Origin of the sequence: Alloscardovia omnicolens DSM 21503, from assembly GCF_000420505.1 — a bacterium.
In the GTDB taxonomy this organism is placed as follows: domain Bacteria; phylum Actinomycetota; class Actinomycetes; order Actinomycetales; family Bifidobacteriaceae; genus Alloscardovia; species Alloscardovia omnicolens.
In genome coordinates, this window is sequence record NZ_ATVB01000005.1 from 1 (window position 1) to 57,671 (window position 57,671).

The 57,671-nt window shown below is 48.7% G+C and carries 51 protein-coding genes and 1 tRNA gene (1 of these 52 running past the window's edge); 8 read left to right on the forward strand and 44 right to left on the reverse strand.

The features are described from left to right. Window positions 1–339: 339 nt before the first annotated feature. Window positions 340–413: transfer RNA gene (locus G464_RS0103065), tRNA-Arg, on the reverse strand. Between the two features lie 178 nt (window positions 414–591). Between G464_RS0103065 and G464_RS0103070 the strand changes: the two genes are divergently transcribed. Next, on the forward strand, window positions 592–1,233 hold the full coding sequence (locus tag G464_RS0103070; protein WP_021617792.1) for a CYTH domain-containing protein: 642 nt from the start codon (window positions 592–594) through the stop codon (window positions 1,231–1,233). Window positions 1,234–1,275: 42 nt separating this feature from the next. On the opposite strand, the gene G464_RS0103075 is transcribed toward G464_RS0103070, so the two are convergent. From G464_RS0103075 to G464_RS0103085, 3 genes are read right to left on the reverse strand one after another with little or no spacing between them, the layout of a single operon-like run. Beyond that, window positions 1,276–2,235, reverse strand: coding sequence for a co-chaperone YbbN (locus tag G464_RS0103075; protein ID WP_022856687.1), 960 nt, complete (start codon window positions 2,233–2,235; stop codon window positions 1,276–1,278). 7 nt (window positions 2,236–2,242) lie between these two features. Further along, a complete protein-coding gene (locus tag G464_RS0103080) occupies window positions 2,243–3,244 on the reverse strand; it encodes a DUF8094 domain-containing protein (RefSeq protein WP_022856688.1) in 1,002 nt (333 codons plus the stop codon). Between the two features lie 3 nt (window positions 3,245–3,247). Then, the gene (locus tag G464_RS0103085; RefSeq protein WP_022856689.1) at window positions 3,248–4,492 is read right to left on the reverse strand and encodes a hypothetical protein; all 1,245 of its coding nucleotides are present in this window, start codon (window positions 4,490–4,492) and stop codon (window positions 3,248–3,250) included. Window positions 4,493–4,660: 168 nt separating this feature from the next. Here G464_RS0103085 and G464_RS0103090 point away from each other — a divergent pair, with 168 nt between their 5' ends. Next, window positions 4,661–5,638: an FKBP-type peptidyl-prolyl cis-trans isomerase gene (locus tag G464_RS0103090; protein WP_022856690.1), complete on the forward strand. Its 978-nt coding sequence runs from the start codon at window positions 4,661–4,663 to the stop codon at window positions 5,636–5,638. Between the two features lie 56 nt (window positions 5,639–5,694). Here G464_RS0103090 and nrdH read toward each other — a convergent pair whose 3' ends face one another. The 11 genes from nrdH to G464_RS0103150 form a co-directional block, all read right to left on the reverse strand. Then, window positions 5,695–5,928, reverse strand: a complete 234-nt coding sequence (gene nrdH / locus G464_RS0103095) for a glutaredoxin-like protein NrdH (protein WP_021617787.1) — start codon at window positions 5,926–5,928, stop codon at window positions 5,695–5,697. A 153-nt stretch (window positions 5,929–6,081) separates the two neighbouring features. Next, window positions 6,082–6,801, reverse strand: coding sequence for an endonuclease NucS (gene nucS / locus G464_RS0103105; RefSeq protein WP_022856691.1), 720 nt, complete (start codon window positions 6,799–6,801; stop codon window positions 6,082–6,084). A gap of 1,201 nt (window positions 6,802–8,002) precedes the next feature. Next, complete coding sequence (locus tag G464_RS0103110) at window positions 8,003–8,284, reverse strand: F0F1 ATP synthase subunit epsilon (RefSeq protein WP_021617784.1); 282 nt, start codon at window positions 8,282–8,284, stop codon at window positions 8,003–8,005. Further along, the gene (gene atpD, locus G464_RS0103115) at window positions 8,284–9,741 is read right to left on the reverse strand and encodes a F0F1 ATP synthase subunit beta (protein ID WP_021617783.1); all 1,458 of its coding nucleotides are present in this window, start codon (window positions 9,739–9,741) and stop codon (window positions 8,284–8,286) included. The genes G464_RS0103110 and atpD overlap by 1 nt, the downstream gene beginning before the upstream one ends. A gap of 10 nt (window positions 9,742–9,751) precedes the next feature. Then, window positions 9,752–10,699, reverse strand: coding sequence for a F0F1 ATP synthase subunit gamma (locus G464_RS0103120; RefSeq protein ID WP_022856692.1), 948 nt, complete (start codon window positions 10,697–10,699; stop codon window positions 9,752–9,754). Then, a complete protein-coding gene (gene atpA, locus G464_RS0103125; RefSeq protein ID WP_022856693.1) occupies window positions 10,699–12,357 on the reverse strand; it encodes a F0F1 ATP synthase subunit alpha in 1,659 nt (552 codons plus the stop codon). The genes G464_RS0103120 and atpA overlap by 1 nt, the downstream gene beginning before the upstream one ends. A 50-nt stretch (window positions 12,358–12,407) precedes the next feature. Further along, on the reverse strand, window positions 12,408–13,226 hold the full coding sequence (locus tag G464_RS0103130) for a F0F1 ATP synthase subunit delta (RefSeq protein ID WP_022856694.1): 819 nt from the start codon (window positions 13,224–13,226) through the stop codon (window positions 12,408–12,410). 11 nt (window positions 13,227–13,237) lie between these two features. Next, on the reverse strand, window positions 13,238–13,756 hold the full coding sequence (locus tag G464_RS0103135; RefSeq protein WP_021617779.1) for a F0F1 ATP synthase subunit B: 519 nt from the start codon (window positions 13,754–13,756) through the stop codon (window positions 13,238–13,240). A 36-nt stretch (window positions 13,757–13,792) separates the two neighbouring features. Then, complete coding sequence (gene atpE / locus G464_RS0103140) at window positions 13,793–14,023, reverse strand: ATP synthase F0 subunit C (protein ID WP_021617778.1); 231 nt, start codon at window positions 14,021–14,023, stop codon at window positions 13,793–13,795. A gap of 60 nt (window positions 14,024–14,083) precedes the next feature. After that, window positions 14,084–14,902, reverse strand: coding sequence for a F0F1 ATP synthase subunit A (atpB, locus tag G464_RS0103145; RefSeq protein ID WP_022856695.1), 819 nt, complete (start codon window positions 14,900–14,902; stop codon window positions 14,084–14,086). Window positions 14,903–14,998: 96 nt separating this feature from the next. After that, the gene (locus G464_RS0103150; protein ID WP_022856696.1) at window positions 14,999–16,048 is read right to left on the reverse strand and encodes a homoserine O-succinyltransferase; all 1,050 of its coding nucleotides are present in this window, start codon (window positions 16,046–16,048) and stop codon (window positions 14,999–15,001) included. A gap of 289 nt (window positions 16,049–16,337) precedes the next feature. On the opposite strand from G464_RS0103150, the gene G464_RS08690 reads away from it, so the two are divergent. Genes G464_RS08690 through G464_RS0103170 form a run of 4 tightly spaced genes read left to right on the forward strand, consistent with a single transcriptional unit; the run spans window position 16,338 to window position 18,507 of the window. Then, complete coding sequence (locus tag G464_RS08690) at window positions 16,338–17,027, forward strand: AzlC family ABC transporter permease (protein WP_022856697.1); 690 nt, start codon at window positions 16,338–16,340, stop codon at window positions 17,025–17,027. Continuing rightward, entirely contained in the window at window positions 17,024–17,359 is a 336-nt protein-coding gene (locus tag G464_RS0103160) for a branched-chain amino acid transporter permease (RefSeq protein WP_021617773.1), read from the forward strand. Before G464_RS08690 ends, G464_RS0103160 begins: the two co-directional genes overlap by 4 nt. A gap of 12 nt (window positions 17,360–17,371) precedes the next feature. After that, window positions 17,372–17,764, forward strand: a complete 393-nt coding sequence (locus tag G464_RS0103165; protein WP_022856698.1) for an arsenate reductase family protein — start codon at window positions 17,372–17,374, stop codon at window positions 17,762–17,764. Beyond that, on the forward strand, window positions 17,743–18,507 hold the full coding sequence (locus tag G464_RS0103170) for an acetyltransferase domain-containing protein (RefSeq protein WP_022856699.1): 765 nt from the start codon (window positions 17,743–17,745) through the stop codon (window positions 18,505–18,507). Before G464_RS0103165 ends, G464_RS0103170 begins: the two co-directional genes overlap by 22 nt. A 32-nt stretch (window positions 18,508–18,539) precedes the next feature. Here G464_RS0103170 and G464_RS0103175 read toward each other — a convergent pair whose 3' ends face one another. Next, window positions 18,540–20,021: an amino acid permease gene (locus G464_RS0103175; RefSeq protein WP_022856700.1), complete on the reverse strand. Its 1,482-nt coding sequence runs from the start codon at window positions 20,019–20,021 to the stop codon at window positions 18,540–18,542. Between the two features lie 101 nt (window positions 20,022–20,122). On the opposite strand from G464_RS0103175, the gene G464_RS0103180 reads away from it, so the two are divergent. Further along, entirely contained in the window at window positions 20,123–20,434 is a 312-nt protein-coding gene (locus tag G464_RS0103180) for a YhbY family RNA-binding protein (protein ID WP_022856701.1), read from the forward strand. Window positions 20,435–20,542: 108 nt separating this feature from the next. Here the strand turns inward: G464_RS0103180 and G464_RS0103185 are convergent, their stop codons facing one another. The 16 genes from G464_RS0103185 to G464_RS0103260 form a co-directional block, all read right to left on the reverse strand. Next, window positions 20,543–21,613, reverse strand: a complete 1,071-nt coding sequence (locus G464_RS0103185; RefSeq protein WP_026472567.1) for a LacI family DNA-binding transcriptional regulator — start codon at window positions 21,611–21,613, stop codon at window positions 20,543–20,545. A 162-nt stretch (window positions 21,614–21,775) separates the two neighbouring features. Further along, window positions 21,776–22,654, reverse strand: coding sequence for a carbohydrate ABC transporter permease (locus G464_RS0103190; RefSeq protein ID WP_022856703.1), 879 nt, complete (start codon window positions 22,652–22,654; stop codon window positions 21,776–21,778). Between the two features lies 1 nt (window position 22,655). Continuing rightward, entirely contained in the window at window positions 22,656–23,561 is a 906-nt protein-coding gene (locus G464_RS0103195) for a carbohydrate ABC transporter permease (RefSeq protein ID WP_022856704.1), read from the reverse strand. 132 nt (window positions 23,562–23,693) lie between these two features. Beyond that, window positions 23,694–25,067 carry an ABC transporter substrate-binding protein gene (locus G464_RS0103200; RefSeq protein WP_022856705.1) on the reverse strand — a complete coding sequence of 458 codons (1,374 nt, stop codon included), beginning with the start codon at window positions 25,065–25,067 and terminating at the stop codon, window positions 23,694–23,696. A 51-nt stretch (window positions 25,068–25,118) separates the two neighbouring features. Further along, on the reverse strand, window positions 25,119–26,675 hold the full coding sequence (arfA, locus tag G464_RS0103205) for an arabinosylfuranosidase ArfA (RefSeq protein WP_022856706.1): 1,557 nt from the start codon (window positions 26,673–26,675) through the stop codon (window positions 25,119–25,121). A gap of 653 nt (window positions 26,676–27,328) precedes the next feature. Then, entirely contained in the window at window positions 27,329–27,874 is a 546-nt protein-coding gene (locus G464_RS0103210; RefSeq protein ID WP_039777509.1) for a PIN domain-containing protein, read from the reverse strand. A 17-nt stretch (window positions 27,875–27,891) separates the two neighbouring features. Further along, window positions 27,892–28,374: a helix-turn-helix domain-containing protein gene (locus tag G464_RS0103215; protein ID WP_022856708.1), complete on the reverse strand. Its 483-nt coding sequence runs from the start codon at window positions 28,372–28,374 to the stop codon at window positions 27,892–27,894. Window positions 28,375–28,516: 142 nt separating this feature from the next. Next, a complete protein-coding gene (trpA, locus tag G464_RS0103220) occupies window positions 28,517–29,296 on the reverse strand; it encodes a tryptophan synthase subunit alpha (protein ID WP_022856709.1) in 780 nt (259 codons plus the stop codon). Further along, entirely contained in the window at window positions 29,289–30,479 is a 1,191-nt protein-coding gene (gene trpB / locus G464_RS0103225; protein ID WP_026472570.1) for a tryptophan synthase subunit beta, read from the reverse strand. The genes trpA and trpB overlap by 8 nt, the downstream gene beginning before the upstream one ends. Next, window positions 30,476–31,063: a phosphoribosylanthranilate isomerase gene (locus G464_RS0103230; protein WP_026472571.1), complete on the reverse strand. Its 588-nt coding sequence runs from the start codon at window positions 31,061–31,063 to the stop codon at window positions 30,476–30,478. Before G464_RS0103230 ends, trpB begins: the two co-directional genes overlap by 4 nt. Then, window positions 31,060–31,851, reverse strand: coding sequence for an indole-3-glycerol phosphate synthase TrpC (trpC, locus tag G464_RS0103235; protein ID WP_022856710.1), 792 nt, complete (start codon window positions 31,849–31,851; stop codon window positions 31,060–31,062). The genes G464_RS0103230 and trpC overlap by 4 nt, the downstream gene beginning before the upstream one ends. 2 nt (window positions 31,852–31,853) lie before the next feature. Further along, entirely contained in the window at window positions 31,854–32,891 is a 1,038-nt protein-coding gene (gene trpD, locus G464_RS0103240) for an anthranilate phosphoribosyltransferase (protein WP_022856711.1), read from the reverse strand. A gap of 9 nt (window positions 32,892–32,900) precedes the next feature. Next, the gene (locus G464_RS0103245; protein WP_022856712.1) at window positions 32,901–33,467 is read right to left on the reverse strand and encodes an anthranilate synthase component II; all 567 of its coding nucleotides are present in this window, start codon (window positions 33,465–33,467) and stop codon (window positions 32,901–32,903) included. Continuing rightward, complete coding sequence (gene trpE, locus G464_RS0103250; protein WP_022856713.1) at window positions 33,467–34,960, reverse strand: anthranilate synthase component I; 1,494 nt, start codon at window positions 34,958–34,960, stop codon at window positions 33,467–33,469. The genes G464_RS0103245 and trpE overlap by 1 nt, the downstream gene beginning before the upstream one ends. Window positions 34,961–35,205: 245 nt before the next feature. After that, a complete protein-coding gene (locus tag G464_RS0103255; protein WP_026472572.1) occupies window positions 35,206–35,997 on the reverse strand; it encodes a sulfite exporter TauE/SafE family protein in 792 nt (263 codons plus the stop codon). A gap of 100 nt (window positions 35,998–36,097) precedes the next feature. Further along, window positions 36,098–37,585, reverse strand: a complete 1,488-nt coding sequence (locus G464_RS0103260) for an APC family permease (protein ID WP_026472573.1) — start codon at window positions 37,583–37,585, stop codon at window positions 36,098–36,100. Window positions 37,586–37,791: 206 nt separating this feature from the next. On the opposite strand from G464_RS0103260, the gene G464_RS10040 reads away from it, so the two are divergent. After that, window positions 37,792–37,950, forward strand: coding sequence for a hypothetical protein (locus G464_RS10040; protein ID WP_022856716.1), 159 nt, complete (start codon window positions 37,792–37,794; stop codon window positions 37,948–37,950). A 279-nt stretch (window positions 37,951–38,229) separates the two neighbouring features. Here G464_RS10040 and G464_RS08695 read toward each other — a convergent pair whose 3' ends face one another. The 12 genes from G464_RS08695 to G464_RS0103325 all read right to left on the reverse strand — a co-directional run. Next, a complete protein-coding gene (locus tag G464_RS08695; protein WP_022856717.1) occupies window positions 38,230–38,967 on the reverse strand; it encodes a TetR/AcrR family transcriptional regulator in 738 nt (245 codons plus the stop codon). Between the two features lie 101 nt (window positions 38,968–39,068). Continuing rightward, entirely contained in the window at window positions 39,069–40,445 is a 1,377-nt protein-coding gene (locus tag G464_RS0103275; RefSeq protein ID WP_022856718.1) for a GH1 family beta-glucosidase, read from the reverse strand. A gap of 84 nt (window positions 40,446–40,529) precedes the next feature. Further along, on the reverse strand, window positions 40,530–41,489 hold the full coding sequence (locus G464_RS08700) for a carbohydrate ABC transporter permease (RefSeq protein WP_022856719.1): 960 nt from the start codon (window positions 41,487–41,489) through the stop codon (window positions 40,530–40,532). 16 nt (window positions 41,490–41,505) lie between these two features. Continuing rightward, entirely contained in the window at window positions 41,506–42,615 is a 1,110-nt protein-coding gene (locus tag G464_RS0103285; protein ID WP_022856720.1) for a carbohydrate ABC transporter permease, read from the reverse strand. Between the two features lie 166 nt (window positions 42,616–42,781). Continuing rightward, the gene (locus G464_RS0103290; protein ID WP_022856721.1) at window positions 42,782–44,047 is read right to left on the reverse strand and encodes an ABC transporter substrate-binding protein; all 1,266 of its coding nucleotides are present in this window, start codon (window positions 44,045–44,047) and stop codon (window positions 42,782–42,784) included. A gap of 749 nt (window positions 44,048–44,796) precedes the next feature. After that, entirely contained in the window at window positions 44,797–47,355 is a 2,559-nt protein-coding gene (locus G464_RS0103295) for a glycoside hydrolase family 2 TIM barrel-domain containing protein (RefSeq protein ID WP_022856722.1), read from the reverse strand. Window positions 47,356–47,475: 120 nt separating this feature from the next. Beyond that, a complete protein-coding gene (locus tag G464_RS0103300) occupies window positions 47,476–47,928 on the reverse strand; it encodes a hypothetical protein (RefSeq protein ID WP_022856723.1) in 453 nt (150 codons plus the stop codon). 1 nt (window position 47,929) lies between these two features. Beyond that, the gene (locus tag G464_RS08705) at window positions 47,930–51,052 is read right to left on the reverse strand and encodes a glycoside hydrolase family 3 C-terminal domain-containing protein (RefSeq protein WP_080651133.1); all 3,123 of its coding nucleotides are present in this window, start codon (window positions 51,050–51,052) and stop codon (window positions 47,930–47,932) included. A 43-nt stretch (window positions 51,053–51,095) separates the two neighbouring features. Further along, window positions 51,096–52,760: an MFS transporter gene (locus G464_RS0103310; protein ID WP_026472576.1), complete on the reverse strand. Its 1,665-nt coding sequence runs from the start codon at window positions 52,758–52,760 to the stop codon at window positions 51,096–51,098. Next, complete coding sequence (locus G464_RS0103315) at window positions 52,761–55,361, reverse strand: family 78 glycoside hydrolase catalytic domain (RefSeq protein WP_022856724.1); 2,601 nt, start codon at window positions 55,359–55,361, stop codon at window positions 52,761–52,763. It lies immediately after the preceding gene. A 458-nt stretch (window positions 55,362–55,819) separates the two neighbouring features. Next, window positions 55,820–57,118: an ATP-binding protein gene (locus G464_RS0103320; protein ID WP_021617739.1), complete on the reverse strand. Its 1,299-nt coding sequence runs from the start codon at window positions 57,116–57,118 to the stop codon at window positions 55,820–55,822. Then, window positions 57,115–57,671 carry the 3' portion of a LytR/AlgR family response regulator transcription factor gene (locus tag G464_RS0103325; protein ID WP_022856725.1) on the reverse strand. It continues 160 nt past the right edge of the window, so the window shows 557 of its 717 coding nt (coding positions 161–717); its start codon lies off the right edge, out of view; it ends in the stop codon at window positions 57,115–57,117. The genes G464_RS0103320 and G464_RS0103325 overlap by 4 nt, the downstream gene beginning before the upstream one ends.

The window sequence follows — 57,671 nt, forward strand, 5'->3', positions numbered from 1 at the left end:
TATCGACCATGTGTCGTATCGAGTCCGCTATGATCGCGTGGACGCGTATGGACGAGTCACTCTTCGATATAAAGGACGAATACTGCATTTAGGGTTGAGTAAAAAACGTAAGAATTGTCCCGTTATTCTCCTGATTCATGGCAACCATGTCATCGCGCTGGATAGACAGATTCACCAAATCATTGGATATTTCGAACTAGACGAAACAAAAAACTATCAAAAACTCCTACCAGCAACCACCATCACAGACAAAAACGGAACGATATCTTGACACATACCAACGCAAAAACAAAACAAAATGTGCCAAAACACCGGAACGATGTCTTGACACATGACAAGTGGGCCTGAAGGGATTCGAACCCTCGACCTTCTGTACCGGAAACAGATGCTCTCATCCGCTGAGCTACAGACCCATCGCATCTTAGTGTAGCAAGCACCCTGTAAACCACATGCAAACTACATACAACACATGCAAACCTCATGTGATTCGCAGCACCCCACTGCACATACCCCACCACATACACCCACACCACACAGCATTCCCTGCCCCTACAGCGCTTAAGCTACACTAAAAGTAACAAAGGAGGCTCGATGTTAGGTAACCCGATTGATCATTTTGAATATGAACGCCGCTTTTACTGCACTAGCATTCCTGATCATCTTCTTGCAGACGAAAAACCTACTCTTATTGTGCAAAGCTATTTCGTTCATGAAGATAACTACGCATTACGCATTCGTTTGCAGGCTAAAAACGTCCGCATCGATTTAGACGACAACACCGACCCTATGGCTGTTTTAGGTCGTTACCGCGATAGTTTCACCACAGCTTTCCTCACCGCTAAAGGCCCTTCTGTTGGAGGCACTCGTTACGAAGCAGAGAGCATCCTTGATCCCGATATTGCTGCCGAGCTGGTTTTCCGCGGCGGTAAAGCTATTATTAAAAACCGCTACAGCGTATGGCTGGGAGAAGATGGTTGGAACCTCGATGTTTTTGGAGCAGATAATCATCCGCTTATTATTGCTGAAGTTGAGCGTCACAACCCAGTAACAAACCTTGTTATTCCGCGCTTCTGCACAACGGAGATTACTGATCAGGCTCGTTTTTCTAATGATGGATTAGCAAGCCGACCGTTTAGCATGTGGGCGCAGGATTATCAGGAAGAATTCGATAAGATTGGTCCGCTGTTTTTAGATAGTTTCGGACCGAACCGCACGGAAGACGATTTACAGTAAAAATACATAAAAGTGGGGCATCACACTCGATGCCCCACTTCTTTAATACATAACTGTCATAAGCTTTTGACGCGCTGCTTTTACGCGCGGATCTGCTGCATCAGGAATAGCGAAGTACTCTACGAGACGTTCACGCACAGCAGGCATATCGTCGCGATGCGTAGGAATAAAATCAAGCAGACGATTAAAGGCATCATCTATATGTCCGCCAATCATATCAATATCTGCTACATCTAACTGAGCATTCACGCCGTCTGGGTTTTGAGCAGCCTTATCGCGCAGTACTCGCACATCCGAGCTACCGTTTCGTGCCAAAAGGAGGCACTTGGCTCGCTCGCGGGCAGCAAGCGCATCGTGAGGATCACGCTCAACGAGGACTCCATACGCTGCAGCAGCCTGCTCGTACCGTCCAGCAAGCGCTAAATTATGCGCATTTTCATGCTCAGGAGGAATACTTGGCTCAGCCTGCTCCCCAGCACCAGCTTCAGCATCGGAAGAAACCTCACCCACAAAAGGCGCAGAGCCGGTAACTCCGGACTGTTGAGCCATCGCAATAATCTGCGGGAAGAGAGTTTCCTCTAACTGTTGAAGCTCTGTTTCAGTTGGCATCCCCTGCATCAGAGGAATTGGACGTCCTGCTACTAAACCATATAAAGCAGGAACGCCTTGCACACGCAAAGCCTGAACAATCTGAGGATTAGATGCGCCATCAATACGCGCCAACTGAAGTTGACCATTGAGCGCAGTCACCATATTTCCCAAAGCGCGTGCAACGTCAAAGAAGCGCTCATCGTCTTGCATCCATACGAGCAGAATAATTGGGAAAGTAGAAGACGAATTAATCATCGCCTCAAAACTCGATTCGGTCACATCAATAACGTAACCGCCTGGAGCTGGAGCTCCTCCTTGCTCACCCATAGCCGCATCTGCTTTATGCTTCAAAGACGATAAATCAACTGCTCCAGCCAAAGAAAAACCTGGACGATATTCTTTCTGAGCCATCATACTCCTACTTAGCTTGAACGGATACTGGCTGGCGTTCTGCCCCCACAGCGCGCAACTGAGCATCGGAAGCTCCTGCAGCAGGAATGTAGAGAGCTACTTCATTCACATACGTTACTTCTAAAGTACCTGTTGCTTCAGCATCGCCAAACAGAGCGGTTTCTCCTTCAGAAGCAGGCATAGATTTACGGTTTCCGCCGGCTGTACGCGTCCATACGGACTTAATCTCGCCCACAATCAAAGCACCGCCATCGGCAGTACGCAATACCTTAATATCTTTCGTTTCAGCAGTATATTTCTGAGACTGCGAGCCTTCGTTCTGCTCGATAGCTTTCTGCACGCTTTCCGTAAGCGTTGTTACCTGCTGGCGGAAGGCATCGTCGGCAAAATTCTTGGCGTATTCACTCGAAGAACCCTTTTCCAGAACATCTGCATATTCGCGAAGAGCTGCTTCAGGAGTTTTAACGAGACCTTCAGTTTTCGCGTCTCCCTGCTCGCTACCAATAGTGGCAACATTGAACTTTGGCATCTGCACGCCTGAGAAGAGACGTACCAAACCCCAAATCTTGTAATTACTTGTTGCACTATCTTGATTCATCACGAGCAAACGTTGGGACTGCTGCTGGTCAGTAACAGTAGTAATTGCATACAAAGTGCGCGACCAGCTTGCCGATGTGCTCACAACTGACTGGCTGAGGGAATCTGGGATAGTCGCAGAAGAATCGAGCTTATTGTTCTTCTGAGCAATAGTGAGCTGACTGGTACGTACTTGTAATGCTGGACCCTCCATCCGCGCCTTTAAGGAATTTACGTCACGGTCGGAGTCCGCCTTAGAAATAGTCTTAATAATTTCTTGACGAATACGATTTTCCTGATCAGTTGTTACTACAGGGGAATCAGATGGATCTTCAGATGCCTTTGGACTTGGAGTACATGCTGCCAACGAAGCAATGGTAAGCATGCCGAGAACGAAAGCAGAAGCGCGTTTCATGGTTTGACGAATTTTCATGTTTTACTCCTCATCACCTTGATCTGTAGCGCTCTGACCAGATAGACCAGATGGATCAGTTGAACCAGTCGTGCTGCCTGAAGACGCTTCAGTAGCCGCGTCACCAGATTGAGAACGATCTTCTATAGCCAAACGAGCAAAGTATTCTAAGAGCTCTTCACCAGACAAATTGGTTTGAGTATCTTCGCCTACGGCAGATGCTGCAGGACGGTTAATAACCGCTGGGGACCATGCAGTATCATTTGCTCCAGCACCGGTAGAAGCAACGAGATTGACGGAACTTGGATCAACAATAATTGGTTTGTTCGTCTGCTCGTTTTCTGCTGAGACAGATGGCTCTGACGAGGCTCTGTTTTGATCCGTGCTTTGATTTTTCTTTGATTCGAATAGCTTGCCAAATACACCTTGCTTACGTGTGCGGTGCGTAATACCGGAGGTGCTCTTCTTCTGATACGGCACGTATGGCGTATCTATACCAGGTACGCCCTCTTGTGCAGCACCAGTCTGACCAGCTGCGGCAGCTGCTGCAGCCGCTTCTTCACGTGCTTTCTTGCGACGCTGAGAACCGAATGGATCGTCGCCAGCCAACCAAGTGAAGCTCAAAATAGCGAGCACTGCCAGCACAGCTGAAGCACTAAACCATGGAGCTGATGTATTAGGAAGCGTGCTGCGCATCCATTGCAAACGTATAGAAGAAATAGAACTTGGAGAATACATAACAACACGCTGATTGCCCTGCGCTCCTGTTAGGCGCAAAGTTGCTGTACGCTCTGCGCAGTTTACCTGACTCCACAAGTCGGATTCACCCATATCAACTGCATCTTTAGCTGCTTGACCGCTTTTAGCAACAGTTTGAGTGCTCAGCTGAGACCAAGACTTTAAACCAGACACCACTGTGTATGCAACGCCTTGAGCTTTCATCCATGCATCTACATCTGTGGATCGACCTACTGCAACGCACACAGTACGCTTATCGGCATTCTCATCACCTGTTACAGCTTTTGCACGCTGAGCAGCAGTTTCTTTAATAGTGGCGGTAATCAACACTTCATCGTCCACCATATTAGCTACGCCAGGATTAGTTACCACATATGTAGACGAGGTAGTAGCCGTTGCTGCCGACACTTTACTTGGCTTGAATATAGTGAGGTTCAGCACTGCCATTACACATGCAGCCACAGCTAACACAATACACAGAGGAGCAATAAATACACGCATCACTTTTTTACGTGTCCACGAATTTTTCATGCAAAGCTCCTTTTACAAGTCAGTATGAGTTATTCTGCACGTACCAACCGCATATGTGCACGGCTTTCTGTAACAGTTTAAGTCTATTTCTCCAGTCATAACCTACCCATTTTACATGGACAGCGTAGAAATATCTATTTTGACGTGCCCATTCATTAAAGTTGACGTATGCATATACATAAATTATCTCTTATTCGACGCATCGTCGCAGTTGTCTCGACTCTCTTGTTTGTAGGCTCTGTAGCTGCTTGCGGTTCCAGTTCCTCTAGCTCATCCAGCAATACAGGCTTCACGGAAATGACAGGTGTTACCGCTAAAGGCAAGCTGGGAGAAAAGCCAACGATTTCTTTTAAAACGCCTTTTAAGGTAGTAAACAATTCGTATCAGATTGTGCAAAAAGGCGACGGAGACGCTCTGAAAGATGGTCAAAAACTGTGCGTGCAGCAGATTATTTTTGATCCTAAAACCGGCAAAGAAGTGCAGTCTACATGGGAAACTGGCCCTGATTGCACTGCTACCCTCTCCTCCGCTAATATGCAGCCAAACTTCTACAAGCTGTTTAAATCTTTAAAGGTTAATTCCACGGTTGTTATGGGCATTACCTCCCAAAGCTCCTCAAGCACAACAAGCTCGTCTAGCTCTAGTAAGTCAAAAGTAACCGCTTATTTGATGGCTTTAACTATTGCAAGTGCTAAGACTATTCCATCTCGCGCAGAAGGTACGAAGGTAGAAAATATTGATCCTTCCTTACCAAAGATTACTTTGGCTAAGAATGGTGCTCCAAGCATTAATGCTTCTGATTTGAAGAACTATAAGTCAGATGGTCAGCTCAAAGTGCAGACCTTGATTGAAGGTACGGGTGCTACCGTAACAGAAAAGAGCACGGTTACTGCGCAGTATACTGGTTGGGTTCTGGGCGGCGACGCTAAGAAACCTTTTGATAGTTCATGGACGCGCGGTTCCTCTGCTACTTTTAACTTACAGCAGGTTGTGAAGGGATGGACGCAGGGATTAGCTGGACAGAAGGTTGGTTCCCAAGTTCTGCTGATTATTCCTCCTGATTTGGGTTATGGCTCTACTGCTCAGAAAAATATTCCTGCAAATTCCACTTTGGTCTTTGTTGTTGATATTTTAGACGCTCAGTAAAACAGTAAAATAAAAGGCTCGGATACAGTATCCGAGCCTTTTTCTATATCTAAAACTTAAGCGTTAATAGTCTGTGCTACCTTCTTGAGCAAATCTGGACGGTAACCGCTCCACGTTTCTTCACCTGCAACCACGACAGGTGCTTGCATGAAACCCTGAGCCTTGAACTTTTCTAAAGCATCTGCATCCTGCTCAAGGTTAATCTCTGTATACTCAACGCCCAACTTAGCAAGTTGACGCTTTGTAGCGTTGCACTGAACGCAGTGAGACTTGGAGTAAACAGTAACCACGATGAACCTTCTTTTAGCTTTCTTAAAACAACTGACTACTAAGAATACTGTTTTCCCTCAATTATGGCAAACCACTAGACACGCCAAACATTTCAAGGCAACACCCCTAGATATGGTGCTTTTGTGGTTTTATTCACACATAATCTTCGAATCTTAAAACAGCATTAACTCCTCTGATTCCGAGCCTTTCATGTCATCATAATCTAAAATCAAACATTCGAAACCGCGGTCTTGCGCCAAAGTTCGTGCCTGCGGAGTAATAGTCTGCGCAGCAAAAATCCCTCGAACTGGTGTCAGCAAAGGATCTCTATTGAGTAACTCACAGTATCTCGTCAACTGTTCAACGCCATCAATCCCACCGTGACGTTTAATTTCAATCGCAACATGTTCTCCCTCACCATCAATCGCCATAATATCTACAGAACCAATGGCTGTTGGATACTCACGACGCACTAAACGCATACCTTCTCCAGCGCGCTCAATCTGCTCGGCAAGATACTTTTGTAAATGCGCTTCAACGCCGTCTTTATCGAGACCGGGGTCTTCTCCTAACTCAAACTCTGTATCAGATAGTACCTCCCACAAAGCAATGCGTAAAACATCATTACTCTTCTCAGCAGATATCTGAATATAGGAAGGAACATTTTCGTATCCCATATCTTCAGATATGCGCTCATAGCGCGGATTATATGCATCAATCTCGCGCAATGTACATGGAGCTGCCATCCAGTTCAGCGGTTTATACGAGCCTAACTCAGAAAAAATTAAGCATGATTGGTCGGACTTAATCATAATGACGCGCTTAGCTCGAGGAAGAGACGCATTTAAGCGCCCGGAATACAGAGCAGAACAGTCAGCCACAATAATTCTCATGCGCTCTAGCGTAAAGCACAGCGCCAACAAAATACGAGGGCAACGCTTTATGGGTCTTTATGATGCCTTATATAACTTGTACGGCTGTATGGATGTGTGACTGTCTGTACAGCAGTTATGGTTTATATGACATGCTTATAGTTTGCAATGTTGTATCTTTAACGCTCGGCACGTAGCGTAAAACTTACAACCGTGAGAGCGCTTTGAAAGCGAGAGTAGCGCAGGTTTTCTGTGCTAGGTTTTACGTCTCCTCTCACGTGTAAAGGATAAAGCTGGAAAAGGGAGCAAAACTAAGCTGATTTTCCTGTTAAGTTTTACGCCTATGCTCAGATGTAAAGACCACCACAAATGTGAACGTTCATGTGATCTCTTTTCTGTGTTTTGCTTCATGCACGAATACAAGTGTGAAAGATAAAATGAAAATGGCTTCACAATCAAGGAAAATCACCGAAGCCATTGCGAATTCTTCGGATTTAGCAGGGGTTTGTAGGTTTTGTAGGTGTGTGAAAGTTGTGAGCGTGGTGCACTGACAACTTCTACGTCCACTTTTTACAGTGTTGAAATCCTCGTTGGGAGGGTGTCAGGAATTTTGTGTAAGTGGCTGGTTGCCCTATGGTGATTTTATTGTTTGTTTTCAAGAATCGTTGCAGTGGCGTGACCTTGCGATGTGGCCGATTCCTTGGGATTGTTCTTCTTTGTTTTAGTGCTGGTTGGTTGACCATGCTTGCTGTGAGTGTTCTGCCTGTTATGAGACAGGAAGCGTTCGACCCGTCTTAAACTACACTATAAAAATGAGGGATAATAGGCCTAAATCGTGTGATGAGACAGGATGCGTTCAACGTGTCTTGTCTCACCATATGCCGATTGGCAAAACTGAGAAGGAGACGCACAATCGTCACCCGTCATCACCGCGACATAATCAAGCTCTCGTGTCGCCAATAAAACCACATACACAAAACCTGACACCCTCCTCGTTGGTGCGTGAAACATGGAACGCTATACCACAGCACGTTTCACAAACCACTCGCCCACTCGCTCTTATCTGTCGGAATAATCCGAAGAATAAAACCCAACCAATCAATAAAAACTCGCACAGCCGAGAATAAGAGAATTCGAAAATACGAAATTCACATAATATCAGCTGCGCGAGTTCAACAAAGTTCAAAGTCCGTGCACTACAAACTGCCGAACCTATCAAGCTCTAGAAAATATCGTCAACACCCACGGTCAGAGTATTTTCCTCGAAAGACAGGAAGCCTGCCCTTACGTTGAAAGTCTCCTTATCCTGAGCATCCGTGGTAACCGTAACGACGCCTTCTCCCACCAAAGCAAGCACAGGCTCATGGTCTGGCAAAATACCCATGTAGCCTTCCATAGTTGGAACGACTACAGAGGTAGCAGTGCCACTCCATAATGGCTTGTCTTCGGCGATAATATGCACGTCCATAGTGCGCTCAGCACGAGCGCCACCAGATGCAGCCATTACGCCAATTCCTTCTGCATGTCGTGCCACTTAGCTTCGAGGTCATCAATACCACCGATGCCAGTAAAGGCCTGCTCAGGAATATGGTCATACATACCGTCGCAAATGCGCTTAAAGGCTTCAACGGTCTCATCAGCAGATACGTAGGAACCTGGACGACCGGTAAACTTTTCTGCCACGTAGAAGTTCTGACCGAGGAACTGTTCGATACGACGAGCGCGCGCTACGGTGGTCTTATCTTCTTCGGACAGTTCATCGATACCAATCAAAGCGATAATATCCTGAAGTTCCTTGTTACGCTGCAAAATAGCCTTCACGCGGTTTGCAGTTTCATAATGAGCCTGGCCTACGTAGCGAGGATCCAAAATACGCGAGGTGGAGCTCAATGGATCCACAGCTGGGTAAATACCCTTAGCTGCGATGTCACGAGCAAGCTCGGTTGTTGCATCCAAGTGTGCGAAGGTGGTTGCAGGAGCTGGATCAGTGTAATCATCTGCTGGCACGTAAATTGCCTGCAACGAGGTAATAGAGTGACCGCGGGTCGATGTAATACGTTCCTGCAAAGCACCCATTTCGTCAGCCAAGTTTGGCTGGTAACCTACTGCAGAAGGCATACGACCGAGCAGAGTGGACACCTCAGAACCTGCCTGAGTAAAGCGGAAGATGTTGTCGATAAAGAGCAACACGTCCTGGTTCTGTACGTCGCGGAAGTACTCAGCCATGGTCAAAGCAGTTAACGGCACGCGCAAACGGGTACCTGGCTGCTCATCCATCTGACCGAACACAAGCGCGGTCTTTTCGAGAACGCCTGCTTCTTCCATCTCGCCGATCAAATCGTTACCCTCACGGGTACGTTCACCAACACCAGCGAATACAGACACACCGCCGTGGTTCTGGGCAACGCGCTGAATCATTTCCTGAATCAGAACGGTCTTACCCACACCAGCACCACCGAACAGACCAATCTTTCCACCCTGTACATAAGGGGTGAGCAAATCGATAACCTTAATACCGGTTTCGAACATTTCGGTCTTGGATTCGAGCTGATCGAAGGCTGGAGCGCTGCGGTGAATCGACCAGCGTTCCTTCACCTCGATCTTCTCATCTGGCTTAGCGTTCAAAATATTGCCGGATACGTCGAATACGTGTCCCTTGGTTACATCGCCAACTGGCACCTCGATAGGGCCGCCAGTATCGGTAACAAGAGAGCCACGCACCAGACCATCGGTTGGCTTCAAAGCCACAGCGCGCACGATGGAGTCACCTAAATGCTGTTCGACCTCCAAAGTAATGGTTGTGGCGCTGGAGCCTTCTTCGCCCTGTACGCCGTCGATAGTAACGGTTAGAGCGTTGTAAATCTCTGGCAAGCGTCCAAATGGGAACTCAATATCGATAACTGAGCCCTGGACTCGAATAATACGGCCTTGTGCAGGGGCATTATTTTCAGTTTCTGCCATGTGCGGCCTCCTATTCTTCCTCGTTGTTCAGTGCATCAGCACTGCCGATAATTTCGGTAAGTTCTTGGGTAATCGAAGCCTGACGAGACGCGTTAAGCTTGCGCGTTAACTCCTCTACGAGGTTTCGAGCGTTATCCGTAGCAGTGTGCATAGCATTTTGCCTACAAGCTGTTTCAGATGCTGCTGCCGTAAGTAGACATTCATGGATACGTGACTGCAAGTACTTCGGCAAGATATGATCGAGTACCTCTTCCGCGCTTGGCTCGAAAGAGTACAGCGGGTACGAGCTATGACCGAAGGTCGTTACTGAGTTCGACGACATCTTCTGTTTATCGGCCACACCCTCATAGCTATCGTCTACCAGCTCCACTTCTACCGGAAGCATGCGAATAATACGCACCTTCTGGGTAACCATGTTAATGAATTCAGTGAAAACGATATAGAACTCGTTTACGCCGCCTTCACGCGCTGGCTTCATATATGCCTTGTACAGTTCATCACTGATTTTTTCTGCAATATCTACCCCAGGAGCGTCAGTATGACCTTCCCACGTAGCTGCTACGTCACGACCGCGGTACTTGTAGTACGAGACACCGCGGCGACCGTAAACGAACAGTTCGGGCTTTTTACCGTCTTCATCCAGACGGTTAAGCAAGGCTTCTGTTTCGCGGATAATGGAGGAGGTATATGCTCCAGCCATACCGCGATCAGAAGTGAGAGCAAGTACTGCTACTCGATTATTTTCTTCTGATTTGCCCAAGATTGGGTGCTTGAGCACTGTATGAGAAGCCATTGCCTTCACAGCATGGAAGATCGCATCTGAATATGGCTTCGCAGCCAAGGCTACGTCACGAGCCTTGGCAATGCGCGAAGACGCAATCATCTCCTGAGCGTTGAAAATCTTCTCCAACGACTCAGTGGATGCTATGCGTGATTTAAATGCGAGCTGGGAAGCCATTACTTATCTGAGTCCTTTGCCTTGTCCTTAGCCTTGCGTGCAACAAGCTTTTCCTGTTCCACTTCAGCTGGTACGAAACCAGGAGCAGCAGTGTGGTCGATAAGCGGAGTGCCGTCTGCCTTCACGTAGGTATCGCGATATGCATCAACTGCAGCAGCAAGCTTCTCTTCTGTTTCAGAAGTGAAGTCGCCTGTTTCGCGAATAACATCGAGAATATCGGTGTTATGAGCTACGTAATCGAGCAATCCCTTTTCGAATGGAAGCACATCGGCAAGCTCAAGATCATCAAGCTTTCCGTGAATACCTGTCCACACAGATACCACTTCTTCCTCAGAAGAGTATGGCGTGTACTGAGGCTGCTTGAGCAACTCGGTTAAGCGAGCACCACGGGTGAGCTGAGCCTTAGATGCTGCATCCAAATCGGAAGCGAACATAGCGAAGGATTCCAAGGAACGGTACTGAGCCAAAGAAATCTTTAACGTACCAGAAACCTTCTTCAAAGCCTTAGTCTGAGCGGCACCACCTACACGAGACACGGAAATACCTACGTCTACTGCAGGGCGCTGGTTAGCGTTAAACAAATCGGACTGCAAGAAGATCTGACCATCGGTAATCGAAATTACGTTGGTTGGAATGTATGCAGACACGTCGTTTGCCTTGGTTTCGATAATTGGAAGACCGGTCATGGAGCCGCCACCCAAATCGTCGGATACCTTAGCACAACGTTCCAGCAAGCGAGAGTGCAAGTAGAACACATCACCAGGGTATGCTTCACGCCCTGGTGGACGACGCAGCAGCAAGGAGATGGAGCGGTATGCTTCTGCCTGCTTGCTCAAATCATCGAAAACAATGAGCACGTGTTTGCCGTTATACATCCAGTGCTGGCCAATTGCAGAACCCGTATATGGTGCGATGTACTTAAAGCCTGCGGAATCGGATGCAGGAGATGCCACGATGGTAGTGTACTCCATAGCACCAGCATCTTCCAAAGCACTGCGCACGGAAGCAATGGTGGAACCCTTCTGACCGATAGCTACGTAAATGCAGCGTACCTGCTTCTTAGGATCTCCAGACTCCCAGTTGGACTTCTGGTTAATAATAGTGTCGATTGCGATTGCCGTCTTACCGGTCTGGCGGTCACCAATAATCAGCTGACGCTGACCGCGGCCAATTGGCGTCATTGCGTCAATAGCCTTAATACCGGTTGCCATTGGTTCGTCAACTGGATGACGATGCATAACGTCTGGAGCCTGAGCTTCCAGAATACGGCGTCCTTCGCTAGCGATGTCGCCAAGGCCATCGATTGGGCGACCCAATGGATCGACAACGCGCCCCAAGTAGCCGTCGCCTACTGGAACGGACAGAACTTCGCCGGTACGACGAACTTCCTGGCCTTCTTCGATACCTTCGAAATCACCAAGGACTACCACACCGATTTCGCGTGGATCCAAGTTAAAAGCCAAACCCAAAGTGCCATCGGCAAATGTTAACAATTCATTTGCCATGCAGCCTGGAAGGCCTTCCACGTGGGCGATACCATCGCCTGCCGTCTTAACATATCCAACTTCTTGAGTTGGAGCATTGGACGGAGTGTAGGAATCCACGAATTCGTCTAATGCCTGACGAATCGAGGCGGGATCAATGGTCAAACCTGCCATTTTCACTCCTTATTTGTGTTCTTATTCGCGCGCGCTGAGGTTCTGTCGAACTAACCGAGCGTGCGCTGCAAAGCCTTTAATTGTGCTGCTACAGTCGTATCTGTTACGCGCGCTCCGTGCTGAATACGCATACCTCCCATAACGCGAGGATTGACAACGGAATCAATAAATACCGATGTTCCCAGCTTCTTAGAGTATGCGCTGTCTATACGCGAACGCTGTTCTTCGGTGAGCGGCACGGCAGTAATCACTGTTACTACGCGGTCGCCTTCATGGTCCGAAATACGTTCGGTGAGCCAGTTGAGCGCGGAGAGGAAGCGACGACGACGAGGCTGATGCGCCACGTGGTCAATCAAAAACTTCGTTAACGGATGCAGTTCGTCTGTGCGCACTACAGCGTTAAGCAGTCGAGCACGAGCATCCCACGATGCGCGTGTATCGGACAAGCCAGACAGAACTTCTGGTAGATTGAGCAATGCCGAGTGAACGCGAGACAGTTCTGCAGACACCTGCGAGGTAACGCCCTGCGCATCTGCTGCATAAAATACAGCCTCGACTGCAATATCTTCTAAAGAGTTCACTAAATGCATTGTCTTACTCCAGCGCTTACGCACCAGAGAGCATAAAATCTGCTCAGACAGGTCGTCTACGCGGCCGCCGAAAATCGTGTGCACAAGAGCCACACGCTCGTCGGTTGCGCGACCTGGGTCTGTCAGTTCTCGCTGCAAACGAGTATTGTCATCGAGCACAGCAGTAATATCCAAGAGTTGACGTGCTATGTCTAAAGCATGCTCATCTTGCTCCTGGAGGCGGCCAGCCCACGCTTCGCGGGTTAGTCGCGCAGATGCTAATGATGCTTCACCATGCATATGTCACCTCCTTAATGCTCAAGCTCGTTAATAGCGTCGTCAATCATGGACGATTGCACATCGCTACTGGTTAACTTGCTGCCCAAAATCTTGCCAGCAAGAGCTGTAGCAATTGCTCCAACTTCGCCCTTTAAGCTCACCAATGCCTGAGAACGCTGCACTTCAATAGCTTTTTGTGCAGAAGCAGTTACCTGATCTGCTTCTTTTTGAGCGGTCTTCTTGGCGTCTGCAATAATGCGCGTAGCTTCTGTGCGCGCGTCATCGCGGATCTTGGAGGCTTCTGTACGAGCGTTTCGGAGCTGATCTTCGTACTGCTTTTTCTTTTCTTCTGCTTCTGCCTCTGCTTGAGCAGCTCGTTCGAAGCCGCCCTCGATTTTATTGGCACGTTCATCAAAAATTTGATTGAACTTAGGCATAAAGAAGAAATAGAAGAAAGCTGCGAGGATGACGAGGATAACAGCTGACCAGAAAAGGTCGTAGCTTTCCGGCAAGAACAGAGCGATTCCGTTTGCTTCTTCTGCTAAGAGCATGTTTCCTCCTTTCCTTTCACGTTGTTTCGGTACAGTTTAGCGAGCCATCATGAATGCTACGAAGCCGAGCAAAGCCAAAACTTCGATAATTGCCAAACCGATGTACATGATCACGTTAAGCTTGCCGGATGCTTCTGGCTGACGAGCAGTAGATTCCAGAGCCTTACCGAACATGATGCCCAAACCGATACCAGGGCCCAGAGCTGCCAAGCCGTAGCCGAGAACAGAGAGGTTACCTGCAACCGCTGCGAGAGTTACGAGATCCATGATTATCCTTTCGTTTAATGTCTGTATGCGTTTGTTACCAAGCGCCTACAAAGTCTATTTTTATTCTTCCCCGAGGCTTTGATTAATGTATACGCAGGAAAGAATGCAGAAGATAAACGCCTGCAAAGCTGCGACGAATATCTCGAAAGCTGTTAAAGCGAAACCGCCAACAAACCAGATAACGCCTACGCCCTTCATTGCAGCCTGCTGGGCTTCAATGATGTAGAAGTTCGACATTGCCAATGTAATAGCCACCAACAAGTGACCAGAAATCATGTTAGCGAAAAGTCGAAGAGTTAAAGAGAATGGTCGAATAATAACAATCTCAAGCAACTGAATAGGCGTGAGCAGAACATAGACAGGCCATGGCACGCCAGCTGGGAACAGTTCTTCCTTAAGGAAGCCTCCCAAACCATGAGAGCTAATGCCAGCAGCCCAATACTGGATTGCGGTCCACAGTGCGAAAACTAAAGGCATAGCAATAGTTGCTGTGGCTGCAATATTTGCGCCTGGAATAATACCGCACAAGTTGAAAACCAAGATGGTTAAGAACATGGTGGTGATCATTGGCACGTACTTCTTGCCGCGCAGTTCGCCAATAATGGCGTACACAATATTATTGCGCACAAACTCAAGCAAGAATTCCACAGCTCCCTGCCAGCGTCCAGGAACAACCTTTGCGCGAGCAGCGGTTAAACCTAAGACCAGCAAGATAAGAGCTGTTGCTACAACGCGCACCAAAATAATGCGGTTCATAGCAAAAGGAGTACCTTGGAAAAGAATGACTGGAGGTAAGAAATCTTTAAGTGACGGAAGTTCCGGCCCGCGTTCGGCTAGAACTCGAGCGGAAAACGCAGCAGCGTTTAATAAACCGTTCATCTTTCGTCTCCTTAGTGCATAGTCTTATGCAAACCCAACTAAGCTTACTCCACTTCATGACATTAGTTCTGTAATATTTACACTATGTGAACAGTGTCATCCCTGAGTGCGGACAGCGTCGCGAACTCCATAGGTAGTGCCCTTAAACGGGGCAAAGTTGTCTTCGCGAGGAACGCCTGGTTCGTGCTTAATATTGCGATCGGTACCGAGCTTTCCTTCGACCTTAAGCCCTGGAATTTCAGTCAAATCGTATGGTGTGGTCTGGTATACCCAGTTGAGCCAGTTACGCCACAGTAAGTTCGCGTGCGCACGCCAAGAGAAGAGCGGCGATAGCGTTGGGTCATTATGTGGATAATAATTCTCAGGAAATGGAACATTATCCAAACCACGCTTCATATCGCGCTCATATTCGCCAGCCAAGGTATCGCGCACATACTCCCAGTGACCCAAGATAAAGACTTCCGAGAAATCGCGTGTGGCGATCAAACCCGAGCCAGCGCGTTCTCCGCGCGTAAGCACCTGCAAAGCGGGATGCGCGGCAATCATATCTTCGTCCATACTTGCTACGCGCGAATGAGGTTGCAAGCAAATCTCGTCGAAACCGTTCGTTAAGAAGTTGTACTCGTCTTGTAGCCACTGCTCAAAAACGCCAAAAATCTTACTGGACTCAATGTGCTTTTCGATGCCGTAGCGGTAGTAGAGGCCGGCCATCGCTCCCCAGCACAGATAAACAGTGGAGAAAACGTGGGTTTGTGCCCAATCGATAATGTCTTTGAGCTCGTCCCAGTAGTCAACCTGTTCGAACTCGAAGTGCTCAACCGGGGCACCCGTAATAACGAAGCCGTCGTAATAGTTGTCTTTGAGGGCGTCGAGGGTCTCGTAGAACTTAATAAGATGATCGGCGCTCGTGTTCTTCGTCTCGTGCGAGCTGACGCGCATAAAGTCGATGTCTAGCTGCAGTGGTGACTTCGACATAAGGCGCAGGATTTGAGTTTCCGTTTCGATCTTCTTGGGCATGAGATTAAGAATGCACATGCGCAGCGGGCGCACCTGCTGCTCCTGTGCATCACGCGCGCTCATCGCGAAAATGCGTTCGGCGTCGAGAATCTCTTTTGCGGGAAGACCTTCCGGGAATTTAATAGGCATACATACCATTATGTAACAGGTGAGGTACGAATGAGGTATTGGCAATTACGTGGTGAGCCATGCAGCATCCCACACTTCATGCCATACTGCATTCTGGGGCGCAAAAACGGCGCTAAATCTGCCGTGCGTTATACACCGTCGCAGCGCCTCATGCGCCACAGCCCTTAGCACACTTAGCCCCCACCCTCACCTCGTGAGATACCTCTTGTATAGTGCCGAGCAACCGTTAAGATAGGTGTTTCAAGTACGCAGAGAAAGAAAACAGAAAGAAAGAACACCACACAAATCCATGAATTCCAAAATTACGCGCGCCCTCGTCGCCGCATTCCCCCTCACCATTCCTATCGGTTTCGCTTGGTTCTTCCTCGGCGTCTCCTACGGTCTACTCATGGAATCGAAAGGTTTTGCCATCTGGTACACCGCGTTTATGGCGGCCTTCATTTTTGCGGGGTCTATGGAATTCATTACCGCCGACCTGTTGCTCGGCGCCTTCAATCCGCTGCTTGCCTTCTTTATGGCGCTTATGGTTAACGCACGTCACCTCTTTTACGGTTTGGCGATGCTGCGCAAATATAGCGGTGTAGGGCCGAAGAAATGGTATCTCGTCTTCGGCATGGCAGACGAAACTTTCGCATTAAATTCCTCCGCTCGTATTCCCGACGGCATCGACCGCGGTTGGTTCTATTTCTGGACGACCGCGCTCAATCAGTTCTATTGGGTGGCCAGCGCGGTTTTCGGCTCACTTATCGGCGCACTTATTCCGTTTAGCACGAAGGGTATCGATTTTATTTTGGTATCCATGTTCGCCGCGATTTTCTTGGAGGAATGGCTCAGCTCGAAAAAGCACTCCTCTGCCGCAGTGGGCGTGCTCGTGTCGCTCGCAAGCCTGCTGATTTTTGGTCCGAACGCTTTCCTTATCCCTGCGATGGTGGGCATTTTAGCTATTTTTACCGTCATGTACTGGAGGCGCAACCGATGACTATGACCGCTCTTCAAGCCGTCCTCATGATTACGGCGGCAGCTGTTGGCACCATGATTACGCGCTTTCTGCCTTTCCTCGCTTTCCCAGAGAGCAAGCCAATTCCGAAGTTCATCACCTATTTAGGTGAGGTTTTGCCTCTGGCTGTTATGGGCATGCTCGTTGTGTATGCGCTGCGCAATACGCCAATCACGACAGGCGCGCACGGCGTTCCTGAGCTCATCTCCCTGGCCGCGCTCGCCCTCGTTCACATCCGTTGGCGAAATCTCCTGGTAAGTATTGCAACGGGAACCGTAGTATATATGGTATTAATCCAAACCATCTTCGCGTAGAAAGGGTCCGCGATGAGCACTTCGTACACCGTTTTATGTCATCCGCGTTGCTCCACCTGCAAGAAAGCTCTCGCCTGGCTCGATGAGCACAATATCGAGTACACGTGGCGAAGCATTATCGAGGAGAACCCAACAACCGATGAGCTCTCCCAATGGACGGCAGAAAGCAATCTCAGCATCCGTCGCTTCTTTAACACCTCGGGTATGGCCTATCGTTCTGCTCATGTTAAGGATCAGCTCGACGATTGGGAGAAGAACCTCTCGGCCGAGCAGGTGCGCGCGCAGGCTGTAGAACTGCTAGCTACCGATGGCATGCTGTGCAAGCGCCCGCTGGTTATCGATGCCGATGGTCATTTTGTTGCGGTGGGTTTTAAGGAGAGCGAGTGGCAAGCAGCGCTTCTGTAGAACGCCCGCGATACCTCGTTATCGATTGGCTGCGCGGTTTAGCAGTTATCTGCATGATTGCCTACCACACCGTTTGGGATTTTGTCACACTATGGGAGACTGATTTTTCTGGTCCTTGGCATCGCACCCTTTTCGAACCGACGGTCACTTGGATTCCGCAATATATCGGCTTTACTTTTATATTTATTGCCGGTATGAGCTTTACGCTCGGTTCGCGTCACCTTGTTAAAGGTCTGCAGCTGATTGCCTGGAGCACTGTTATTAGCCTGATTACATGGTTCGCTATTCCCGAAGACCCGGTTCGCTTCGGCGTTCTGAACATGCTAGGCTGTGGCATGATTGTTTTGTGGGCACTCGACCGCGTTCTGCCAGAACGTGCAAGCACGCTCGGTTTCGTTGTTTCTCTGGCGCTCTACGCGTTCTTCTTTGACGCTCAGCGCGGCACTATTTGGGGCATCGATCTGCCCGACGCTTTGTATCGCAACGATGTAACTGCCTTCTTTGGCTTCCCGCCGTCCGATTTTATATCCTCGGACTACTACCCTCTTATTCCTTATGTTTTCGTTATGATTGCCGGCTACTGCACTTTTAACGTTCTTGCTCGTGCGAACCGTTTAGCGATTCTATCCGTAGATTACACGGGCGCTCTTGGCCGCGCACTGCGTTGGATGGGTAGGTATTCGTTGGTTATTTACTTGCTGCATCAGCCTGTTATATTCGGCGCGCTTTATCTCTTAAAGTAAGAGGCCCAGCTCTTACGAGCCAGGCCTTAACGCTACTTCACCGAATTCAACTGCGAATGTCTATAGGAATAGAGGAAGTAAATCGAAATTCCGATAGCTAACCACACGGCGAAGCGAATCCATGTGAGCACGGACAGGTTCACCATAACGATCAAGCAAGCCAGCGCCATAATCAGCGGGAACCATGGATTTCCTGGCACACGGAAAGCGCGGTCGAGGTCCGAACGACGACGACGCATAATCGGCACACCTACGCATACGAGCACAAAAGCGCTCAAAGTGCCAATATTTACCATATCTGCCAGCACAGCAACATCTAAGGTTGACGCAATAATCGCAATACCAAAACCGACCATAAGCTGCAAGCGAACAGGAATACCCTTCGTATTGGTGTGCGATAATCCGCGTGGAAGCAATCCGTCGCGGCTCATCGCAAAAATAACGCGCGTCAAACCGAGCAAAAGCACCATAACAACCGTGGTCAAACCAATAACGATGCCAAAGGAAATAATGGTTGCAGCCCAATTAGCGCCCACCAGTTCAAAAGCAGAGGCCAACGAAGGGCTACCCTGCTTGGCCAAAACCTTGTAGGAGACCATACCCGAGGTAACGATAGCCACAAGAATATAGAGCACAATCACCATTCCCAAACCGAGGGTAATACCGCGAGGAATAGTGCGTTTCGGATCTTCAGCCTCTTCAGAAGCAGTTGCAACCACGTCGAAGCCGAGGAAAGCAAAGAATACTAAAGCAGCACCCGAGAAAATACCGGCGATGCCATACATCGTTACTGGTTGTCCCGTAGCCCACGCAATCAGCGGCTGCTCAAGGTTGGCAGACACAGCACCCGTTCCCATAGACACAGCTGCCTGAGATTCAGGAATAAACGGTACGAGGTTGCTGGACTTAAAGTAAAAGAAGCCGACAATAATAATAAAGAGAACAACGCCCACCTTCAGCACGGTAAGCGCTGCATCGACGCGGCTCGATAATTTCGTGCCGATGAGCAGAAGCACAGTAAAGAACATAACCACAACAATTGGCGCAAAATCAATCGAAAAATGCTCGGAAACTTGCCACGTTGTGTTTATATTTATGCCTATTAAGCGCAGGAAATCGTGCAGATAAACGCCCCAATATTTGGAGACCACCGAACCGGCCATAAGCATCTCAAGGATTAAATCCCAGCCGATAATCCACGCAATAAACTCACCCAAAGTAGTGTAGGTGAAAGTATAAGCAGATCCGGCTGCAGGAACCATGGATGCGAACTCCGCGTAGCACAGCGCAACGCCCGCGCACACAGCGCCGGCAATAATAAAACTAATAATGGCAGACGGCCCAGCATGAAAAGCTATAGTTTGCGCGCCGATAGAGAAAATGCCGGCGCCTACTGCCACTGCAACAGCCATCGTAGCAAGATCCCACACGCCCAGTTCACGCTTCAGTGAGTGACCCTCAGCATGCGTTTGTTCAACGGATGATTCAATTGATTTTTTTCTAAAAATTTTCACAGACAGTAGTTTAGCGTAAAGGGCTGTTTTCCGCGTGTATGAGCAGTTTTATGAGACTGCCGGAAATTTATTTGTGATTACTTTGCCGTACCATGGCGTGTATGACGACTTTAACGAAACCTCAGATTAAGCAGTTGCGCGGTATGGCGCATCAGCTCAGCCCGCTCTTACTGATTGGGAAGAACAATATTACTGATACTGTGTTATCGCAGACAGAGCAGTTGCTCGATGACCATGAACTGATTAAAGGGCAGCTGCAAGAAGGCTCCATGCTTACCGCAAAAGAAGCTGCAGCTGAGTTGGCGGAAAATACTGGCGCTGCCGTAGTACAGACTATTGGTCACCGTTTTGTGCTGTACCGCACTTCTCGTCGCAAGGATTACAAGAATCCTATTCGCTTAGTACGCGACTAAAACTGCGCGCAAAATCTCTAAAGCTTCAAACAAACGAGTCGATATTCGCCATTGAATATCGACTCGCGCTTTACTTTACAGTTTTCTTACAGTTATTTTATAACATTTTTACAGTTGACATGACTGCCGCACTTCTACAGTACACGGTGACGAATAACGCCGTGTTGAACCTTTATAGCCTTCAATGCGCTCAATCAAAAAGTTCACAGCATGTTCAGCGTAATCATCCACATGAGGATTAATGGTGGTGAGCGTTGGATTAGAATAATGAGCTTCGGGAACGTTATCGAAGCCAACTAATTCAACATCTTCTGGTGTGCGAATATTGTTCTTGGCAAGTTCGTGAATCATGCCGAAAGCAAGAGCGTCGTTGGCGCACACCATAACCTGCGGCATTTCGAGTTTGCCCTGCTCAACCGCGGCGAGCAAACCTTTTACGAGCTGAGCGCCGTTCTTATGATCCAAAAACTCACTGTGCAGCAGATGACGCGAGTCTAGCGCCTGTCCTGCTTTTTCGAGCGTATCGATGTACGCGCGCGAACGCACGTCTACCGTGCCGAACTCGGACGCTTTAATGCGCGCGATGTAATCGGCCTCGCTCTCGGAGTTCTTGCGAAGCGGGGCGCCCGCAAAAGCGATGCGTTTCTTTCCAGCGGCAAGCAAGCGCTCAACAACCTCGCACACACCCTCGTAGCTGAGCATGGTTACGCTATCGACCTTATCGAAAGCGTTAAAATCCGAGGCGAGCACAACCGGATACGTCTGCTGGAAAATAACCGAATCCTCTTTAACCGGCTGACCGGTGAAGAAAATCCAGCCATCTGCAGGTAGCTGATGCGTTTCGCCGACTATCGACTCAACATCCTGATTATGGTAGCCGTATGTGCTCGTGAGAACGCCATAGCCTCGCGAGCGCGCCGCCTGAATAATACTGTCGGTGAGGTACGGGTTAAACGGCTGCGAAAAATCGGCAATACCTAAGCCGATAAGTTTAGTGGCGCCGGTGCGCATACTGCGCGCGGCGAGGTTAACCTGGTAGCCCAGTTTGTTCATAACCTCGCGCACACGTTCGCGCGTTTCGGGACGCATATTGCCCGTGTTATTGAGCACGTTCGAGACAGTTTTAATGGAAACACCGGCTTCTTGAGCCACTTGGGTGATGGTAACTCTATTAGACATCGGAGAATCCCTCATTTTCTGGATGTGCTCAATGGCATGAGCCATTTGTGTTTAGTATATATTGAACTCTTTACCCCAGTCCTTAGGAAATGAGGGCATGCCATCAAGCTCACGCTCAGCAGCATGCCCTCGAATAGAGGAGAAAAGGGAAGAGAAGATTGTTTATGCCTTCACCGAACCGGCGGTTAAGCCGCCTACCCAGTAGCGTTGCAGGAAGAGGAAGGCGAGAATCATTGGCACAATGGATAGGAATGCACCCGATGTTACCAAATTCCAAACCTGTTCAGATGCTGCACCTGCTTGAGACTTTACCTGCCAATTCGTAAGACCCACGGTGATTGGGAAGAGCTTTTGACTGGTAAGCACTACCTGTGGCAGGAAGTAGTTGTTCCACGCGGCTACAACCGACAGGAGGAAAACGGTTGTTACAGCTGGACGCATGATTGGCAGCGAGACCTTAAAGAAGGTGTACATTTCGTTCGCACCATCCACGCGGGCTGCTTCAATCATTTCGTCTGGCAAGGATTCATGACAGTAGATGCGCATAAGGTATACACCCATCGGGTTGAGCATACTTGGAAGCAGAACTGCCCAAATGGTATCGGTCAGCTCGAATTTGCTCATAAGCAAGAAGGTTGGGATAACCAGAGCTGTCGATGGGATCATTAATGCACCGAGCACGATGTTAAAGAAGAGGTTCTTGCCACGGAAACGGTATTTTGCAAAACCGTACCCAGCGAAAACAGCAACTGCTGTGGCCAGGAAGCCCCCTACGAATGCGTAGAAGAAGGAATTTAAGATCCAACGCCAGTAGATACCGCCCTGGTAATTCGTGAGTGCAACAATATTGTCCCATAAGGCGAATTTCTTATCGAACCACAAGCTACCATGTGCACCGAAGAACAGACCAGAGTTTGTTTTCGTAGCCGCTACAAACAGCCACCAAACTGGAACAATAAAGTAGACGCATGCTACAACAAGCACGCCCACGGTAAAGGCACGAGGCTGCTTCTTAATTTTATGTACTGGAACCTGAGCCATCTTAGTCCCCCAATCCAGACTGTTTGCGAGTTAAGCGCATAAAGATCATGCTGAAGATAACAACGATAAATCCGAGCGCAAACGATACAGTTGCCGAGTAATTCGTTTGGTTGTAGTTAAAGGCCAATGCCTGTGCATACATATTCGGCGTATATTCTGGCTGAATAATTGTTGGCGCTTGATTACGCAAAACGTTTGGTTCCGTATAGAACTGCAAGGTACCAATCAGCGAGAAGATTGTAACCATAACCAGCGAGCCCGATACCATCGGTACTTTAATGCGCGTTGCAATCTTAAATTCGTTAGCGCCGTCGATACGGGCGGACTCGTACAAACTCGGAGAGATAGACTGCAATGCGGAATAAAGAATAACCATATAGTAGCCAGTCCACTGCCAAGTAACCACGTTAACCAAAGCACCGAAAATTCCTTGAGAACTCAAGATTTCTGGAGCAGGAAGACCAAACAGTTCGAAAATTGTGGTAAATGGCCCCATGTTCTTGGAATACATAAAGCCCCACATGAGCGCGCCGATAACGCCTGGAACTGCATACGGTAAGAAGATAACCAAACGGCTCACAGAAGCGAAACGGTTCTTTAACGAATCCATCAGCAAAGCAAAAGTCAATGCTAAACCGAGCTGAATCGGAACCATAACAATTGTGTAGATAATAACGCGGCCTAAACCGGTCAAGAAAATCTTATCGGTAAAAACGCGTTGATAATTTGCTAATCCCGAGAAGTGCTCACCGTGAACCTGCGTGTACGTAAACAGAGACACAATAAACGCGTAAACAAGCGGAATAACAAGGAAGAGTACGAAAATAATGAGGAACGGAGCGGTAAAGATCCAGCCCCACAAGCCTTGGCGACTCAAACTTTTAACTTGGGTATTTGTATTTTTCACCTTAATGTCCTCTCAAGCTTTCATTCGCCATTGAATGCGGTGAAGGAAAAGTAAGGAAATGTGGGGCGGATGGAGAGACCGCACGAGGCGAACCGCCCCACTCTATTGGAAAGGAACTATGCGAACGAGGTTTTACTTGGCGGTAAAGCCTTGCTGCTTAGCGTAGTCATTGAGAGATGTGGTCAGATCTGCAAGCCCCTTCTTTGCATCTTTGCCGTCGCGCACAATGCTGGTAAAGGCCTTGGTCTGTGCGTCATAAGCGTAGGTTTGGAATGGAAGGAAGTCTTCGCCCTTGTACGCTTGTGCTGTTGGAATAGTTACTTCATTAATCTTCTGGTTGCCGAAGAATGGATCTTCCAGATTCTTAAAGAAGTCGGATTTGAGCATCTTGTTCCATGCAGGGAACAGACCCGCTGTCGTTACGCCAATCTCCTGAGCTTTATCGGAGTCGAAGAGATCGTGTGCCACCTGTGCTGCTACCTTCGTGTTTGCAGCCTGGTCTGTTACTGCCCATGCAGAACCGCCCTGGTTTACAGCAGGAGTGGAGTCGTCCCATACAGGAGCCTTTGCCAAACGGAAGATACCCTGTTCAGAACCATCCAAGCCCTTCAAGTAACCGCCAAGCCAAGAAGCCTGAACATACAGAGCGTACTTACCCGACACCATGGAAGTGTTCCAATCTGTCGTGTTTGCGTCTGTAGTATCGACCAAACCTTCCTTAACAAGACCCTGCCAGAACTCCATAACGTCCTGAACACCCTCAGAGTTAAAGTCGATACCTACCTGATCTGCCTTTTCTGCAGAGTAGGTGTATGGCTTAGCACCTTTTTGTGCAAACAAAGCCATGTTCACAGCGGTACCGTTAGGGTTCCAGTCGGACAAGTAACCATCGAAGCCTGCAGCCTTTAAGTCGCGACCAACCTGAGCAAATTCTTTCCAGGTTGTTGGGATCTTGAGGTTGTACTTGTCGAATACTGGCTGGTTCACATACATAACGAATGGACCCAAATCCACAGGAATGCCGTAGACGGAGCTACCACCACCAACGGTTACGCCGTTCCACGCACCCTCGGTATATTCGCTCTTGTACTTATCCATGCCATACTTGCTCAAATCCACCAAATGCTTTTGTGCACCCGATACAAACTGAGGCATTGCTTCGTATTCGAGCTGAATAATGTCTGGGCCGCCCTTGCCCGCCTTAATAGCGTTCTGGAACTTTACATACTCTGGGCTACCCTGACCAGCATTGTTCCAGCAGACCTGCACATCGTCATGCGTTTCGTTGAAGTTATCGACAATCTGTTCGATGGCTGGGTACCATGCCCACACCGTAACTTTTTCTACGCCTTCCTTCTTTACCTTATTCTGGCAGCTCGCAGAATCGTTCTTGTGAGCATCAGTTCCTTCTTTTTGGGAACTGTTTGAAGCAGATGGGCTACATGCAGCCAAACCGATTGCCAAACTAGCGGCAGCAATACCGGCTAGAACCTTCTTCAATTGCATCGAGTACTCCTTTGTTCTCTTTGTCTTTGTCTTTCTCTTACTTCACTTCTTTTATTTCACTTCCACAGCCGTCCACGACACTGCTGGCAAAGTAAGAGTTACTCGCTCGCCCTGCTCGTCGAGTTGAGCGGAGGTGTTGCGAGATGGTGTTACGCGATTGTGATCGTCTGCAGTGTTGGCTGCATACATATCGTCGTCGTGCACCGTTGTTGCTTCTACAGTGCTGAACCCTGCGTGAGGCAACGAAATTTCTACGTCTGCAGCTTGGTCGAGCGAGCGGTTCGTCAGGAGGATAACGTGCGATCCGTCTTCGCGCTTTACTACCACAGAATTTACTGACTCTACTTCTCCGTACGCCTTTGCAGCGATTGGAGTAGATGATTGCTTTGGCTCCAAAACCGTTCCGCCCTTGGTGAGCTTGGCGGTTAAGGCGAATGGGTAGAAGGTCGTTTGACGCCATGCGTCGCCGCCTTTTTGAGTCATGATTGGAGCAATCACATTCACCAGCTGTGCTAAGCTGGCAGCCTTTACGCGGTCTGCGTTCTTGAGCAACGTGATCATAAGATCGCCGAAGACGACAGCATCCATCGCGTTGTACACATCTTCGAGCAGGTGTGGCGCAACCGGCCAATTTCCAATACCTTGAGGTACCTTGCTTGGCTCAGCACTCTGATACCACACGTTCCACTCGTCGAAGCTAATATATACGTCGTGATTACTGCGCTTCTTCGCCTTCACAGTATCGATAATGGCGCCCACTTCCTTAATAAAGCGATCCATATCGACGCCGGATGCCATGAAGCTTTGCAGATCGCCATCGTAATGAGCTGGCTCATAGTAGGCGTGGCACGACAGGAAGTTCACCAGATCGTAGGTGTGTTCGAGCACGGTTTCTTCCCACTGACCGAAGGTCGGCATATCGTGAGCTGCCGAACCGCACACCGCTAGCTGCAAGTCTGGATCGATTTGACGCAAACCGCGCGCAACATCAGCCGCTAGCACACCGTAATCTTCTGCCGACTTATGACCGAGCTGCCATGAGCCGTCCATTTCGTTGCCCAAGCACCAGAGGCGAATATCGAATGGCTCTTCGGCACCGTTTGCTTTGCGCTCATCTGATAGCTTGGTTCCGCCAGGAATATTGGCGTATTCCACGATGTCGAAAGCTTCTTGCAGACCGCGTGTACCAAGATTGATGGCTTCCATCAGCTCGTTTGGCTTGCCATCGACGGACACCTTCTTAAGCCATGCATCCATTTCGTGCAGACCAAACTCGTTCGTTTCGGTCGAATGCCATGCTGTATCGAGGCGACGCGGACGCTGCTCTACTGGACCGACGCCATCTTCCCAGCGATAGCCAGAGACGAAGTTTCCGCCCGGATAGCGGATCGTTGTGGCACCCAGTTCGCGTACCAGCTCGATAACATCTTGACGGAAGCCGTTTTCGTCCGCGCTTGGATGACCCGGCTCGTAAATTCCCTCGTATACGCAACGCCCGAGATGCTCTACGAAAGAGCCGAAGATGCGGTTTGGAACTTCGGAAAGTTCAAATTCGTCGTCTGCTACGATGCGCGCTGTTAATGCGGATGGATTGTCGGTGTGCGCCATGTGCTGCCTCCCGTTTAGATTTAACTCTTACTTACCGCTTCCCCATCGTTGGAGATTTAACCGTTTCGAGTAAATGGAACGTAAGTAAAAGTAAGTAATTTGAGCTAGTACAACCTTGTATTAATGATTTTTAGTATATCGTTTACCTAAATATTTGACTAGCGCGACACGCCGAGAGATTTATATGGCTCGGCTTGCGAAGGATTCGCCTCGCGCTACCTGTGGTGTAGCTAGGGTTTGCTGTTGCAGCTTTTATATCTGACCGCGCGCGTAAAACTTGCCACGAAAAACAGCGGTTTGTGAACGTTCACTTTGTGGCAGCTTTTGCACGTGACTTCTCGTGTGAAGTTGACCTCTTTAACTGTTACAGCTATAGACAGCGATACACGTTACAGCAGTCAGAACCCTCATACAGAGCCTGGTAAAAGCTTTACCGAGTACAGATAATCAACAGCTGTAAAAGCTAAAGCTCAAAACGTACCCCATCGCATGTGATCGAGCGCACAGGAACCCGAACTTGAGTTTCAAACAGAAGGACGCTGAGCTGATTCTTCCCCAAGAAAATTGAACCCTCTTCTTCTTTTCTCTTACACCTCGACGCTTGCAGCAGAATGCACGCCGAGGTTTTCTTTTTCTATGCATCTCCAGAGCAGTTAATTTTCTAAAACATCTAGAAGAGGTCGTAGTTCATGAGCAAAATTCGGGGTATGAACTTCCAAAAATTGCTCATATTCTTCCGGTGTTCTGGGCTTATTCCTGTATGTTTTAAGTCTTCGAAAACACGCCTGTGCGACTTTAGCACGATTAATATCTAAAACATCGAGGAGAAAATCATCAGGGGATTTTACACTCATCGGCAGGTTGCGCAAGGATTCTTCTGGGAAAACTTTCACGTTGAAGGTCACTAAGGTATGAGCTGGAGACATGTGCGCCGCAGCTAATACATGACGATCTCCTTCGTCACAGGTCATAGAATCAATTAACGTTTCGTAAGATGTAATAGTTGCATCTGGAAAGAAATTTTGCATATATTCTATACGTTTATCAATGTCCGCAGTAGGGTTATTAAGCTTAACAACTCTACGTAATTCATCTAGAACACCTTGAGACCAATACGGAACATATAATCTCTCCTCTGCCAAAGTGAGGAATAGATCACAATAAATTTCTCCATACAATGAACAAACATCAAAGAACACGCTAAAGGCATAGTAACCTACTTCCGAATTAACGGATTATCTAGCGATAATGACGGATCTTCGGTAGCCGCCAAACTATCCATGGCTTCATTGAATTCACGATGGCGCCTCTCTGCATATTCTTGCACATCCTTCAGCAGAATCCGACGGTGTCTACCAACTTTCTGATATGGGATATGCCCACCTTCAAGTAATTTCACAAGAGTTGGTCGACTCATGGATAACATATCAGCTGCTTCTTGTGTTGTGAGCTTCATTTCAAGTGGCGCAACAAAGATAGCCTTATTATTTGATAACTGTTGCGTAACCTGTAAAAGAACACGAGCAAGCTCTCCCGTAAGAGGTAATTCCTCATATCCAGGCAACTTCAAATACGCAATCGGAAAATCTTCCTGGGAAGCTATATCTTCAAATGCCTTCATAATGTTGACATTCTGAGCACGCTCTTTGTCGTCAGGATAATATGTTTCTGCTTGGCGCATACCTAGTGAAGGAGACATAATATAATCACCTTTCCCCTTACAATTCTATTCGAAATATTCGAAAAAATCTAGTAGAGATAAAAGCAAACTATTGTGCCGACTTCACAATGTGGACAGTCAGCACAATAACATCATTCCTTAGTACGAGCTAAGCACTCCCCTACAAAGCATCCTTCATGCTCTTCACGAACGCACCAATATGTGCCGGCGCTTCCGTGCCGTACTGTTCGATCAAGCGGATAATTGCCGAACCCACAATCGCACCATCCGAGATTGCGACCATATCATGCGTCTGCTGCGGAGTCGAAATTCCAAAGCCAACCGCACACGGAACGAACGTATTCTCGCGAATCGTTGCCACAAGAGAACTCACATCCGTGGTAATCTCCGCACGCTCCCCCGTCACTCCCAAACTGGAGACAACATAGATAAAGCCACGAGCCTCGCGTGCGATCATGGCGATGCGGTTAGCCGAGGTTGGTGCGATAAGCGAAATAAAATCAACGCCATGTTGCTCAAAAATCTCGCTAAATTCAGCTTTTTCCTCGAACGGAATATCTGGCAAAATAATGCCGTCAATCCCCACCTGTTCGCAACGAGCAGCAAACGCCTCAATGCCATAGGAAAAGACGACGTTGGCGTAGGTCATAAACACGAGAGGAATAGACACCTCTTCGCGCAAGGACAGCACGAAATCGAAAATCGTATCGGTGGTTATTCCCCCAGCGAGCGCGCGAATATTCGCGCCCTGAATCACCGGACCTTCCGCAGTCGGATCGGAGAATGGAATACCCAACTCGATAATGTCCGCTCCGGCCGCGACCATCTCCAGCACCGCACGGCGCGTAGTCTCTAAATCTGGATCTCCGCACGTAATGAACGGAATAAATACTTTCCCACTACCAAAACCACGCGAAACTCCAGCAACTCCCCTACTCATGAATATCCTCCCCACAATAACGCGCAATCGCTGCGCAATCCTTGTCGCCGCGACCGGAAATGGTCACCACAATAATCTTGTCTGAGCTCAATGTTGGCGCCAATTTCTGCGCATAAGCCACCGCGTGCGCCGACTCAATTGCCGGAATAATGCCCTCGGTGCGAGCCAGGTATTCGAAAGCGTTCACTGCCTCGTCATCGGTTATCGGCACGTACTGGGCGCGACCAATATCGTGCAAATACGCGTGTTCTGGCCCGACGCCTGGATAATCCAAACCAGCAGAAATCGAGTAGACCGGCGCAATCTGCCCGAACTTATCCTGGCAGAAGTACGACTTCATACCGTGGAAAATACCGAGCGAGCCGGTGGTAATCGTTGCTGCGGTTTCGAAAGTATCGGCGCCGCGCCCGGCAGCCTCGCAACCAATCAGCTGTACCTGCTCATCCTCAATAAAGTTGTTGAAGGAACCAATCGCGTTCGAACCGCCACCCACACAGGCAATCACAGCGTCCGGCAAGCGCCCCTCTTTCGCAAGCATCTGCTCTTTAATTTCCTTGGAAATAACCGCTTGGAAATCGCGCACAATCGTCGGGAACGGGTGCGGGCCCATAACCGAGCCGAGGCAGTAATGCGTGTCATCAATGCGCTTGGTCCATTCGCGCATCGCCTCCGACACCGCGTCCTTAAGCGTAGCAGTTCCCGAGGTTACCGGCACCACCTCAGCGCCGAGCAAGCGCATACGATACACGTTCAGCGCCTGACGCTCGGTATCCTCTTTGCCCATAAAAACAACGCACTCCATACCCATCAGCGCGGCTGCGGTCGCAGTAGCCACGCCGTGCTGACCAGCACCAGTCTCAGCAATCAAGCGGGTTTTGCCCATTTTCTTGGCCAGCAGCGCCTGACCGAGCACATTGTTAATCTTGTGCGCGCCGGTATGGTTAAGATCCTCGCGCTTCAGATAGATTTTCGCACCGCCAAGATCCTCACTCATTTTGCGCGCGTAGTACAGGCGCGACGGGCGGCCGCCGTACTCCTCGAGCAGTTCGGCCAGTTCCGCGTTAAACTGCGGATCGTTCTTGTAATGGTTGTAGGCTTCGTCTAGCTCAATCACTGCGTTCATGAGCGTTTCGGGAATATATTGCCCGCCGTGTACGCCGAAGCGACCGTGTGTGTTCGTCATGCGTTTTCTCCTCGAACTGCTGCCATAAAAGCAGCTGCTTTCTTAAAATCTTTAAAACCGTCGGTTTCGATGCCGGAGCTTACGTCCACCGCGAAAGGATGGAGCTGATTGATGGCTTCTGCCACGTTATGCGCATCCAGTCCGCCCGCAAGAAAATACGGACGTTTGATTGCCTCGCGAAGCAGCGACCAGTCGAACGTGATGCCACTGCCTGCGCCCGCGTCGAGCAGCACATGCTCGGCAGCGCTGTTATTAGCCGCCTGTACGTCTGCTGCAGACCGCACTCTAAACGCTTTGATGGAGCGCTTGCTTGGCACGTTCTCTTCTGCACCGTGATACTGCGCCAGATCGATGATGCCCTCGTTTAGCGCTCGCTGCACGTTCTCCTCTGACTCGTTGACGAATACGCCCACTGCCTCAATGCCTGGCGCGAGAGCAGAGCGCAAACGAGCGGCCTGCTCGAACGTTACGTAGCGGCGCGATGTTGGCGCGAAAACAAAACCCACATAATCAGGTGTGAGCTCGTTGACCATCTCAATGTCTTCTAAGCGGCGCAATCCGCACAGTTTTACGCGCGTTCTCATGCACCTTCTCCGCGAAGAGCTGCCAGCGCAGCTTTTTTATCGTCCGCGCGCATCAAGATTTCTCCCACGAGTACAGCGTCTGCACCCATGTCGCGCACAGCCTGCACATCGTCAAGTCCACTCACGCCGCTTTCCGACACGAACAGAACGTCTGACGGAATCAGCGCGCGCAAGCGAGCGCTGTTCGCGGTATCCACGGAAAAATCTTTGAGATTGCGATTGTTTACGCCAATTACGCGCGCGCCGGCACGCACAGCCGTCCGCACCTCGTCTTCGTCATGCGCTTCGACGAGCGCGGTTAAACCGAGCGTATTGCATACATCGATATAGTCGCGAATTTGCTGTTCGCTCAAAATCGCACAGATAAGCAAAACTGCGGACGCGCCGAGCAGTTTAGCCTCATAAATCATGTAGGCGTCGACCGTAAAATCTTTGCGAATGCAGGGCGTGCTCACGACCGCTGTAATCTCGCGCAAATACTGGTCAGAGCCGAGGAACCATTTCGGTTCGGTGAGCACAGAAATGCAGTCCGCACCGGCCGCCTCGTAGTCGCGGGCAATGCTCAGATAATCGAAGTCTGGGGCGATAAGCCCTTTGGACGGCGAGGCTTTTTTGCACTCACAAATAAAACTGATTCCCGGCTTTGCCAGCGCTTTTTCGAAGGCAAAATCGCCGCGAGGCAGAGCGAGAGCTTCAGCTTTTACCTGCTCGTAGGGACGCTGCTGTGTGGCTTGTTCTACGCGTTCGCGCGCATGAGCGGCGAGTTCGTCGAGAATTGTTGCAGTCATTTTTACTCCTTGCCCTCGTTGCTCAGCGCTACGGCTTTGTTGAGGGTGTCGAGCGCGCTGCCGTTGGAAATTAAGGTGCGAGCCTGATCGATACCGTCGGCAATACTGTCGGCTTTGTCGTTAATGTAAAGCGCAGCACCTGCGTTGAGCAGAACAACGTCGAGCTTTGGTCCGGTCAGTTCGCCGGCCAGGATTGCGCGCGTAATCTGCGCGTTCTCCTGTGGCGTTCCGCCTTCCACATCTTCTTTCGAGCAGCGAACCAACCCAAAATCTTCCGGCGCTATGGTATACGAGGTAAATTCGCCGTCCTTAATTTCGCACACCGCAGTTGGAGCGCTCAGCGAAATTTCGTCCATCTTATCTTTGCCATACACCACTAGGCCGCGGCGCACGCCCAGCTGCGAGAGCACGCGTGCCAATGGTTCTACGAGATACTCGTCGTACACGCCCAGCAGCTGGTAGCTCGGACGAGCAGGATTGGTGAGCGGTCCCAAAATATTAAAGACTGTGCGAATGCCGAGCTCTTTGCGGATTGGTCCAACGAAGCGCATCGCACTGTGATACTTCTGTGCGAAGAAGAAGCAGAAGCCTGCGTCTGTGAGCAGACGAATGCACTGGTCAGGCGTGAGGTCGATGTTAAAACCGAGGGCTTCCAAACAGTCGGCCGTGCCACTCTTCGACGAAGCAGCACGGTTGCCATGCTTGCCCACTTTTACGCCGGCAGCTGCGGCAATAATGGCTGCGGTGGTGGAAATGTTAAAGGTGTGAGCCCCATCGCCGCCCGTTCCCACGAGGTCGAACACCTCTAAACCGTTGTCTGTAGCAGGAACTGGGGTGGCGTGTTCGCGCATGGCCTGCGCACAGCCGGCAATTTCGTCCGTGGTTTCGGCGCGCGCACTCTTGGTAGACAGCGCCGCCAAAAAAGCTGCGTTTTGGGTTGGGGTGGTTTCGCCGTTCATAATTTCGTTCATAACGGCGTAGGCTTCGTCGTAATTGAGGTCTTGTTTATTGACGATTTTCTTAATTGCTTCGCTAATCATTTTTTGTCCTTATAATGCTAAAAAGTTGCGGATCATCTTCTCACCGTTCGGGGTGAGGATGGATTCAGGATGGAATTGCACGCCGTAAATCGGATAGCGCGTATGTTCGACGGCCATCACTTCCCCGGTTGCGGTTGCACCGGTTACGCGCAACTCATCTGGCAAAGTCGAAGCGTCTGCCACCAACGAATGGTAGCGAGCAACAGACCCGACCTGTGGGCAATCGCGGAAAAGCACGCTGTTCGTGTCGAAAGTTACATCGGACTGTTTGCCGTGCATAAGCAAATCCGCGTATGTAACGGTTGCACCGTAGGCCGCACAGATTGCTTGTTCCCCCAAGCACACGCCGAGCGTTGGGATTTCGGTGCTCACGGTTCGCGCCACGTCCATGGTGATGCCCGCGTCTTCTGGTCGCCCCGGGCCAGGCCCCAGCACAATATGCGAAGGCGCCAGCGCGCGCACATCCTCGACGCTTAACTCGTTATTGCGCACCACGCGAATATCAGGATTAATCGCGCCAATCATTTGGTAGAGGTTGTAGGAAAAACTGTCGAAGTTGTCGATTAATAAAATCATCACTCGTCCTCCTGCGCATCCTCGAGTTCTTGCGCCAGTTCGAGCGCCTTCATCGACGCTTTCGCCTTGTTAATGCACTCCTGATACTCCTTCTCAGGATCGGAATCGGCCACAATGCCCGCGCCCGAACGCACGAAAACTGTGCCGTTCTTCTTGTAGGCGAGGCGAATAGCAATGCACATATCCGCATTACCGGTAAAGTCGATGTAGCCGATAGCGCCACCGTAAATGCCGCGCTTATCGTTTTCCAGTTCGCTAATAAGCTGACACGCTCTAATTTTCGGCGCCCCCGAGAGCGTTCCTGCTGGCAGAACTGCTTCGATAACGTCGAAAGCATCCTTGTCATCGCGAATCTCGCCGCGCACAGTAGACCCGATGTGCATAACGTGCGAGAAACGTTCGATGCTGTGCAGTTTCGCAACCTCAACTGTTCCGAAACGGCTCACTTTGCCTAAATCGTTACGTCCCAGATCGACGAGCATATTGTGCTCAGCCAGTTCCTTCGTATCGGCTAACAGCTCGGTTTCTAAGGCCTTATCTTGGGCAGGCGTTGCACCGCGTGGACGAGTTCCTGCCAGAGGGAAGGTAGTGAGTTCACCGTTATGCAGCTTAACCAGCGTTTCCGGCGAGGCACCCGCAACCTCTACATCCGTTCCCGAGAAATAGAACATGTATGGCGATGGGTTCACGGTGCGCAGTACGCGATAGGTGTTAAACAGACTGCCTTCGAACGGCGCCGAGAGGCGATTCGATAGCACGATTTGGAAAATATCGCCCTCGTGAATATGATGTTTCGCTGCGGTAATCATGGCCGCGAAACGCTCTTTATCGAACAGCGGTGTTACCGGTCCGGTCAGCGCACTGTGCGGTTCTGTAAACTTGTCGCCGCGCTTAAGCAGGCGGATCATATCTGATAGTTCTGCGCGCGCCTGCGCATAGTTCTCAGCTAAGTTTTCGCCCGGCTTTACGCTCATGTTGGCAATCAGAATGATTTTTTGCTGAACATGATCGAAAGCGATAACTTTATCGAACAACATGAGATCGGCGTCTTTAAAGCTTTCCGTATCGTTCACCGCGCGCTTGGCAGTCGGCTCGCTGTAGGTAAAGTAGTCGAAAGAGAAATAGCCAACTAAACCGCCGGTAAAAGGCGCAACGTCTACGCGCGGACTAGCATAATCGCGCATAACTGCGCGCAAATAATCCGAAGGGTTTGCAGTTTCTATCGGCTCGGCGTGAAGCGAATCAAAAATCTGACCATCGGCAACGCTAATGCTGCGCACCGGATCGTATCCCAAGAAACTGTAGCGCCCCCACTGTTCGTCCGCCTGCGCGGACTCGAGCAGATAACAGTGACGCGATACGTTTTTGAGAATGCGCACGGCTTCTACAGGGGTTATAAAATCGGACAAAATCTGAGCGCTCACCGGCACAATCGTGTACGAGCCGGTGGCGGCGAGCTCTTCTACCTGAGCTAAAGAGGGTTGTGTTTTCACTGAATTCCTTTGCGTGTGCGAAAAATGGTATGCAGAACGCAAGGAAATACACGTATCCCTAGGTGTAAAAAAGAATGCTGCGTTCTGACACTACGAAAGAGTGTCAGACCTTCAAGTCGGAACGAAGTCGAAAGAGAGCGCGACAGAGCTGAGCGCGAAACGCGGCTGAGAGCTCTGAGCGGTCATAATGGTCTTCCTTTGAACTGTTATTGGCAACCGTAGCGAGAAAAAGCTCAACTCGTGAGCTATCTTCCAGTATGTGAGACTTTGAGCGCGGACAGTACGCTTTTTACGAGCACAAGCAGCAGGAAGAAATTAAACACCCACAGGTTGATTGTTGGCGTGAGAAAAGCGACCAGACGCACACCGGCGGGCGTGACGAGCATGGCCACGACGCCGATAATTCCGGCGGCTTTGAGGTCAACGAGGTTCGCTTTAAGGTTGCTGATAGTGCCGCTGATTGCACCGGGCATCATGGCCAGCAGGGAGGTTCCGCGCGATACCAGATCACTGGCGCCGAACACGACGCTCATGCCGGGAACGAGCACCGCGCCGCCGCCTACGCCGAGCAGAGCGGACAGAACACCCGAGATGATACCGAGCAACACCATGCCTGTACCGGTGAGCCAGGTGACAGTGACGTGTGAGATGCGCGACGGGCTTTCGAAGAATTGACTAATAACGATGCCAATGAGGAACATGACGAAGGCCCAGCGCAAGAATTTCTCGGAGAGTTTTTGCAACAGTTTCGAGCCGACCCATGCGCCGGTGATGGTGCCGATAATAACCAGTGCACCCATCGACCAATTTACGTGACCGCCGAATGCGTAGGAGATGATTCCACCCAAACTTGCCAATGGCATGGCTGCGAGCGATGTAGCCGATGCTTGGCGCTGCGTAAGGCCATAGAGCAGCAAGCCAGGAACCATAACCGTTCCACCGCCCACGCCGAAAAGGCCGGAGAAAATGCCGACTGCTATCCCGATGGCGAGGAGCAGAAGGATGGAGCGCGTGGTGTTCGTCGTGGTTTTCGTCATGCTTGCCATGGTAGGGCGAGCGGCGAACAGGTCTCATATGGCGGTGGGGTAAACACCGCCACGACGCTATTTACCCCACCACTCGCAGAAGAAAACTAACTCAAGCCTTCTCATTCAATCGCGAATGCCTATACGAATACGCGAAATAAATGGTAATGCCGGCGACCAGCCACACGAGGAAGCGAATCCACGTGAGTACAGACAGGTAGAGCATAACCACGAAGCACACTGCCGCAACGATGAGCGGTAACCATGGGCTACCTGGAGCCTTAAAGGCACGCTCTAAGTCTGGACGCTTCTTGCGCATAATTGGCACACCTACGCATACGAGCACGAAGGCGCTCAGCGTACCGATGTTCACCATGTCAGCCAGAACGCCAATATCCATAGTGGAGGCAATCAGGGCAACAACAATACTGGAAACGATCTGCAAGGTTGCAGGAACGCCACGCTTATTGGTGTGCGAAATGCCTTCTGGCAGAAGCTTGTCGCGGCTCATAGCGAAAACGACACGGGTCAAGCCCAGCAGCAGAACCATAACTACAGTGGTCAAGCCAACGAGAATACCAAAGGAAATAATCTGAGCGGCCCAGTCAGCACCCACAAGCTCGAAGGCGGTAGCCAGCGAAGGGCTCTTCATTTGGGCGAGCTTATCGTAGGAAACCATGCCCGAGGTAACGAGCGTAACCATCACATACAGGAAGATAACAATGCCCAAACCGATGGTAATGCCGAGCGGAACCGTGCGCTTTGGCTCTTTAGCTTCCTCAGCAGCGGTGGCGATAATATCGAAACCGATAAACGCGAAGAAGACGAGAGCCGCGCCCGAGAGAACGCCACCGAAACCATACATGGTATCTGGCAAACCGAGAGCTTTCTGCAGCAGAGGCTGCTCAAGCGAGGTGAGCACGGACGAGCCGGAACCGGTCACCGTTCCTACGGACTGCTGAGGAGGCACGAACGGCGTGAGGTTGCCAACTTTAAAGTAGAAGAAGCCGGCCACAATAATAAAGAGGACAACGCCTACCTTCACCACGGTAAGAACAGCGTCGAAATCGCTGGAAATCTTCGTGCCCATAAGAAGCAGAACGGTAAAGAAGGCGACGATAACCATTGGTGCGAAGTCAATGGTAAAGTGCTCGGATACGTGCCACTGCGTTTCCACAGGGAAGCCAATAAGGCGGAAGAATTCGCGGAAATAGAGGCCCCAGTATTTGGAAATAACCGAGGCAGCCATAAGCAGTTCGAGAATAAGATCCCAACCGATAATCCACGCGATAAATTCACCCAAAGTGGTGTAGGTAAAGGTATACGCCGAGCCAGCAGCCGGAACCATCGATGCGAACTCCGCGTAGCAGAACGCCACACCCACGCAGGCAAGACCTGCGATAAGGAAGCTCACAATAGCTGCCGGACCCGCATGGAACGCGATAACCTGCGCCCCCACCGAGAAAATACCTGCGCCCACGGATACAGCCACAGCCATCATAGCCATATCCCAGACACCTAAGTTACGTTTGAGGGAATGACCCTCTGCATGAGTTTGTGCCAGCGCAGACTCGATTGATTTAGTTCTAAAAAGTTTCACATGGATACTGTACCGTGTTCCCTCGCGTTTGTAGAGAGAAAGAGGGCGAAACAGGGCTGATTATTTTACCTAGTGGGACAGTATTGCTAGGTGAGACAAAAACGACCACTAGGTGGAACGCGCAGCGGCATTTAAAGCTCTACAATTGAGGAGAGATTCGTTTTGAAGTAGCGAGCAGCAAGCAGCGGAGAGAAACAGAGAGAAACATGGACGCACAAGACACACAAGACAAAGAATCGCAGCGCCTCGAAAAGTTCCTCCGCGCCCGCGAGCGCGCACGCGATGCGTATTTATCTGAGGAAGAGATGCTCGCAGAGATTATGAGACAAATTGAAGACATTAGAGAGAATGAGGAGGGGAAGTAGTAGAGTTCTAAGGATTTTATTAATTACGCAGAACGTTTTAGACGTCTTTTAAGAGAACTCATCCCCAGCTTTCTCTCAGTTCTTCTTAGAGTGTTACCCAGCTTCGAGCGGTTATATATAAACCAACGCAAGGAAGAACCGCACAGGAACCCGATGCTATCAAGCGAACGGACGCTGAGCTGGTCCTCCCCCAAGAAAACTGAATCCCTTCTTCTCTCTTTCTCTCTTACGGTAGTGGTCACCTCAGGCAACTGAAGTGACCACTACTGATTTACTGATTTATTTCTTAAATTCCACAGGATCTATGTATCCTTTCCACACATCTAGGGGAAACAGTTCTGCACAAAATTCCATCCACTCATTCACAAGATTCATAGAATCATCAGCTAGCCAACGCAATTGCAATCCGTCCATCGCGCTCATCGCTAGAGACCATAGTTCATAAAAACGTTCTCTATCAGAGGCATACGGCTCCGGCAGCATCCAATTAATCTCAGAAACAATGCTCCAGAAACGTCTGTGACGATTAATGAAGTAATCATGTGCAGGATGCTGAGGGTCTAAAGATTCTGCATACAAAATAGTAAACAGCTTCACCAGCATAGTTCGCCCGCAGTTTGCCAAAACAATATTCAAAGTAAAACGCGGAAAATAGTAATGCTCTCCTCCGTCTGTATCGCATGCGAGCGCGTTACTGTAGTTAAAATCATCCATTGCTTGGGAATCGTAAATCTTTTCAATAACTAAGCGAAGTAAATCATCTTTACTTTCCACATAGTGGTAAATTAATGCTTCAGTAATGTTCAAATCTTTAGCAATATCGCGTAACGACATACCCCAAAACCCTTTTTGCGCAATTATTCTTGCTGCAGATTGAGCTATTTGTTCGCGTCTTTCTTCGGCAGTCATTCGTTTTTTATACGTCGCTTCGCTCAACACAAGTTTTCGCGCCTGACTTTCTCCATCAAAGCTCACAACGCCTGATTGATGAAACTGTTCCCACGGTTCAAAATACATTGCTTCCTCTTCACTTGCCCCTATGGAGAAGCCCTAGCTCTTTGTACTCTATAAAACTTAGTGTACCGAGAACCAGGGCTTTGAGGAGGCAATCAGTCAAGTTATATCGCGTTCGCGCACACAATCTCGCTATAGCGCACCGCGGAATCCTTCCAAACACGCTCCTGAGTATCGTAATCGACGCGCACAATACCGAAACGCTTGGTGTATCCGAAAGCCCATTCGAAATTATCGAGCAGAGACCATGCGAAATAACCAGCTACCGGAGCGCCCGCCTCGATAGCATCGGCAACCGCGTTGAGGTGCGCGTTCAGATAGGCAACGCGTTGCGGATCGTGAACAACCTTCTTGCCCTCGTCCTCGCTCACCTCGTCGTCCCACGCAGAACCGTTTTCCGTTATAAACAGCGGCAGACTTGGGAAACGCTCTGCAAGTTCCGTAAGCATCACAGTAAGCGCTTGAGGCTCTTGATTCCAGCCCATAGCAGTTAGTTCGCCTTCAGGAGGTAGACCGTGCACATGTTCTTGTGCTGGCACAGGATTACCAATTTGAGACTCAGCCTGCTCACTGCCCTGAACGTGAGTACTTGAGTAATAGTTAATACCTAAGTTTTGCAATGGCTGATGAATGATTTCCATATCGCCCGGCAGCACATAATCCCAGTTAGTAATATGCTTGGTTGCCTCGAAAATCTCTGGATCGTACTTACCCTCAAGCATTGGTCCGAGCCATACCTCGTTAGACATAAGATCAGCGCGACGCTTAGCAGCTTTATCTTCAGCAGAATCAGTTTCCGCCACGTTTGCAGCCAAGTTAAGCGTTACGGATACATCGATATCGTAGCCCAAAATCTCGCGCAACGTAGTTACTGCTAAACCGTGTGCGAGGTTTAAGTGGTGAACCGCACGCAGAGCCTTATGATAATCAACAACGCCTGGCGCGTGCACACCGTTACCGTAGCCGAGGTAGGCTGCGCACCATGGCTCGTTTAAGGTAATCCAAGAATCAACTTTCTTACCGAAAGCGCGTGCCACAGCAGCCACATATTCAGCGAACTTATATGCGGTCTCGCGGTTCGCCCATCCGCCGCGGTCTTCCAAATACTGTGGCAAATCCCAGTGGTAAAGCGTAACGAAAGCCTTAATTCCTGCAACGTGAAGCGCATCGATCAAACCTTCATAATACGCGATGCCTTCTGGATTAACTTCGCCATTAATGTCTGGAATAACGCGCGACCAGGAGATGGAGAAACGGTAAGCTCTCACGCCCAGCTGCTTCATAATCTCAATATCTTCCGGGTAGCGGTGGTACTGATCGCAAGCCATCGAGCCGTCGGACTTATCGATAACAGCGCCCTCGCGAAGGCACAGCGTATCCCAAATGGATGGCGTGCGACCGCCCTCAGCAGCAGCACCTTCTACCTGAAACGACGCGGTTGCGGTGCCCCACACGAAGTCTTGTGGAAATGAACGTGACATGAATATTCTCCTTTGAAATGAGTCCGTTACTAGTGTAACTTAATCGGTTCACTACAACGTGATCGTGTTGAAAATTATCGAAATTTAGCCCTTCACAGCGCCAGCCATAATACCCGATACGAGCTGCTTGGCCGCAATGAAGAAGAGGACCAACAGTGGAATCGTAGTAAGGAGCACACCCGACATAACAATCGTGTAATCGGTAAAGTATGCGCCCTTCAACGCTGCAGCTGCGGTGGTGAGCATCGAGTTCTTGTTTGGCCCCAGCACCAGCATTGGCCAGAAGTAGTTCGTCCAGCTGCCAATAAAGGTGAACAGGAAGAGCATTGCTGCAGCTGGTCGAGCAGCCGGCAAACCAACAGAAATGAAGGTGCGGAACATCGAACAACCATCTATACGGGCAGCTTCAATCAGTTCGTATGGCAGAGCATCGGTTAAGTATTGCGTCATCCAGAACACGCCAAAGGCGCTGACCAAGCTTGGAATAATAATGGCCCACAGGCTTCCATACAACCCTGCTTTGTTCACCATAATGTAGAGCGGAACAACGGAAAGCTGAGATGGAATGGTCATTGTTGCCACAACCAGTGTGAGCAATACTTTGCGTCCACGGAAACGCAGCTTTGCGAAGGAATAGCCGGCCAAAGTGCTAAAGAATACTGTGGATACAGACACAATTGTTGCCACGAAAAGCGTTCCCAAGAATGCCTGACCAAACTTAATCTCCGCAAAAGCGCGTGCCATATTGCGTCCCAGAGAGCCAGCAAAAATGAGTGCTTTTACACCGTACTGATTGCTTGGCGTATCCTGAGAAGCAATAGAAACCGCGTAGTAGAGCGGGAAGATGAACAGAAGAATCGTAACGATAAGAACCGCATACGAGCCCCATCCTGGCTTGCGACCCTCGGACGTCATTCCCAATGCTTTACTGCGTTTGCGTGCAGCAGTTGCGGCAACGCCTTTGCCGTAGAGCTGTTCCATTGCAGGAACGCCCATATCTGTTTTGTTGCTTTCGTTAGTTACATCAAAATTTTTACGTGCCATGTTTCTCACCTCGCCTCTAGTTACACGCTTTGTTCTCGCCGGCCGAGCGTGCTTCCACGCCCGTCTTTTTAGCCTTCATAAAGTCTGCATGACGTTGTGCTTCGATTGCTGCCAATGCCTTTCGATTGGATTTCTTTCCTCCCTGCCCAGCGTTCTGAGTGAGGAAGTAGTTAAGCAAAGCGAAGGTGACGATAATAAGGAAAAGAAGCCATGCGACGGCTGCAGCCCTACCCAAGTTTGGCTGCCCCGGCGTAACTTGTACGAAGCCGAGCTTGTACAAGAAGATACTGACCGTGAGGTACTGATCGTTAGCACCACCGCCAACGCCACCACCATTATGGAAGAGCTGCGGTTCATCGAAGATTTGCAGACCACCAATGGTGGAGGTGATAATAACGAAGAGCAGTGTTGGGCGAAGCATTGGCAAGGTAACCGAACGATATGTACGCCAAGCGCTCGCCCCATCAACTACTGCAGCTTCCAAAACATCACGAGGAATTGCCTGCATTGCCGCTAACAGAATTAAGGTGTTATATCCAATCCATCGCCAGTTCACAATAGTTGCAATGGCAAGCTGAGACCAAAATGTGCTTGAGTGCCAAGCTATAGGCTGCAAACCTATGCTTTGTAGCACAACATTAATAGCACCCATTTTATCGGAGAACAACTGAGAGAAGATAATACCTGCTGCGGATGGAGCAACCACATATGGCAAAAGAACACCTACACGACAGAATGTTTTAGCCTTCAAATTGGCATCCAGAATCCACGCTAACCACAGTGCAATAATGATTTGCGGAACCGAGCTAAGTAAGAAGATGGTGAATGAGTTTCGTACTGCATGGTAGAAGCTACGCTGATGCAATACCCACATAAAGTTTCCATACCAACTAGCTTCTGTGCTACCACACGTAGAACCACAAACTGCAAGACCTCCATCTCCAGTGAGGGTGTTATATGCTCTGGTCGAAATAACTAGAGTGTAGAACATTGGGAATAAACCAATGACTGCAAAGAGAATAAAGAATGGCGCTACATACAAATATGGCGAGGCTTTCCACTCAAGCTTTTGCATAAAGCTGCGGAAAGCGGACGACCTATGCGACTTCGACGCTGAACCTGGCATAATTACTCCTCCCAATTATCCTTCTCGTCTTACTCTGAACCTGTGCTCTGGTACACAAATCGGGCGACGGTTGCATAATCGCCGCCCGAAATATGTAGAAAGCGCTACTTAGTGAGCGAATACCCGTATTAAAGATGATGAGGACGAGCACGCTCAATTTTGAGAGTTAAGACAGTGCTTTCACATCCTGTACGAATTGCTTCCATGACTGCTCTGGCGACTGTTCCTTATTAACATCTACACGAGTAATAGCGTCTTGGAATTTTGCATCGATGTCAAAGTGCTGACCACCAATATATGGATCGACTGTAATTGCCTTTGCTCGGTTAGCAAAAATTTGACCAGTAGGAGCATCATTTAAGAAGGAATCCGTCTTGCTAGTAACTTTCTCATCTGCAAGAGCTGTTGGAGAGCTTGGGAAGTTTGATGCTGCGGTAAATACCGATACTTGCTGCTTTGCATTAGTAAGCCATGCAACGAGCTTTGCTGCTTCTTCCTTAACAGGTGAAGATTCTGGAATTACCAAATAGGAACCACCCTCATTAACACCACCGCCAGGTGTTACATCTGCAATATCCCAACCCTTAAAATCTTCGCCTGCATTTCCCTTAATATTATTCACAATCCATGCTGGGCAAATCATGGTTGCGAAACCTTTATCCGACTTGAACTGAGCATTCCAGTCATCTGACCACTGGTTTAAATGCGCAGACTGATCTGTAGTAGCAGTCAAATCCATAAACTGCTTTTTCAAAGCATCGTCTGTCGCAATAACAGTTCCATCTTCCTTCACGTACGTTTCTTTATTTTGCGTACGCATTGCAGCCCATGTGCCCCCCATGGAGTCATACCAAGGAAGACCTGTTTTATCCGTATATTCCTTACCAACTTGGAAGTACTGATCCCATGTTGCGGAATCACCGCCAAGAAGCTTTGCTACCTCTGCACGGTCACTTGGTAAGCCAGCCTTTTCAAAGAGATCACGACGATAGCATACAGCAGAAGGACCAATATCATTAGAAGCACCAATCATCTTGCCATCGGAAGTCTTCCCTGCTTCAACCTTCCAATCAAGCCAATCATTATCCTTGAGGTACTTTGTCTGATCCATAAATTTATCTGGCATAGAAGTAATAGATGGCATCCAGTTAATATCTACAGCATAAACATCGTATGCATTCGAACCAGAGGAAATCGCTGTGTTAAAAGCAGAACGCGCATCGTCTGAAGTTGCAGCTACAATTTCCTCAACTTTTACATTAGGATTGAGTTTCTCATATTGCGCCCATAAATCTGCTCCAGGACGCTCATTAGTTGGCTTGCCATAGCCAAAGTTATTGAAGGTTTGAATTTTAATAATTGTTTTGCCGTCGGCGGTTTTTGATGCACTAGCAGAAGATGAATTACCACAAGCTGCTAGACTAGCGAGCATTGCAATTGAGCTTATAGCTGCAACTACAACCCCCCCCCCGCTTAATCTGATTCAATACCATAACTATCTCCTTCTCAACACTGCGAGATCTTCCTCACATATGTTCATCTAACATAAATGCTTCATCACATTTATTTCACTCCATGCATGGAGTTACACCTTCAGAATATCGAGTACGTGATTGCTACTGTGCAATTTCGCCGCCTTCTTCTCTGAAGACAAATTCAGTGTATCGCACATTTTTAATGTTCACCATGGCGTGTTGAATATGTTACAAATAAGAAGTAATGTAATTATATAGCATTCACATCTTTAAGAAACGCATATTTTCCCAGCGTTCTTTCAACTAATTTCAGTATGTTGCCCAGCTTCATGCGGTTATATTGAAGTATCGCAAGGAAGACTACCCAGCAAGTTCTTCCCCCAAGAAAACTAAATCCTCTTCTTCTCTTTCTCTCTTCTTATAAGACCGTTTCGCCTCATCGCGAAGCGGTCTTATGGGTTGTGGGAGCAATGTTATAGCTTCTCTGCGCTGTTAATGCTGTCAGTCATGATGCATGCAACGTATCGGGACTCATAGCATTTCAACCACAGCCACAAGAATAAACGCAACCAAGCAAAAGGAAACCTCGCTGGAACTAATAAGTAACCAGCGAGGTTATATTCCTACAGCAGTATCAGCTACAAATTTTCTGAAGTCTCAGAAACTCTATCGCACGAACATGCATTCAACAGGGAAGCATCTTCGCTTACAGATCCAGCTGGGCTGTTCGCCCATGATTATCGCGCACAATCAAGCGTCCCGTAGCATCTTCAGGCACTTCTACTACAGCCAAAGCTCGACCATAGTATGTTCCTGACTCACCGCTAACAAAAGACGCCTCGTTATACGGCGAAGCACAGCCAAAACCAAGCAATCGCACACCTTTACCCTCAACGCTGGCAGATAACTGCCCGCGTTCAAGAGGTTTGACTTCACCAGCATTATCCGTGTAATCTACATGAATAAATTTCACGCGCGAATTTTCGGATTCTGGCTCGCACGAAGCAGTCAAACGTGTTGTCTCTCCTGCTGAACGTAAAGCATAACGACCAATTTCCTTACCTGAAGCGTCATACGATACAGCTTCCACCACGCCAGGCTGCCACGTCGTATTAAATCGTGCAATGCAATCGCCGCACATCTTTTTGCGACCAACTTCCACACCATTAACCAGCAAAGCTACGGAAGCTGCACGTGCGTACACTTCCACGCGAGCATCTTCACCTTCACATCCGTTCCAGCTCCACGAGGCAATAGCGTTACTCATTTTCCACGCGCTCGGCGAATGCTTATCATGCGTATGATTCACCGGAACCACCGCAATATATGGACCTTGATCTCCCGCAGACTCCAAAGCTACGCGCGTGTAATAAGCTTCGCCTAAGAAGTTTCCTATTAAATCAACACGCCCCGAACCTGCCGTCAACCATCCACACTTCTGCTCGCGTGGCGCATAATCGGCATATTCCCATCCGCCCACACCGGTTTCTCCGAGGTAATCCATCCCAGCCCACACAAAATCGCCAATAAGTCGAGGCTCTTTTTTGGCAAGCTCACGGAACTTATACGCATCGTTACAGAAAGTTTCCGATCCTAAAATCAAGCGATGCTCATACTTCTTCAAATCATGCCTATATCTATTAATACCGTAGTTATACCCAGCAATATCCATAGCAGCAAAAGCATCGCGCGTCACCCAATCGCACGGCGGAAGTGAAGCACCAATTTTCATAAAATCAGCGCCCATAATACCTGCTAAGTTATTAAAGAATTCACTACCGCTCGCCTTATGCTTCACGGCTTCACCCTCGCCCGCAGCCTTACGGCGTGCAGCTTCTTCAGCTTCTTTCGCGGCTTTCTCATCAGAGTACTGCCCAAAGCCAATCTTGTTGAGGAAGTTGAAGAAAATATTAATACCGCAGGTAACCGGACGAGTGTTATCAAGCGAGTGCAGGAACTCAGTCATCTGTGCAGTCAACTCAATACCGCGCTTTTGCGCAGTCTCAGCAACTTCATTACCTGTGGAATACATAATCACGCTTGGGTGGTTCTTATCTTTCTCCACCATATCGCGCAGATCTTGCTGCCACCACTGATCAAAATAATCTACATAATCATGCTGAGTTTTGTGAATATACCAGTGATCAATGTATTCGTCCATCACGAGCACGCCTAGCTTATCGCAGGCATCAAGTAACGCTTTAGATATAGGGTTATGCGCTGAACGGATAGCGTTATATCCCGCCTCCTTCATAAGGCGCACACGACGCCCCTCAGCTTGCGCATACGTTGCCGCACCTAAAACTCCATTATCGTGGTGAATGCACGCGCCTTGAATAATAACGCGCTTACCGTTGAGCAGGAAGCCTTCATCCCCCCATGAAATTGTGCGCACGCCAAAAGTTGTGGTGACCTGATCTTGAGAGCCGTTGTCACTGACATAATCCACGTGCATCTCATAGACATGCGGATTATCCAAGCTCCACAATTGCACGCCCTCTACATCGAATTCAATGCTACCTTGCGCGATACTACTCTGCGCAGATGCATCTGTCTGAGCTTCAACTCGCAGTGAGTGCGTGACTACACTATTGTTGTCTTGTGCATTGTCGCTTTGAGTGCTATCCCCCATCTGGGGGATAGATATGGTAGCAGTGCCAGCAGCCGTAGCGTCCACCTGCACCCAGAGGCGCGCACGCTGACCGTCCACAGAAACTGTGCGCACTGTTACGCCATTGTGCACAATATGTTCAGCAGATTCAGCCGTCCACAACTGCACAGGACGGTAAATACCTGCTCCGGAATACCAACGTGAGTTAGGTTGATCTACATTGCGAGCAATAACGCGCAGCTCGTTCAAAGACTCATTCAAAGACTCATTCAAAGACTCGTTCAAAGGCTCCCCTGCACCAGGCCTGCGCTTAACATGCGAAGAAATATCCACATAAAAATTCGTGTATCCGTATGGTCTAAACGCGAGTTTTTCGCCATTCAACCAGACTTCTGCATTATGGTAAACACCTTCGAATTCAAGCCATTGCACGGCTGGCGCATCCTCAGATACTGCAAAATGCTTCACGTACTCATAGTCCGCACCCTCAAACCAACTACCGTTCGTTCCTGAGGACGCAAGCTGCGAGCGCTTTTCATGCAACATAGCATCGTGAGGAATGCTTACCGCAGTAAAATCTGCGTCGTCTGGGTATCCCATTTCGGCATTAAAACGGCGATATGACCAGCCCTCGTTAAAAGTTGTTGCGCGCACGGCACACTCCGTTCAAAGAGATTCAAAGAGATTCAAAGAGATTTACTCAGGTGTGGCGAGTCTGACTATTCAACCAGACTCGCCATCTGATTTTTACATATGATTTCTTCTATATGGTTTCTATTCCTGATTCTTGCTCACTCGCATAAACGAGCTAATAATGACCAGAACTGCGGCTGCAAACATAGCAGCAATACCATATAAGGCACTGTTCATATCGGCAATGCTTTGAGCATTACGGTTAAAGGTCATAACCGAAGAGAACAGGTTAATGCGATCGGCAAAGAACACTGTGGCTCCCCATACGATAAGAACTGCTTCTACAACGTATGCGAGGTCTAACAGCACGCCTAAAGCTGTGCCGTTAGATGCACGTAGCTGTCCGAGCACCAAGATAATAAGTTGCACAGCCAGCGCAATAACTCCACCCACAACGGTTACCATGTTCAGTGGCAAGTTTCCAAAAGTAACTGTGCCTTGATTAATGAAGTAGAAGACCAATGCCACTACCTCAACGATAAAGGCAAGCACTCCCACATAAAAACCGAGAGATAAATTCTTCAGAGCCTTCATCTTAGTTTCCCTTCTGTGCATTCTGTGTGTTCTGTACATTCTGTGCGATATGAGTTTCACGTGTCCGAGTTACCGCAAACTTGCGACGGCTCAGCATGTACATCACGACTGCTGCTGCGGTCAGCACACCAGAGACGATACTGGTTGCTAACAACACATTGTCGTACCATGTGTTCACTCGCTTCAGGCGTGATGTGGTATTTAACCCGTCCATAGCGTTGGAGTTCGCAATAGCGTAGTACTGCCAAATCATGTTGCGCTTTAATGCAGCAGACATTACAGAATCCTTTGCCACATCTTTGTCGTTCCAATATGACCAAATTTTCTTGACGGCTGCAATGGAATCATCGCCTGTAGATGTTGTCATCGTTACACCGTTAATTGCAGATTGACGCAGGTTCTTGTATTCACTATCCATAATGAAGTCCTGAGATACCAGTCCCTTGAATCCCCACTCGTTACGCAAGATATTCATCATCAAACCGGTGTGAGCATTAGTAGTGCGTACACCAATACGGTTGTAGCCAGTCATCATACCCAGGATGTCTCCATCTTCCACGCCCTTCTGAGAAGCGCGCAACTCGCCTTCACGAGCTTTCTGCTCCGTCATAAACACAGCAATACCAATACGGTTAATTTCTGTATCGTTAAAGGCATAGTGCTTGCCAGCCAAAATAACACCGTAGGCGCGGCTTGGCTTTACTGTAGCAGTTACCATTTGTGCAGTGAGAATTGGATCTTCGGAATAGTATTCATGGTTTCGAGCATTGTATGCATTACGATGCAAATCAGTGCCCAAGCCCCACAAAATTGTGGTATTAGCCCAAATTGAGTAGTTACCTAGGAGCTTACCCCACTCAGCTGCCAACTGCTTGCTGAAGGTTTGACCAATAATCGATTCATTAGCCATAATACCCATGGAGTAATTTGCATTCTTATCGTTGGCATCAATAGCATAAGGATCTCCAGTGGACTTATCCTCATTGGCATATTGTCCCAGAGTGTAGGATGCGAAACCGTTAGGACCATCATTCTGCACAGCCTCTGGAGAGCTAATAGATACCACTGGCTTAGTTGATGTTCCGCCAAAAGCTGTACGAATCATGGCTTCAGATAAGGTCATCTGATTCATGAGCTTCTGGAAGTCCTTATCTTCTGGACTCTTCACACCCTTAAACTGAGCCAAAGTGAGATTGCCCGATGCACCCCATGTAGTGGCCTTCTCCTTGGTGTTTGCATTAATCTGATACGTATCATTAGTCAGACCGCCCTTAAGCATGTCTTCGGTAGCAGTCAGATCCTTGTACACCTTTGGCCAGGTGCCCTTCCAGTCAGAGCGAGACAAATAGGTGACTGTATCTGGTATCCACTTGTTCAAATCAGCATCTTCGAGCTGATTTTCTACCTTCGTACCACTCTTGGTGGTAGCGAAAGTGGTGGTGTCGAGCTTATCCAAAGTCCACGTTGCTGTTTCATTTGCATTATTATTCAGCACATTATTAACAGCAGCATGTGCATCATTTCCTACAGAGAAGCGGTAATCTCCTGCGTCAAGAATGTATGTACCCTTTGTTCCTTTAGCGTTCTTAGCCGTTGAATCCCAGCTAGCCATATATTGTGCGTCAGCAGTAATCGTCACAGTTTGAGAAGCACCTGGAGCAAGTTCGTCGGTCTTTTCAAAATCAAGTAATTGTACTGCCGGCTTTTCTACACCGTGTTCCTTATCGTAATCAGTGTATGGAGCTGATACATACAGTTGAGCTACATCTTTACCAGCACGTGTACCAGTATTAGTCACAGTTACCTGAGCGGTTACGGTTTTCTTCTCTAAATCTACCGAAACAGAATCAAGTTTTTGACTAAAGCTGGTATAGCTCAAACCATAACCGAATGGGTACGTAACCTCAGCATTGTAATCCCACGAATCACCAACAGTTGCACCCGCAGAAGAATTTGCATTACCCTCACCTGCTACAGCATCTGCATAACGGGTTTCGTAATACTTATAGCCCGTATAAATACCTTCTGCCTGTACCAGCTCGGAATTAATCATATGCTTAGCATCAGCATTCTTCCACTGGTAATCCCCGTAGTTTACTGCTGCTGGAGAGCTTTGATTATTACTTACCCACGTATCAGCTAAATGAGCCGATGGATTTGCTGCACCGGAAAGCAAATCAGCAATACCGTAGAAACCATAAGCTCCTGGCAAACCAATCTGCATAATGGCATCAACGCCATCATTATCTTTTACTTCCTGCAGCTGCATAGTATTAGCGGAGTTTACGAGAACAATAACCTTACCGCCACTAGCTTTCTTTGCAGAAACTGCAGCATCAATCAGCGCACGTTCGTTATCGTTCAAACCGAGAGGATCAGTCTGATTCAGCTTATCTTTCTCGTTCACACCTGCTCCACCCGGCGTATAGTTACGGTTCTCACCAGACGCACGAGCAACCGTCACAATCATAACGTTGTTATCGTTGAGCGAATCTTTCCACGAAGGATTAGCCTTCTCTAGAGCCTGCTGAGACGGTTCTTTATTACTAAAGGTATCTCCAATCATCGGAGCAGTAATACGTGTCACCTGAGAAACATGACCGAAGTTATTAATCTCTGTGCTGAACTGATTCTTCATACCGGTATACAGTTTTTCCGCAGTTTCATTAATCTTAAAGCCCTTAGCTTTCAAAGCCTGCACGAAATCAACGGTATCCGCATCCGTTCCCTGATTCATAGACAGAGACGAACCCATATCGCCGCCCTGTACTGGATAGTAGCTGGAGAAGCCCAGAAGTGATACTTTCTGCGTTTCTGCTTGAGATAGAGGAAGAGCACCGTTGTTCTTCATAAGCACGGAACCCTCTTCACTCATACGTTCGCCAAGATCTTGAGCTGCCTGAACAAGCTGCTTTGTGCTCGTATAATCCGACTTATAGGTGTATGTTTTATCTGCATCTACCTTGGAATCCGACACCCATTCTGTGCTATGCGTGCCGAGGAACTTATTAATATCGGTTTTGAATCCATTAATTGCACTCGTAGCAGTAAGAGATAATGCAAGACCTGCAGCAAATACTGTGGTTGCACCTCTCCACACCCTCGTTGGTGTACCTTTCTTCATTGAATTTCTCCTTCTTGAGGAAACCTTAGACCAACCTAAGATTTCAAACCTTTTTCTTAGATACGCGAGCCGCGAGCTTAGCTTGATACGCTGCTTCTTCTTCCTCGAAGTTCAGCCCCTTCTTAGCGCATTTTGCACGTAAGTCGACAAGACGAGCTTGTTCAGCTTCTCGCTCAGCTTCTTCCTGTTCGAGACGTAAACGTTCTTCCGGCTCTATCCATTCGCCGCCTGCTGCCAAAACTGCAGCTTTTTGATGTTCGACGATAATGGCATGATCTTCTTCCATATGCTTTTCTACGTTAAGGAAGAGCATCAGAATAATGATGATGGAATAGCAGATCAGTTCCGAACAGATATAGCATCCGGCAAGCACGGTCTGTACCATACCGTTTTGCGCAGTAGCCAGCGGATTATATCCTGCTGCAGACAATAAAGCGTTGATTAAACCGTTTCCTAGACCGGTCATGCCCACCATGATGGCGCCGTACACGCTCATAGTAAAGCCATCTGAGCGGAAACCGTTTTTTGCTTCTAAATGATCGAGAACGTCGGAAAGCAAAGCCAAAGTCACATACATTGCAGGAATAGATCCCACGCCTTTGAGAACAACACCAATAACCACAATCGGTAGACTATGCACATTAAGAAGGCTGACTGCACCGCCCAGCACAGCTAAAACCATACCGCCAGCAACAGCATTGCGCTTGCCCAATTTATGAGCAATTGGCCATGCCAGCAACATGCCGATAGCTGTTGGAATACCGCCAATTAAGCCCAGAGTAGACATGGCTGCTCCTGCTGCAGCTTCCGTGTTCACGCCATCAAACATCCAGCGCGTGTAATAGCTCATAGAACCGTTTTTCACCATGCCGGAAAGCTGGAAGAGGAGGAAATACAAAATAATAATCCACCAGTAACCGTTGCTCATGCACACCTTGGCCTGCTTAGCCATGGAGAGCTTTTCTTCGACGATATTGAGCTTCATATTTTCTTCGGTAATGCGCTCACGAGTGAAGTAGTATTCGAGCACAATACCTACAGCGGTGAGGATGCACAGCACAATCATGGCTACGCGCCAGTTGTTGTAGCTGGCAGCTGTATCAATGCGACCGGCTCCGCCATCGACGAAGAGGTAGCTTTGCAGCACAATAGGCACAACAATGCTCGCAGCCACACCAATAGCAGCCACACCCGCAGCATTCGACATGGTTGCCAGAACTCCACGTTGATTCGAGTTACGCGTAGACAAAGCCACCATGGAGCTGTGTGCAGTGTAGAACAGTGGATAAGCCACAGCGTAATACATGTTATAGCTCACAGCTATCCATACCATCTGCACAGCAGGAGAGCTTCCTGTTGGAGTGAGGAATAGTAACGCAATAGCTACCACAACGAAAGGAGTGGATAAGAACATATAAGGACGAGCCTTACCCTGCTGAGTGCGCGTATTATCAATCAAGCGTCCCACAACGAGGTTTCCAGCAATCACAAAAATAACCGATACCATCGGCAGCACGGTCGAGAAAATACCGAACTTAGAGCTATCTGTCCATCCCAAAACATCGGAATAATAACGGTTTAGATACGAACCAAAAATTGCGTTCGAGATAAACGCCATAAAAGGCCCCACGAAATAGCCTAAAAGCATTTCTGGCGCTTTAACATTCGCCGATGTAATGCGCGTTTTTAATACGGGTGAGTTAAACATTTAAGCGCGAACCTCCATGTTCGAGTTAGCGGTAAGAGTAGACGTGAAGGTGTGCGCACCATTGCTCACCTCATGCACACTGCCATCAGGAAGCACCACCTCAGCACGAGTGCTGACGGGAACGTCCACGGTTAAAACAAAAGTGCCGTTAGAATCGAGAGTCCAGGAGCTGCTGACCACACCATATGGCGTGCGCGTTCTAGCTTTCGCCCATGTTAAGCCGCCACCAACAATAGGTTGAACGCGGAAGGTCTTATATGCTGCGCTGGTTGCTTCCAAACCTGCTACGCGCGAATACAGAAATGCTCCCACAGCACCCGATGCATAGTGATTGTAGGAAATCATAATATCCGTACCGTCGTCACCAATCGGACATTCGCCGTTTTCATCGAGACCGTCCCAACGCTCCCAAATAGTTGTTGCACCTTGCTTGACTTCATAGAGCCAGCTTGGGCAAGCATCATTAAGCAGCATGGAATAAGCTACATCAGGTCGTCCGTTATCGGCGAGAGCAAACAAAATATATGGTGTTCCTGGGAAACCTGTGCCAATCTTATAATCGTTTGACTCTACTAAGCGCGCAAAATTACTTACTGCTGCTAAGCGCTGATTTTCAGGGAACATACCTAAATAAAGCGGCAGCACGTAGGCAGTTTGAAACTCATTAATGAGCTTGCCTTGACCGTCAGTAAAAACATTAATATAGGCTTGAGCTACACGATCTGCTAAAGCGTGATACTGTGCAGCATCTTCATCGTTACCCAGAACTTCAGCAACACGAGCTAAGGTGCGCGCTGTATTATTTAGGCTTGCAGTAGCAGTCCATGGAGAGCGTGCTTGCCACTGACTCATCTGAGGAACGTCTGGAGCAACCCAATCTCCAAAATGGAGAACGGATGGAGTGTTCCAAATATAGCGTTTATCTCCGCGACCCCATAGACTAGCCCAGAACAAGCATGCTTTCACATACTTCTTCATAGTGGCATACATAGAGCGCAAAATCTCTTTATCTCCACGAGATTGGTAGAGTGCCCATGGCACGAGCACGCAAGCGTCACCCCACCAATCAATAGCCATTTGCGGCATCGTTGCTGGGAAACCGTAGCCTTGCACAGGCACAGTATTAGGAATACCTCCACCGCGAGTTTGTTCTGCTTTCACATCGCGCAGCCATTTATCGAGAAAACGGCTCATATCAAAGTTAAAGCAGGCTGTTGGAGCAAAAACGGCAATATCTCCCGTCCATCCCATACGTTCATCACGCTGAGGGCAATCAGTAGGAATATCCACAAGATTGGACTTCGAGCCCCACATAATATTGCTATGCAGCTGGTTCAACGCGTTATTGGAGCATGCAAAAGATCCAATTTCTTCCATCTCGGAATACAATGCTATGCCTTGTACATCAAAAACATCAGCATCAATACCGCTTACGCTAATATAGCGAAATCCCATGTAAGTAAAGCGCGGTGCATAGCTTTGCTCTCCTGCTGCACAGGTGTATACAATCTGAGCTTTTGCAGTGCGCAAAAAGGTCGTGTTTAACGATCCATCTGGGTTCAATATTTCCGCATGCTTGACGGTAATAACTTGACCTTCGCGTGCATCGCGCACACTGAAACGTACAATACCCGCAAAGTTCTGGCCAAAATCATAAATCAGTTCGCCGTTATCGCTGCGCTTCACGAACTGTGGCTCAAAAACCTCATGCTCGCACACACGTGCAGAATAGTCAGCGCGAATCTGTGGATGAATACGCAGTTTTTCTATACTCGCCGCACGCCATGACGCTGCATCGAGCTGAACGCGCGCATCATACACTTCGCCATCATAGAGGTCTGCCGAACGAACAGGTGAATCTATCGTCACTTGCCATGAGCTATCTGTTCCAATAATATCTGTGCTGCCATCAGAGTAATCGATGCGCAGCTCAGCAAGCAAAGCCTGACGTTGTGCGCTCACACGGTTCTTGCGTGTAAAAACGAAAGAACCCACAGCCCATCCGCCCGTAACTGTAGCTTCTAAACGAGCTTCATTCGACTGGCGTAAATAATCCGTTACGTCATAGGTTTGATACTGCAGATTCGTTTTATACGAAGTGAAGCCAGGCGCAAAATAATATTCAGACACACGCTCACCGTTAATCGTAAAATCATACAAACCCATTGCTGTTGCATAAAGGCGAGCGCGAGCAATTGTTTTACCTGCTGTTGGACGTACAACGCGATAGAAAACCATTGGACGAGGCGATACTTTTTTCTCAGTAAAACGGTAGCTGCCATCGCTAATCCATTGCGCTTGCCATGGAGTATCGAGGCGGCCCGTTTCGAAAGTGGTATGAGCGCTGGCTGTGCGACCGTAATTATCGCGTATCTCAACGTCTACAGGATATTGAGTAAAAGCCTGCAGTCCAGCGCCAGCGTAGGCGAGAGCAACCTGATTAGTGGTTGTTGTTTCCCAATCTGCTATGCGCACACGTGCTTCTTGCAGGCTGGTCTCTGCTAAATCACTGGTTACGGCAAAAGATATACGGGGATGATGTTCGTCTGTAACGCATCCCGCTTCCCTGTTTTCTACGGTGAGATGTTCTACGCCTAACACAGCTTCCCTTTCGCCTTTGAACTCTCTGTGATATCTCTAATCTAAAAGTTCGCGGATAGGGAAGCGAGCGGGTCTGCATGAAATGCATTTTGAGCGTCATAAAATGCATGGAGAAGTATATGGGTTCGTTCGATTTACCGGGGTTTTGTAGGTTGTAGGTTGTAGGTGTGTGGAGGTTGTGAGCGCGGAACGCTGACAATGCGTACGCTCGAAAACCCCTCTCAATTCTCGCTCGTAAGTACGTAGAAGTTGCTAGCGTGCAATGCTAATAATGCTCACGCGCACTCTTAAGAGTGATTGGAATCCTCATCCGTGCGTGAATCATGAAACGCTATACCAAATCAGGTTTCACAAACCATCCACCTAAGCGCTCCGGACTGCCGCACAAGAATGATCAAATAAATCAAACCAAACCCACAGCTAAAATCCCAAGAACCCCAACTACCCTCTCGGAAGCCCTACCCTTCCCGGCGCAGCGGAATCATAATATTCAAGCTAAAAACCTTGTCCTGCGCGTTCATGGTCATCACACCTCCATAGCGTTGAGTGACCAGTTGCATAGATTTCACACCGAAGCCGTGATACCGCTTATCTTTTTTACTCGTTTGCGGCAGTCCGCGTACAAAGCGAGGCATACGCGCGCACGAGTTTTCTACGTGAATAATAATCATACCGCGCGCTTCTTGCACTTTCATGCGAATATAGCGCTGCTGTTCGTCCTCAATCTGTACGGTTGCTTCCATCGCGTTATCAATAGCATTGCCGAAAAGCGAGTAAATATCTGCTGGCTTCATAAAAGATAGATGAGAGCCGTCAATCATACGGTCAAAAAGAATACTGCGCTGTTCGCAGATTAATGATTTATGCGCTAACAGCACGTCAAGCGTTTCGTTTCCTGTGCGCAACGAGGAATCATAAATGCTCACTAAATCTTTCAGATCGTTAATTTCTTCTTGAGTTACGCGACCTTCTAAAACAGTCAGCTGCTTTTTTAAGTCATGCGTTTTTATATTGATGAGATTAATTGTTTCTTTATCGCTTTCAAATTTTTGACGTTGCTGATTGAGCAGTTGGGAAAGAAACTCATTATCGCGTTGCGCGGTTTCGCGTTCAGTAATTTCGCGCAGTAAAACAAGCAGAAAAATACACGTGACTAAACGTGTGAGAACGAACATAAAATAAGCGTTATTTGCAATGCGTGTGTGAGCGATAAACTCATCAAATAAAGTAGAAAATACAGTAACGCACAGCATAATACCAACAGCAACAAGAATAAAACTATTAGCAATATGTTCAGGTAGGCGCCCATGCAGTGGCTGAGCGAACAGAAAATATCCGCATGCTAAAAACGCACAGAATAACAGCGGATACGCATACCATTGGTTATACAAAATACTGGCTGTTCCCTCGGAGTTAAGTATAGGAAAACCAATCTGAACTATTTGAGCGCAACTATAACATGCATGTTGTAAAGCTACGGTTCCTGCAGTAATAAAAAGCGCTTGCTTCCATGTGAGCTCCACACAGAACCATACTGCCAGATAGCACAGTGCATAAAAAACGAGAGATCGAGCGATAACTGCCCATACGACAGGAGGAGTAAGAAGGCTGCTCCAAGCCCAAGCAATACTACTGAATACGATAAGACTTGCCAGCGCTCGAACCAATACATTATTACGTTTGCTCATATGAGCGCTACACACAGCAGCTGTGGCGAGCAGTTCTAACATAAAACCAGTTTCGCGGAAGAAAATCATAGCATCATCCCCTCGTTACCCATGGCTGCAGCGAAACCCTGCATAAAAGCCTTATGATACGCACGACCTATAGGCACACGATCGCCACTGCTCACGCGCAACTGCGCGCTGCTGATGTTCATCACGTGATGAGGATTAACCAAAAACGCTTTCGAGCAGCGCAAAAAGCCTTTAGGCTCGAGCAGCTCTTGGACTTTCTGCAAACTTCCTGCGCTTGTTAAAATGCCCAACTCCGTGTGGTAGTGCACATTATGACCGCGCACTTCAATATATTCAATATCGCTCACACGCACACGCACACCGCTGCCGCGGAAAGTAATAACAATGGAATCGTCGGCTTTTGCACATACTGCAACAGCGCGTTGCATTTTACGCTCAAAATCTGGGTATATGTACGGCTTAATAATGTAGTCAAGAGCATTAACTTCGTAGCCTTTTGCAGCGAACTGCGCCATATTGGTTACAAAAATCAGCACTGCTTTCTGGTCGAGGCGACGCAAAGAATAAGCTGCATCCATGCCATTCATATTTGGCATTTCAATATCCATGAAAA

Bases quoted from the DNA above. Each gene is read 5' to 3' on its own strand.
- G464_RS0103070 (WP_021617792.1), top strand. From the start codon at position 592: ATGTTAGGTAACCCGATTGATCATTTTGAATATGAACGCCGCTTTTAC.
- G464_RS0103130 (WP_022856694.1), bottom strand. From the start codon at position 13,226: ATGCATGGTGAAGCATCATTAGCATCTGCGCGACTAACCCGCGAAGCG.
- G464_RS0103075 (WP_022856687.1), bottom strand. From the start codon at position 2,235: ATGGCTCAGAAAGAATATCGTCCAGGTTTTTCTTTGGCTGGAGCAGTT.
- G464_RS0103110 (WP_021617784.1), bottom strand. From the start codon at position 8,284: ATGGCTGCATCTGGTGGCGCTCGTGCTGAGCGCACTATGGACGTGCAT.
- atpE (WP_021617778.1), bottom strand. From the start codon at position 14,023: ATGGATCTCGTAACTCTCGCAGCGGTTGCAGGTAACCTCTCTGTTCTC.
- G464_RS0103290 (WP_022856721.1), bottom strand. From the start codon at position 44,047: ATGCTCGCTAGTCTAGCAGCTTGTGGTAATTCATCTTCTGCTAGTGCA.
- G464_RS08705 (WP_080651133.1), bottom strand. From the start codon at position 51,052: ATGAAGAAAGGTACACCAACGAGGGTGTGGAGAGGTGCAACCACAGTA.
- trpA (WP_022856709.1), bottom strand. From the start codon at position 29,296: ATGAGTAGGGGAGTTGCTGGAGTTTCGCGTGGTTTTGGTAGTGGGAAA.
- atpA (WP_022856693.1), bottom strand. From the start codon at position 12,357: ATGGCAGGTTTGACCATTGATCCCGCCTCGATTCGTCAGGCATTAGAC.
- G464_RS0103090 (WP_022856690.1), top strand. From the start codon at position 4,661: ATGCATATACATAAATTATCTCTTATTCGACGCATCGTCGCAGTTGTC.
- trpD (WP_022856711.1), bottom strand. From the start codon at position 32,891: ATGATTAGCGAAGCAATTAAGAAAATCGTCAATAAACAAGACCTCAAT.
- G464_RS08690 (WP_022856697.1), top strand. From the start codon at position 16,338: ATGAATTCCAAAATTACGCGCGCCCTCGTCGCCGCATTCCCCCTCACC.
- G464_RS0103190 (WP_022856703.1), bottom strand. From the start codon at position 22,654: ATGGCTCAGGTTCCAGTACATAAAATTAAGAAGCAGCCTCGTGCCTTT.
- G464_RS0103120 (WP_022856692.1), bottom strand. From the start codon at position 10,699: ATGGCTTCCCAGCTCGCATTTAAATCACGCATAGCATCCACTGAGTCG.
- G464_RS0103180 (WP_022856701.1), top strand. From the start codon at position 20,123: ATGACGACTTTAACGAAACCTCAGATTAAGCAGTTGCGCGGTATGGCG.
- G464_RS0103245 (WP_022856712.1), bottom strand. From the start codon at position 33,467: ATGATTTTATTAATCGACAACTTCGACAGTTTTTCCTACAACCTCTAC.
- atpB (WP_022856695.1), bottom strand. From the start codon at position 14,902: ATGAACGGTTTATTAAACGCTGCTGCGTTTTCCGCTCGAGTTCTAGCC.
- G464_RS0103080 (WP_022856688.1), bottom strand. From the start codon at position 3,244: ATGAAAATTCGTCAAACCATGAAACGCGCTTCTGCTTTCGTTCTCGGC.
- G464_RS0103160 (WP_021617773.1), top strand. From the start codon at position 17,024: ATGACTATGACCGCTCTTCAAGCCGTCCTCATGATTACGGCGGCAGCT.
- arfA (WP_022856706.1), bottom strand. From the start codon at position 26,675: ATGGCGCACACCGACAATCCATCCGCATTAACAGCGCGCATCGTAGCA.
- nucS (WP_022856691.1), bottom strand. From the start codon at position 6,801: ATGAGAATTATTGTGGCTGACTGTTCTGCTCTGTATTCCGGGCGCTTA.
- trpB (WP_026472570.1), bottom strand. From the start codon at position 30,479: ATGACGAACACACACGGTCGCTTCGGCGTACACGGCGGGCAATATATT.
- G464_RS0103165 (WP_022856698.1), top strand. From the start codon at position 17,372: ATGAGCACTTCGTACACCGTTTTATGTCATCCGCGTTGCTCCACCTGC.
- G464_RS08700 (WP_022856719.1), bottom strand. From the start codon at position 41,489: ATGGCACGTAAAAATTTTGATGTAACTAACGAAAGCAACAAAACAGAT.
- G464_RS10040 (WP_022856716.1), top strand. From the start codon at position 37,792: ATGGACGCACAAGACACACAAGACAAAGAATCGCAGCGCCTCGAAAAG.
- trpC (WP_022856710.1), bottom strand. From the start codon at position 31,851: ATGACTGCAACAATTCTCGACGAACTCGCCGCTCATGCGCGCGAACGC.
- G464_RS0103320 (WP_021617739.1), bottom strand. From the start codon at position 57,118: ATGATTTTCTTCCGCGAAACTGGTTTTATGTTAGAACTGCTCGCCACA.
- G464_RS0103285 (WP_022856720.1), bottom strand. From the start codon at position 42,615: ATGCCAGGTTCAGCGTCGAAGTCGCATAGGTCGTCCGCTTTCCGCAGC.
- G464_RS0103310 (WP_026472576.1), bottom strand. From the start codon at position 52,760: ATGTTTAACTCACCCGTATTAAAAACGCGCATTACATCGGCGAATGTT.
- G464_RS08695 (WP_022856717.1), bottom strand. From the start codon at position 38,967: ATGTATTTTGAACCGTGGGAACAGTTTCATCAATCAGGCGTTGTGAGC.
- G464_RS0103185 (WP_026472567.1), bottom strand. From the start codon at position 21,613: ATGTCTAATAGAGTTACCATCACCCAAGTGGCTCAAGAAGCCGGTGTT.
- G464_RS0103085 (WP_022856689.1), bottom strand. From the start codon at position 4,492: ATGAAAAATTCGTGGACACGTAAAAAAGTGATGCGTGTATTTATTGCT.
- G464_RS0103300 (WP_022856723.1), bottom strand. From the start codon at position 47,928: ATGAAGGCTCTGAAGAATTTATCTCTCGGTTTTTATGTGGGAGTGCTT.
- atpD (WP_021617783.1), bottom strand. From the start codon at position 9,741: ATGGCAGAAACTGAAAATAATGCCCCTGCACAAGGCCGTATTATTCGA.
- G464_RS0103255 (WP_026472572.1), bottom strand. From the start codon at position 35,997: ATGACGAAAACCACGACGAACACCACGCGCTCCATCCTTCTGCTCCTC.
- G464_RS0103275 (WP_022856718.1), bottom strand. From the start codon at position 40,445: ATGTCACGTTCATTTCCACAAGACTTCGTGTGGGGCACCGCAACCGCG.
- G464_RS0103135 (WP_021617779.1), bottom strand. From the start codon at position 13,756: ATGCTCTTAGCAGAAGAAGCAAACGGAATCGCTCTGTTCTTGCCGGAA.
- G464_RS0103215 (WP_022856708.1), bottom strand. From the start codon at position 28,374: ATGTCTCCTTCACTAGGTATGCGCCAAGCAGAAACATATTATCCTGAC.
- G464_RS0103150 (WP_022856696.1), bottom strand. From the start codon at position 16,048: ATGCCTATTAAATTCCCGGAAGGTCTTCCCGCAAAAGAGATTCTCGAC.
- G464_RS0103200 (WP_022856705.1), bottom strand. From the start codon at position 25,067: ATGCAATTGAAGAAGGTTCTAGCCGGTATTGCTGCCGCTAGTTTGGCA.
- G464_RS0103230 (WP_026472571.1), bottom strand. From the start codon at position 31,063: ATGAGAACGCGCGTAAAACTGTGCGGATTGCGCCGCTTAGAAGACATT.